General features: G+C 66.6%; 50 protein-coding genes (2 of these 50 running past the window's edge). 19 read left to right on the plus strand and 31 right to left on the minus strand.

The window, feature by feature from the left end; all coding sequences use genetic code 11:
* The 3 genes in view from EV191_RS01880 to EV191_RS01890 are tightly spaced (at most 41 nt apart) and all read left to right on the plus strand, a layout consistent with a single transcriptional unit that may run on beyond the window.
* Positions 1-491 carry the 3' portion of an alpha/beta fold hydrolase gene (locus EV191_RS01880; RefSeq protein WP_132875036.1) on the plus strand. It extends 400 nt beyond the left edge of the window, so the window shows 491 of its 891 coding nt (coding positions 401-891); its start codon lies off the left edge, out of view; it ends in the stop codon at positions 489-491.
* A gap of 41 nt (positions 492-532) precedes the next feature.
* Positions 533-3,238, plus strand: a complete 2,706-nt coding sequence (locus tag EV191_RS01885; protein ID WP_132875037.1) for a P-loop NTPase fold protein — start codon at positions 533-535, stop codon at positions 3,236-3,238.
* Positions 3,235-3,567, plus strand: a complete 333-nt coding sequence (locus EV191_RS01890; protein ID WP_132875038.1) for a GNAT family N-acetyltransferase — start codon at positions 3,235-3,237, stop codon at positions 3,565-3,567. Before EV191_RS01885 ends, EV191_RS01890 begins: the two co-directional genes overlap by 4 nt.
* On the opposite strand, the gene EV191_RS01895 is transcribed toward EV191_RS01890, so the two are convergent.
* The 4 genes from EV191_RS01895 to EV191_RS01910 all read right to left on the minus strand — a co-directional run bounded on the left by EV191_RS01895 (position 3,546) and on the right by EV191_RS01910 (position 6,793).
* Positions 3,546-4,184, minus strand: coding sequence for a vitamin K epoxide reductase family protein (locus EV191_RS01895; protein WP_132875039.1), 639 nt, complete (start codon positions 4,182-4,184; stop codon positions 3,546-3,548). The two genes, EV191_RS01890 and EV191_RS01895, sit on opposite strands and share 22 nt — an antisense overlap.
* A complete protein-coding gene (locus tag EV191_RS01900; RefSeq protein WP_243658699.1) occupies positions 4,181-4,912 on the minus strand; it encodes a DsbA family protein in 732 nt (243 codons plus the stop codon). Before EV191_RS01900 ends, EV191_RS01895 begins: the two co-directional genes overlap by 4 nt.
* Positions 4,913-5,006: 94 nt before the next feature.
* Positions 5,007-5,897 carry an NAD(P)-dependent oxidoreductase gene (locus tag EV191_RS01905; RefSeq protein ID WP_243658700.1) on the minus strand — a complete coding sequence of 297 codons (891 nt, stop codon included), beginning with the start codon at positions 5,895-5,897 and terminating at the stop codon, positions 5,007-5,009.
* On the minus strand, positions 5,897-6,793 hold the full coding sequence (locus EV191_RS01910; RefSeq protein WP_132875041.1) for an NAD(P)-dependent oxidoreductase: 897 nt from the start codon (positions 6,791-6,793) through the stop codon (positions 5,897-5,899). Before EV191_RS01910 ends, EV191_RS01905 begins: the two co-directional genes overlap by 1 nt.
* A gap of 119 nt (positions 6,794-6,912) precedes the next feature.
* Between EV191_RS01910 and EV191_RS01915 the strand changes: the two genes are divergently transcribed.
* The 3 genes from EV191_RS01915 to EV191_RS01925 all read left to right on the plus strand — a co-directional run bounded on the left by EV191_RS01915 (position 6,913) and on the right by EV191_RS01925 (position 11,330).
* Positions 6,913-10,119 (plus strand): AfsR/SARP family transcriptional regulator, encoded by a 3,207-nt coding sequence (locus tag EV191_RS01915; RefSeq protein WP_207894368.1) that lies wholly within the window; start codon positions 6,913-6,915, stop codon positions 10,117-10,119.
* A 98-nt stretch (positions 10,120-10,217) separates the two neighbouring features.
* Positions 10,218-10,916, plus strand: coding sequence for a TetR/AcrR family transcriptional regulator (locus tag EV191_RS01920; RefSeq protein ID WP_243658701.1), 699 nt, complete (start codon positions 10,218-10,220; stop codon positions 10,914-10,916).
* Between the two features lie 180 nt (positions 10,917-11,096).
* Complete coding sequence (locus tag EV191_RS01925) at positions 11,097-11,330, plus strand: hypothetical protein (protein ID WP_132875042.1); 234 nt, start codon at positions 11,097-11,099, stop codon at positions 11,328-11,330.
* On the opposite strand, the gene pip is transcribed toward EV191_RS01925, so the two are convergent.
* Together pip and EV191_RS01935 are read right to left on the minus strand one after the other, a co-directional pair.
* On the minus strand, positions 11,327-12,277 hold the full coding sequence (pip, locus tag EV191_RS01930) for a prolyl aminopeptidase (protein WP_132875043.1): 951 nt from the start codon (positions 12,275-12,277) through the stop codon (positions 11,327-11,329). The genes EV191_RS01925 and pip overlap by 4 nt on opposite strands.
* 50 nt (positions 12,278-12,327) lie before the next feature.
* A complete protein-coding gene (locus EV191_RS01935) occupies positions 12,328-13,092 on the minus strand; it encodes an NAD(P)H-dependent oxidoreductase (RefSeq protein ID WP_132875044.1) in 765 nt (254 codons plus the stop codon).
* Between the two features lie 70 nt (positions 13,093-13,162).
* On the opposite strand from EV191_RS01935, the gene EV191_RS01940 reads away from it, so the two are divergent.
* Positions 13,163-14,170 carry a GlxA family transcriptional regulator gene (locus EV191_RS01940; protein WP_132875045.1) on the plus strand — a complete coding sequence of 336 codons (1,008 nt, stop codon included), beginning with the start codon at positions 13,163-13,165 and terminating at the stop codon, positions 14,168-14,170.
* Here EV191_RS01940 and EV191_RS01945 read toward each other — a convergent pair.
* Genes EV191_RS01945 through EV191_RS01955 form a run of 3 tightly spaced genes read right to left on the minus strand, consistent with a single transcriptional unit; the run spans position 14,159 to position 17,833 of the window.
* Positions 14,159-15,157, minus strand: coding sequence for a pirin family protein (locus EV191_RS01945; RefSeq protein ID WP_207894369.1), 999 nt, complete (start codon positions 15,155-15,157; stop codon positions 14,159-14,161). The genes EV191_RS01940 and EV191_RS01945 overlap by 12 nt on opposite strands.
* Entirely contained in the window at positions 15,154-16,734 is a 1,581-nt protein-coding gene (locus EV191_RS01950) for an MFS transporter (protein WP_132875046.1), read from the minus strand. Before EV191_RS01950 ends, EV191_RS01945 begins: the two co-directional genes overlap by 4 nt.
* Before the next feature lie 58 nt (positions 16,735-16,792).
* On the minus strand, positions 16,793-17,833 hold the full coding sequence (locus tag EV191_RS01955) for an NAD(P)-dependent oxidoreductase (protein WP_341539595.1): 1,041 nt from the start codon (positions 17,831-17,833) through the stop codon (positions 16,793-16,795).
* Here EV191_RS01955 and EV191_RS01960 point away from each other — a divergent pair.
* Positions 17,780-21,043, plus strand: coding sequence for an ATP-binding protein (locus EV191_RS01960; protein WP_132875048.1), 3,264 nt, complete (start codon positions 17,780-17,782; stop codon positions 21,041-21,043). The two genes, EV191_RS01955 and EV191_RS01960, sit on opposite strands and share 54 nt — an antisense overlap.
* An 80-nt stretch (positions 21,044-21,123) precedes the next feature.
* Here EV191_RS01960 and EV191_RS01965 read toward each other — a convergent pair whose 3' ends face one another.
* Positions 21,124-21,864, minus strand: coding sequence for a dihydrofolate reductase family protein (locus EV191_RS01965; protein WP_132875049.1), 741 nt, complete (start codon positions 21,862-21,864; stop codon positions 21,124-21,126).
* On the minus strand, positions 21,864-22,730 hold the full coding sequence (folP, locus tag EV191_RS01970) for a dihydropteroate synthase (RefSeq protein WP_132875050.1): 867 nt from the start codon (positions 22,728-22,730) through the stop codon (positions 21,864-21,866). The genes EV191_RS01965 and folP overlap by 1 nt, the downstream gene beginning before the upstream one ends.
* Before the next feature lie 168 nt (positions 22,731-22,898).
* On the opposite strand from folP, the gene EV191_RS01975 reads away from it, so the two are divergent.
* Complete coding sequence (locus EV191_RS01975) at positions 22,899-23,924, plus strand: class I SAM-dependent methyltransferase (protein ID WP_165912782.1); 1,026 nt, start codon at positions 22,899-22,901, stop codon at positions 23,922-23,924.
* A 441-nt stretch (positions 23,925-24,365) separates the two neighbouring features.
* Here the strand turns inward: EV191_RS01975 and EV191_RS01980 are convergent, their stop codons facing one another.
* From EV191_RS01980 to EV191_RS02000, 5 genes are all read right to left on the minus strand, one after another.
* The gene (locus EV191_RS01980; RefSeq protein ID WP_132875052.1) at positions 24,366-26,000 is read right to left on the minus strand and encodes a BCCT family transporter; all 1,635 of its coding nucleotides are present in this window, start codon (positions 25,998-26,000) and stop codon (positions 24,366-24,368) included.
* 398 nt (positions 26,001-26,398) lie between these two features.
* Positions 26,399-27,253, minus strand: coding sequence for a sugar phosphate isomerase/epimerase family protein (locus EV191_RS01985; protein ID WP_132875053.1), 855 nt, complete (start codon positions 27,251-27,253; stop codon positions 26,399-26,401).
* Positions 27,254-27,299: 46 nt separating this feature from the next.
* Positions 27,300-28,070: an ATP-binding cassette domain-containing protein gene (locus EV191_RS01990; RefSeq protein WP_132875054.1), complete on the minus strand. Its 771-nt coding sequence runs from the start codon at positions 28,068-28,070 to the stop codon at positions 27,300-27,302.
* Positions 28,067-29,059, minus strand: coding sequence for an ABC transporter permease (locus EV191_RS01995; protein ID WP_132875055.1), 993 nt, complete (start codon positions 29,057-29,059; stop codon positions 28,067-28,069). The genes EV191_RS01990 and EV191_RS01995 overlap by 4 nt, the downstream gene beginning before the upstream one ends.
* Before the next feature lie 12 nt (positions 29,060-29,071).
* Positions 29,072-30,073, minus strand: a complete 1,002-nt coding sequence (locus EV191_RS02000) for a substrate-binding domain-containing protein (protein WP_132875056.1) — start codon at positions 30,071-30,073, stop codon at positions 29,072-29,074.
* 123 nt (positions 30,074-30,196) lie between these two features.
* Here EV191_RS02000 and EV191_RS02005 point away from each other — a divergent pair, with 123 nt between their 5' ends.
* Complete coding sequence (locus EV191_RS02005) at positions 30,197-31,366, plus strand: ROK family protein (RefSeq protein WP_132875057.1); 1,170 nt, start codon at positions 30,197-30,199, stop codon at positions 31,364-31,366.
* Here the strand turns inward: EV191_RS02005 and EV191_RS02010 are convergent, their stop codons facing one another.
* From EV191_RS02010 to EV191_RS02025, 4 genes are all read right to left on the minus strand, one after another.
* Positions 31,367-32,149 carry an enoyl-CoA hydratase-related protein gene (locus EV191_RS02010; RefSeq protein ID WP_132875058.1) on the minus strand — a complete coding sequence of 261 codons (783 nt, stop codon included), beginning with the start codon at positions 32,147-32,149 and terminating at the stop codon, positions 31,367-31,369.
* Positions 32,150-32,168: 19 nt separating this feature from the next.
* Positions 32,169-34,271, minus strand: a complete 2,103-nt coding sequence (locus tag EV191_RS02015) for an acetate--CoA ligase family protein (protein WP_243658702.1) — start codon at positions 34,269-34,271, stop codon at positions 32,169-32,171.
* A gap of 81 nt (positions 34,272-34,352) precedes the next feature.
* The gene (locus tag EV191_RS02020; protein WP_132875060.1) at positions 34,353-35,513 is read right to left on the minus strand and encodes an acyl-CoA dehydrogenase family protein; all 1,161 of its coding nucleotides are present in this window, start codon (positions 35,511-35,513) and stop codon (positions 34,353-34,355) included.
* Between the two features lie 2 nt (positions 35,514-35,515).
* A complete protein-coding gene (locus tag EV191_RS02025; RefSeq protein WP_132875061.1) occupies positions 35,516-36,109 on the minus strand; it encodes a thioesterase family protein in 594 nt (197 codons plus the stop codon).
* Between the two features lie 131 nt (positions 36,110-36,240).
* Here EV191_RS02025 and EV191_RS02030 point away from each other — a divergent pair, with 131 nt between their 5' ends.
* Both EV191_RS02030 and EV191_RS02035 read left to right on the plus strand, forming a co-directional pair.
* Complete coding sequence (locus EV191_RS02030) at positions 36,241-37,044, plus strand: IclR family transcriptional regulator (RefSeq protein WP_132875062.1); 804 nt, start codon at positions 36,241-36,243, stop codon at positions 37,042-37,044.
* A gap of 277 nt (positions 37,045-37,321) precedes the next feature.
* Positions 37,322-38,857: a BCCT family transporter gene (locus EV191_RS02035; protein ID WP_207894371.1), complete on the plus strand. Its 1,536-nt coding sequence runs from the start codon at positions 37,322-37,324 to the stop codon at positions 38,855-38,857.
* Here EV191_RS02035 and EV191_RS02040 read toward each other — a convergent pair.
* Positions 38,844-39,833 (minus strand): bile acid:sodium symporter family protein, encoded by a 990-nt coding sequence (locus tag EV191_RS02040; protein WP_132875064.1) that lies wholly within the window; start codon positions 39,831-39,833, stop codon positions 38,844-38,846. The genes EV191_RS02035 and EV191_RS02040 overlap by 14 nt on opposite strands.
* Before the next feature lie 121 nt (positions 39,834-39,954).
* On the opposite strand from EV191_RS02040, the gene EV191_RS02045 reads away from it, so the two are divergent.
* The 3 genes from EV191_RS02045 to EV191_RS02055 are packed head-to-tail and all read left to right on the plus strand — an operon-like array spanning position 39,955 to position 41,659.
* Positions 39,955-40,152 carry a hypothetical protein gene (locus tag EV191_RS02045; RefSeq protein WP_132875065.1) on the plus strand — a complete coding sequence of 66 codons (198 nt, stop codon included), beginning with the start codon at positions 39,955-39,957 and terminating at the stop codon, positions 40,150-40,152.
* An 18-nt stretch (positions 40,153-40,170) separates the two neighbouring features.
* Positions 40,171-40,785: a TetR/AcrR family transcriptional regulator gene (locus EV191_RS02050; protein ID WP_132875066.1), complete on the plus strand. Its 615-nt coding sequence runs from the start codon at positions 40,171-40,173 to the stop codon at positions 40,783-40,785.
* A 13-nt stretch (positions 40,786-40,798) separates the two neighbouring features.
* Complete coding sequence (locus EV191_RS02055) at positions 40,799-41,659, plus strand: PaaX family transcriptional regulator (protein ID WP_132875067.1); 861 nt, start codon at positions 40,799-40,801, stop codon at positions 41,657-41,659.
* 14 nt (positions 41,660-41,673) lie between these two features.
* Here the strand turns inward: EV191_RS02055 and EV191_RS02060 are convergent, their stop codons facing one another.
* From EV191_RS02060 to EV191_RS02080, 5 genes are all read right to left on the minus strand, one after another.
* Positions 41,674-42,531: an amidohydrolase family protein gene (locus EV191_RS02060; RefSeq protein ID WP_132875068.1), complete on the minus strand. Its 858-nt coding sequence runs from the start codon at positions 42,529-42,531 to the stop codon at positions 41,674-41,676.
* Positions 42,528-44,138, minus strand: a complete 1,611-nt coding sequence (locus EV191_RS02065) for a benzoate-CoA ligase family protein (protein ID WP_132875069.1) — start codon at positions 44,136-44,138, stop codon at positions 42,528-42,530. Before EV191_RS02065 ends, EV191_RS02060 begins: the two co-directional genes overlap by 4 nt.
* A gap of 35 nt (positions 44,139-44,173) precedes the next feature.
* A complete protein-coding gene (gene boxB / locus EV191_RS02070) occupies positions 44,174-45,595 on the minus strand; it encodes a benzoyl-CoA 2,3-epoxidase subunit BoxB (RefSeq protein ID WP_132875070.1) in 1,422 nt (473 codons plus the stop codon).
* Positions 45,596-45,599: 4 nt separating this feature from the next.
* The gene (boxC, locus tag EV191_RS02075; protein ID WP_132875071.1) at positions 45,600-47,336 is read right to left on the minus strand and encodes a 2,3-epoxybenzoyl-CoA dihydrolase; all 1,737 of its coding nucleotides are present in this window, start codon (positions 47,334-47,336) and stop codon (positions 45,600-45,602) included.
* A 112-nt stretch (positions 47,337-47,448) separates the two neighbouring features.
* Positions 47,449-47,874, minus strand: coding sequence for a PPOX class F420-dependent oxidoreductase (locus EV191_RS02080; RefSeq protein ID WP_132875072.1), 426 nt, complete (start codon positions 47,872-47,874; stop codon positions 47,449-47,451).
* A 186-nt stretch (positions 47,875-48,060) separates the two neighbouring features.
* On the opposite strand from EV191_RS02080, the gene EV191_RS02085 reads away from it, so the two are divergent.
* Positions 48,061-48,321: a hypothetical protein gene (locus EV191_RS02085; RefSeq protein WP_132875073.1), complete on the plus strand. Its 261-nt coding sequence runs from the start codon at positions 48,061-48,063 to the stop codon at positions 48,319-48,321.
* Between the two features lie 171 nt (positions 48,322-48,492).
* Here the strand turns inward: EV191_RS02085 and EV191_RS02090 are convergent, their stop codons facing one another.
* From EV191_RS02090 to iolC, 5 genes are read right to left on the minus strand one after another with little or no spacing between them, the layout of a single operon-like run.
* Complete coding sequence (locus EV191_RS02090; RefSeq protein ID WP_132875074.1) at positions 48,493-49,986, minus strand: CoA-acylating methylmalonate-semialdehyde dehydrogenase; 1,494 nt, start codon at positions 49,984-49,986, stop codon at positions 48,493-48,495.
* A gap of 29 nt (positions 49,987-50,015) precedes the next feature.
* Positions 50,016-51,875 (minus strand): 3D-(3,5/4)-trihydroxycyclohexane-1,2-dione acylhydrolase (decyclizing), encoded by a 1,860-nt coding sequence (gene iolD / locus EV191_RS02095; RefSeq protein WP_132875075.1) that lies wholly within the window; start codon positions 51,873-51,875, stop codon positions 50,016-50,018.
* A complete protein-coding gene (iolB, locus tag EV191_RS02100) occupies positions 51,875-52,765 on the minus strand; it encodes a 5-deoxy-glucuronate isomerase (protein WP_132875076.1) in 891 nt (296 codons plus the stop codon). Before iolB ends, iolD begins: the two co-directional genes overlap by 1 nt.
* Positions 52,766-52,781: 16 nt before the next feature.
* Positions 52,782-53,678: a Cgl0159 family (beta/alpha)8-fold protein gene (locus EV191_RS02105; RefSeq protein ID WP_132875077.1), complete on the minus strand. Its 897-nt coding sequence runs from the start codon at positions 53,676-53,678 to the stop codon at positions 52,782-52,784.
* 17 nt (positions 53,679-53,695) lie between these two features.
* Positions 53,696-54,652, minus strand: a complete 957-nt coding sequence (iolC, locus tag EV191_RS02110; RefSeq protein WP_132875078.1) for a 5-dehydro-2-deoxygluconokinase — start codon at positions 54,650-54,652, stop codon at positions 53,696-53,698.
* A 202-nt stretch (positions 54,653-54,854) separates the two neighbouring features.
* Here iolC and EV191_RS02115 point away from each other — a divergent pair, with 202 nt between their 5' ends.
* The 3 genes from EV191_RS02115 to EV191_RS02125 form a co-directional block, all read left to right on the plus strand.
* Entirely contained in the window at positions 54,855-55,550 is a 696-nt protein-coding gene (locus tag EV191_RS02115; RefSeq protein WP_132875079.1) for a haloacid dehalogenase type II, read from the plus strand.
* Between the two features lie 14 nt (positions 55,551-55,564).
* Positions 55,565-56,236 (plus strand): GntR family transcriptional regulator, encoded by a 672-nt coding sequence (locus EV191_RS02120; RefSeq protein ID WP_132875080.1) that lies wholly within the window; start codon positions 55,565-55,567, stop codon positions 56,234-56,236.
* A 64-nt stretch (positions 56,237-56,300) separates the two neighbouring features.
* Positions 56,301-57,283 carry the 5' portion of a malate dehydrogenase gene (locus tag EV191_RS02125; protein WP_132875081.1) on the plus strand. 7 nt of this gene lie beyond the right edge of the window, so 983 of the gene's 990 nt are visible here — the first part of the coding sequence; its start codon is at positions 56,301-56,303; the stop codon falls past the right edge of the window.

Consider the following 57,283-nt stretch of genomic DNA (forward strand, 5'->3'; position numbering starts at 1 on the left):
TGCTCCCCGACCGCGCGCGACTCGAGGCCGCCTGCGCCGATATCCACGAGACCTACCAACGTGCCGGCTTGGGCGCGGGGATGGCCAAGTTCCTCGAACTGACCAGCCATTCCGGCGAGCTGCCCGCTGACTGGCCGGATAGGCCGGCTGCCGATCCAGCACGGTTCGGCCTGCCCACCGAGGACGACGGCAGCAGGGACGACCCGATGCTCGGTTCCCTGCTGACCGTGCCGTGCTACGAGCTCGACTTCCCCGCCCTCGCCGCCGCGCGCACCACCATTTACCTGGCTTCGGGTACGGAGTCCGCCGGCCAGCTCACCGAGCGCGCGTCCCGTGCGATCGCCAGCCGGCTCAACGTCACGCACGTAGTCTTCCCGAGCCACCACGGCGGATTCCTCGGCGACGAGTACGGCATGCCCGGCGAACCCGCCGCGTTCGCCAGCAAGCTCCGCGAACTACTCGACCACGGCGAACGGCGCCGAACGGCGTAACTGGGGGCGGCACGCGGCGCACGGAGCTGATCATCCGCCCCGTGACGTTGCCCGCGCTGGGTAGGGTCACCGGGGTGCAAGCACCGCAGGACGGCCTCGAGTCCTATCCCCATCCGCTGGTCCGCGAGTTGGAGCCAAACACCATCCTGCGGATGCCGTCGCTTTCGAACACCCTGCAGCCGTACCTGCCCCGCGAGGTGGACGCCGAGCTGGACCTCGCGCTCGGCCAACCGGGTGCGGTGTTGATCGGCACGCAGGACTTCTCCGGAGCACGCCGAACGGCTTACGAGGCCCTGCTGCGCAATCTGGCGAACACCACGTTCACCACGAATATCGACGAATCGATCAGCGGTGTCGCTGGAGTCGTGCTGTGGATGGACTATCACGGTCGCAGCCGGGGCGCGCTGGAAACCGATATCCCGCTGCTGCATTCCTGGCTGCGCGGCCCTGGCATGCGGTGGATCATCGCGATCACCGACTACCTGGATCTACGCTGGATCGACGATGCGGCCCTTGCCCCGCTGAATCCCACAAAAATCGCCATACGGCAGCGGTTGACCGCGAACGAGCGGTCCGCACTCGCGGATCGCGACCTCGACGACGTAGAAACCGTCGCGGATCTGTATGCGGCTGAACAGAGCCAGGCGGGCATGCTCGACGACACGAACCCGTCGGGCGTCGATGACTCACAGCCGAGCAGGCACAGCCCCGGATACCGCGCGGACACCGATGCCGGCCCCGATCACCTCGGGATCAGCACTGACGTGCGGATGCTCGCCGATCTCGTAGCCTCCAGGCAGATCGTCCCGCCACTGTCGATCGGCCTGTTCGGCAGCTGGGGATCCGGCAAGAGTTTCTTCATGCGCCAGATGCGCGAACGGGTTGATCAGCTCGCCACCGCCTCGAACTTGGCGGAACGGCAGGCTGGCCGGCGTGGCCCCGCGGTTTCCGCGTACTGCTCGGCAGTACGGCAGATCACGTTCAACGCTTGGCATTACGCCGAGACAGACCTGTGGGCCAGCCTTGCCACCCACCTTTTCGACCAGCTCGCTGCCGTTGACTCCACCGCCGAGTTGCGCCGGTACGCCCATGAGCTGGCCCAGCAACGCCAGGCGGAAACCTCCCTGCTCGAGCAGCTGAGCTCAGTGCGGGTGGAACGGATGTTGCTCACCGCGCAGCTGGAACGCGGTCAGCCAGCCGCCGGTGACGCGAGCGCGGGCGACCCAGCTATGGCAACGGCCGAGTTCACCGCCGCGCTGCGTGCGGAGCACTGGTCAACCGGCCGTGGCATCCCGCAACCGGGCTCCCTCGACGAGATGCGCGAGTTCATCGCCAGTAGCACCGGGCCACGCGCCAGACTGCGCAACTTCGGCTACCGGTTGCTGCGCAGCCGGGTCACCATCAGTATTGCGCTGCTCGGCGCGATAACCACCGTGCTGTTCGTACTACTGTCCCAGTCGGCGGTGTGGCCAGCGGTCAGCGCGGGAATCACGCTGCTCGGCTCGACGGCTCCGGCGATACACGCGGTAGGCGATGCGGTACGTCGCATCCGCAGTACGGCCGAGCGGATCACCGAAAGGGCCGAGCACCCGGCGCGTACCAGGTTGGCCGAGCTGGAAGCCGAGCAAGACCGTCTCGAGCAGGCGATCACCGAGCTGAGCCGTACCGAGAACCTGGTCGACTATGCCCGATCGAGGGGCCGCACCGGGGATTACCAGCGACAGTTGAGCACGATTTCGCTGCTGCGGCGAGATCTTGAGGTGTTCGCCGGCCTACTTGCCGCCGAACGAGACGACCCGGCACGGACCGCGGGCCTGGAACGGATCGTGCTCTACGTTGACGATCTGGACCGATGCGCGCCTTCGGTCGTGGTGAAAACGCTCGAGGCGATCCACCTGCTGCTCGCGCTGCCGGTCTTCACGATCGTAGTCGGAGTAGACGCGGCCTGGCTGCGCAACGCACTGCACCGCCACTACGAGTCCATGTTGGACAGACGGCGAGGCGCGGCTGACTCCGACGGCGCCGTGCACTACCTGGAGAAGATCTTCCAGATACCTTTCGTGCTCGCCCCGATGGGCGAGTCCGGATTCGTCCGGCTGATAACCGAGCTCGGCGCGGAACCCACTGACGAGCCGGCACCGGACCGCCCACCGTTGGAACAGCGCGAACCGCTATCGAATGAATACCATCCGGCGCCCCACTATGCGGCCGTTCCGGAACAGCTCGCACCATTGCCGGAGTACCCGCAGGATATCGGCGACACCGTCCGCGCGGCTGAGATCCAGCTACGGCCGCCTCGGTTGTCAATATCCACAACGGAACTGAGCTTCATTGGCACCCTCGCACCGCTGATCCGTACGCCACGATCGACCAAGCGGCTGATCAACCTATACCGGCTACTTCGCTCCCGATTGGACAGTGCTGAGCTGGCGGATTTCCTCGATGGCACCAAACCGCCATACCGCGCCGCACTGACCCTGCTCGCGATCCTCGTCGGCCCAGCGGCCGCGGCACCCACACTGTTCCGCGCGATCGAGTCCGCACCGCAGGGCCAGACCTGGCCCGAACTACTCGACGAGTTAGCGAACGAACCGGGAGTCGCGCTCGCCCCGGTAGTCCAGCTGCTGCGCGGCGAAGCTCATGTGAATGTACTACCGTCCGAACTTGACAGCTATCAGCAATGGTTGCCGCTGGTGCGCAGGTTCGCCTTCGACGGCCAGCCGGAACAGTTCGAGGAGGGCGCATGAACAGCCAGCCCGAGGTGCGGGTGGTGGACAACCCCGAGCAGTCCAGGTTCGAGATTCACCTGGCGGAGGAACTGGCCGGCCGCGCGGAGTACCGGTTGCGGGACAACCGCGTGGTGTTCACGCATACCGAAGTGGACCAAGCCTTCGCGGGCAAGGGACTTGCCGGCAAACTGGCCAGGCAGGCACTGGACATGGTGCGCGCGGCTGGCCGGCAAGCGACTCCACTGTGCCCGTTCATCGCGGACTACATCCGCAAGCATCCGGAATACCTTGACCTGGTGGATGAGCAGCACCGGGCGGAGCTGGATCAGAACAAGCCGGACCAGTAAGTCCAGAACCGCTGCAGGATCAGCACCACGATCACCAGGAACCAGACGACGAGAGCCACGGAATGGAAGCGCACCAGCGCGCTGCCCACCGTGCCCGCACCGCCGGAGCTGAAGTGTCCGCGCTCCAGGTTGTGCAGCGTGGTGTACCAGAAGATCGGGATCGTCACGGCCCACACCACCATGCAGTACGGGCACAGCGCGCCGATCTCGTACAGGCTCTGGTAGATCAGCCAGTGGATGAAGACCACGCCGAACGTCGTGCCTAGCTGGAGCCCAAGCCAGAACCAGCGCGGCGGGCGGAACCCGGTGAGTAGCACCATGCCCACGGTCACCAGGACCGCGAACCCGGCGACGCCGATGATCGGGTTCGGAAAGCCGAAGGCCTCGGCCTGCGGCGTCACCATCACCGAACCGCAGGACAGGATCGGGCTGATGTCGCAACTCGGCACGTAGCCGGTGTCTTCCAAGCTGGTGATCTTTTCCAGCAGCAGGGCCGCCGCGGCGGCGAGCCCAATGCCGCCGCCGATCACATACAACCAGCCGATGATCCGGCCAAGCGGGCCGCGATCGGTTTCCGATCCGGCCCGCTGGCTCACCTCCGGCTCGACCCCGGTCATTCGTTCAACGCCTCATCGATCTTGCCGCGCAGTTGCTGGGCCACATCGCCGCCCTGCCCGGGTTCGAACTGCTCGCCGTTGATGAAGATCGTCGGCGTGCCTTCGACACCGGCTTCCTGGGCATCCTCCTGGTCCTTCTCGATCTGTTCCGTTACCTGGTCGCTCTCCAGATCCTTGCGGTACTTCGCCATATCCAGGCCGATTTCCTTGGCGAAGCCTTCGAAGGCCTGCTCGCCCTGTTCGACATTGGAATTGACGTTCTGCCCGTCCTCGGCAACGGCCCAGGACTGGTAGTTGTCCATGATCTGGTGATACATCTCGGTGTACTTGCCCTGGATACCGGCGGCCTCGGCGGCGCGCGCGGCTGGCATCGCGAGCGGATGGATGTTTTCCACCGGGAAGTTTCGCGGTACCAGGTTGATCTTGCCCTGGTAGTCCTCCTCGATCCCCTTCATGGCCTGCTGGTAGTACTGCGCGCAGGCAGGACACTGGAAGTCCAGGAACTCGACGACGGTCACCTTGTCGTCTTCCGCTTCGGACAGCGTGTGACTCTTCTCGTTGCGCAGCACTTCGGCGGGCACCGCCGAGCCACTGGTGCTGTTGCCGTTCCCACCGAACAGCAGCACACCGCCGATCACCCCGACCGCCACCAGCACCACGACGATGGTGATGGTGATGTTGGTCATCGGCATCCGCCGCTTGTTCATCACGTTAGATGTCTTAGCCATCACTACCCAATACTTCCACCGAACCGGAGCGCATGCTGTCGGAGCCTATGCGCGTTAGTACCGGCACCGTATAGCTGGGTAAGTAAATCCCGTGCTATGTCCGGGCGGCCATGTGCCGGATCACCTCATAGAGGCTAGCCCAGCCGTCCTGTCCATGACCTGCGGAGATGGCTCGCTGGTAGTGCGATTGCACGGCACGGGGCAATGCGGTGTCGATACCGGCCTCGGTGCTCGCCGCCACGATGTGATCCGCGGTGGCCCCCATCATGGTGACCGTGCTCAGCTCCCCTGGGTACTGCCGCTGGGAAAGCGCCGCGCGCAGGTCATCGTGGCTGCCCAGCATCGCGCTGGTGTCGTCCAGCGTGGTGATCGCCTCGGGCACGAAATCCTCCGCCGGTACTCCGGCCGAGGCCACCAGCGCGGTGGCCTGCAACACGGCGGAGATCCCGCCAAGGAACACGGTCAGCTGCGCCTGGTAGTACAACTGCGCCAGCCCGGGGTCGGTACCGACGAATCGCGGCGCACCAATCAGCCGCAGGGTCGACTCGTGCGCCTCGAACTCGGCGCGAGGACCGCTGTAGTAGACGTAAGCGGCCTCGGTGCCGACCATCGGCGCGGGGCACATGATGCCGCCGACCAGCAGGTTCGCCCCGCGGGCGGCGACCCACTCGGCTGCCTGCCTGCTCGTTTGTGGCGTGTCCGAGCTGAGGTTGACCACGGTCTTACCGGCAAGCGCACCGGCGGCCGGCTCGAGAATGTCGTACATCGCCGCGAAGTCGGTGAGGCTGAGCACCACCAGCTCACTCGCGGCAAGCGCCTCGGCCGGGCTCGCGGCCCTGCGCGCCCCTTCGGCAACGACTCCGTCCGCCCTGCTGGCGGTGCGATTCCATACGGTCACCGGGTGGCCGCCGGCGAGCAGGGTGCGCACCGTCGCCTGGCCCATCGGGCCGAGTCCGATTACGGTCACGGCAGCTTTGCTGGTCATCAGCGATTTCCTTCCTTCCGGGTATTCAGCAGCTCGACAACGGCGGCCATATCCGCATGGCCTTGCCCGGCCGCGACGAGTCGTTTCATCAGTGGGTCCAGCGGGGCGAGCAGTTCGGCGCTGATGCCCTGTTCCTCGGCGGCGACGAAGTGGTTCACGTAGCCGGCGGACTGCATGGCCAGGCTGGCCACCACGTCCGTGGTGTAGTCCTGCCGGTCGATCCGGTCTGCGGTGCCGACGACCATCGCGTCCGTGCCGACGAGCCAGCGCGCCAGGAACGGCGCGAGTGAACCAGCCGATTCGCCCGCCGCACCGACCAGCGCATAGGCATGCGCGATGCCCATGAACATCCCGTACATACCGCCGAGCAGCGCGAGGTCGTACAGTGCGGCGAGGCCGACCTCCTCGCCCAGGTAGTGGCTCTCACCGAGTACATCGAGCGCATCCCGGTGCGCGTCGAACACCGCCTGCGCGCCGCTGTAGAAGAAAAAGGCCTCGGCGGTGGCGATCATCGGTGGGATGGCCATGATCCCGCCATCGAGATAGGTCGCGCCGCGTTCGCTCGCCCAGGCGGCGAGTTCCCTGGCCTGTCCCGGCGTGCCATTGGTTACGTTCACCACGGCCCTGCCGGCGAGCTCGGGTTGCGCGTCGCAGAGCACATCGTGCACGGACTGGTAGTCCAGCAGGCACACCAGCACCAGCTCGCTTGCCGCGACCGCCGCGCCGGCCGAGTCGGCTTGGCTGGCCCCTTTGGCCACCAGTGACGCCGCCTTGCCCGGTGTGCGATTCCACACGGTGACCCCGTACCCCTTGGCTAGCAGGGCTTCGGCTAAAGCCGTGCCCATGGCACCGAGCCCGAGCAGTGTCACCCGCTTCGCGCCCGTCGAATCAGACATGTCCCGCTCCCTTCGTGGTGGCTTTCCGGGTTCGTTGTCCACGGTGTGCGTGGCCACGCACGAATGGCTGCGGGTGTACGCACGGCGCCGTTGTCGGGGTGCCGGGATACCGTGCGTAGGTGCGTTTCGGAGTGCTTGGCCCGCTGCTCGTGCAGGCAGCTGACGGGACGGAAATCCGGGTGCCCGAGGCGAAGGTGCGGCTGCTGTTGGCGAATCTCCTCGCGCACGCGGGTCAGCCGATCTCGAGCGAACGCTTGGTGGAAAGCCTCTGGGGCGCGCATCCGCCTGGCAACCCGGCGAACACCCTGCAGACCAAGATCTCGCAGCTACGCAGGGCGCTGCGCGCGGCGGATCCTGATGGCGGCGAACTCCTGACCTACCAGGCGTCCGGATACCTGCTCCGGGTATCCGACGGCGCGTTGGACAGCAGACACTTTCGCATGCTGGTCCAGCGGGCGAACACGCTCGAAGATCCGGCGGACCGGGCGGCACGGCTTGCCGAGGCGCTCGCATTGTGGCGCGGTCCTGCCTTTGCCGAGTTCGCCGAGGAACCGTTCGCGATCACCGCGGTTCGCGCGCTTACCGAGGAACGGCTGGCCGCGATCGAGGCGCACGCCGAGGCACGGTTGGCACTCGGCGAACCCGAGGCGGTGCTCGCCGAACTCGCCGAGCTGGTCAGCCAGCACCCCGAGCGAGAGCGAGCGCGCGCGCTGCAGCTACGCGCGCTATACCGGGCGGGCAGGCAACGCGAAGCCTTGGATGGCTACACCGCCATCCGGGAGCACCTTGCCGAGCGGTTCGGTCTCGAACCGGGACCGGAGCTGGCCGAACTGCACCAGGCGATGTTGCGTCAGGATCCCGCGCTGACACCAGTACGCCGCCGCACCGAGCTGCCCGCGCCGCTGACCGAGCTGATCGGTAGGGAATCGGCCGTCGAACGGGTGGCCACCGAGTTTGCCGGCTCCCGGCTGGTCACCCTCACCGGCCCCGGCGGGGTCGGCAAGACCCGGTTGGCGATCGCCGTTGCCGAACGGCTCGCGGATCGCATGCGCGACGGCGTTCGGTTGGTCGAACTGGCCGGACTCGACCGGCAGGCGCGCCAGGTGACGCCCCGCCATGGGACAGTGGAGTCCACTGCGGACGATTGGCTCGCCGATGTGCTCGCCACCGCGCTCGGCATCCGCCAGGACGGCCATTCCGGTTCGCCACTCGACCTGGTCGCCAACACCCTGCGGGATCAGCAGCTGTTGCTCGTACTGGACAACTGCGAGCAGCTGGTGTCCTCGGTGGCAACCGTCACCCAGCGACTCCTTGCCGCCGCGCCCGGGCTACGCATTCTGGCCACCAGCAGGGAAACCCTGCAGATCACCGGAGAGGTCCGCTGGCCGGTGCCGCCGCTCGAGCTACCCGCTCGGGACGGCGCCGAACCGGCGGTGATTCGGGAATCCTCGGCGGTACGCCTGTTCACCGCACGGGCGACGGCCGCGGTGCCCGGCTTCGCGCTGGACGCGGGAAATGCGGCCACGGTCGCCGCGATCTGCCGGAAGCTGGACGGTCTGCCGCTCGCGCTGGAACTGGCCGCAAGCAAGGTTCGAGTACTCACGGTGGACGAACTGCTCGACCGGTTGCAGGACCGGTTCGCGGTACTGGCCTCCGGGCCACGCGGCGCCCCATCCCGGCAGCGCACGCTGCGCGCGATGATCGACTGGAGCTGGGAACTACTCACCGAAGCCGAACGGGCGGTACTGCGCCGGCTGGCCATCCACACCGAGGGCAGTGATCTTGCCGCGGCCGAAACGTTGTGCGCGGACGAGGACCTGCGACCGGGCGAAGTCCTTGGTCAGCTCGACCGACTGGTGGACCGATCGCTGGTGATCGCCGAAGCGAAGCGGGGCGGCACCCGTTACCGGCTGCTCGAATCGGTCGCCGCCTACGCGTTGGACCGGCTACGCGAGGCCGATGAGTTCGACACATCGCTGCGCCGGCACCGGGAGTACTACCTTGCCGTTGCCGAGCGTGCGGCTCCCCTGCTGACCGGTCCCGAACAGCGTGACTGGCTACGGGTGCTGGACGCGGAGTCCGGCAATCTCGGCGCGGCGCTGGAATCCGCCAGCCACGCCGGTGCGCACGCGGTCACCGCTCGCCTGGTGCGCGCCCTGACCTGGTACTGGTTCCTCCGTGGCCGGCACGGCGAGGCCCGCAGGTGGCTCGCCGAAGTGGTGGCGCGCGCCGCGGAGCCCAGCGCGCTGGCCGATGCCACCGTCTGGCTGGCTGGCTTTGATCTGCTGCACAGCCAGCGGGTGGACGAGGGTGCCTTCACGGCGGTCGAAAGGATCGCTGATCCGGTGCTGCGGATGCACGCGGACTGGTTCGCCGGCTATGCCTTCAGCACGATCGGCGAGCTACGCGGGGCTGCCCGGCACACCGAACGTGCCCTGGACCTCGCGCGGAGGTTGAACGACAAGTGGACACTCGCCGCCGCGTGCAGCGACAAGGCGAATCAGGAGTTGGGGCAGGGTCGGCTGGCCGAGGCCGAGGCTAGCGCGACAACGAGCGAACGGCTTTTCGCCGAACTGGCCGATGGTTGGGGGCAGCTGCAAGCCTCGTTCATCCTCGGCGCGCTTGCCGAGATCGCTGGGGACTACCCGCGCGCGGCGCGGCTGCACGACGCTGGTCTACGCCTTGCCGAACGGCTCCGGCTCTGGCCAGAAGTCTCGTACCAGCTGTGCTGGCTGGGCAGGGTTGCCTTGCTACGCGGTGAGTACGCGGCTGCCCGCGACTACCACGAGCGCGCGGTGCGGGTCGGCACCGAATGCGGGTTCCAACCCGGGGTGTACTTCGCCAGGACCGGCTTGGCCCTTGGCGCGCGCAGGGAAGGTGACCTCGATACGGCCGAGCGGCACCTGCGCGCGCTGGTCGACTGGCATCGACGCGACGAGCTACCCGGCACCAGCGCGCTTGCCTTCGTGGAACTCGGCTTCGTCGCTGAACAGCGGGGTGATCCCGAGCAGGCCGCGCAATGGCAGTTGGCCGCATACGAGCTCGCCAGCGAATCGCCTGATCCGCGGGCACTGGCGCTCACCCTGGAAGGGCTGGCGGGAGCGCGGGCGCTGGCTGGCGCGGCAGCCGAAGCCGCGCGGCTACTGGGTGCGGCGGCATCGCTGCGCTCGGCGGCAGGGGCGCCGCTACCGGCCGCCGAGCGGATGGATGTCGATCGGATCAGCGCGGCGGCCGCCGGCGTGCTCGGCGCGGCCACCTTCGACGCCGAGTTCGCGGCCGGCGCGGGCCAGCCACCCGCCGAGCTCGTACGACCGCACGATTCCTAAAGATCGCGGTCACGGAGCGTGCTGCCGCCGGGTCGGTGGTATCTCTCCGCGAAGTTGCGGTTACGCCAGGATCAACTCAGCGCACTAGGCTGTTCGTTGTGCCCAACCGCGACGATCCAGTCAGGTCAGCCGATGGCCGCACGACGCGCTGGTCGGGACAACGCGCCAAGCGCAGGGCACAGTTCATCGACGCGGCCATGGACGCCATCACGCAGCACGGCCCCGGTGTGTCCACTGAGCAGATCGCCGCGCACGCCGGGCTGGCCAGGTCCAGGGTGTACCGGCACTTCGCCGATGCCGCGGATCTGCGTGCGGCGATCGGGCAGCGCGCGGGCGAGCTGATCATCGCCGAACTCGATCCGCTACTACGGCTGCCGGCCGAGTCGCCGGCGAACACGATTCACCGCGCGGTGCGCACGCTGGTGGACTGGATCGCCAAGCACATCCATATCTACCGCTACGTCACCCAGCATGCGGTGCCAAGTGGAGAAACCGACCGACCAGTCGTCGCGGATATTCGCGCCAGCATCGCGGTCCGGGTACGCAACCTGATCGACGGCTACCTGCGCGAGTTGCAGCTGGATGTCCCGGTTTCCGACCTCGCCGCCTTCAGCGTGGTCGGCCTTGTCGAATCGGCGACCGAGCGCTGGCTGTGCGAACCGGGCAAGTTGAGCCAGGCGGAACTGGCCGCACTGCTTTCCGATTGGATCTGGACCATGGTGGACCACGTGCTGCGCGGTTACGGCGTAGTGCTGGACCCACGGCGGCCACTGCCGGTACAGCCAAGCTCGGATTAGCGTGGTTATTGTGTTCTAGAACACAATAGGCTAGCTTATCTGGTACACTGACGTCACCGCTAGTTGAGCGGCATCCAGAACATTGCATACGGGGAGGCGGCGGGCCGCCGGACAGCGTGGAGTCCGACGGCCCGCATACACGCGTACAACCCCGCCATGGGGTCGCGAAAGGCGGGCGATATGACCGATTCGACGTCAACCGAAGAACCGGAGAACACCGCGAACACGGAGTCGCGGGAACATGCCGACTGGCTGGACCAGGTCGAGCAGGAGGCGCACGAACTCATCGATCAGCGCTTCACCGAGGGCCAGGAGGCGCTTGCCAAACACCCGCGAAGCGTGCGGGTCGCGATGGATTCCGACCCGGCGAGCACGGACTCGGCGAGTTGGCCCGGCGAAACCGAGGCCCGTTAGGCACCGCGAAACCGGTCGGTAGCCTCGATAAGCGCGGTCTCCATCGCCGGATGCGAGCTGGTGTGCCCCGCGTCATCGATCAGCCGCAGCTCGCTGCCCGGCCATGCCGAAGCGAGCAACCACGGCGTGCCAACCAGATTGGCCAGGTCGACCGAACCCTGCACCAGTACGCCGGGGATCCCGGCCAGTTTGCCCGCATCGCGCAGTACCGCCCCTTCGGCCAACCAGGAGCCATGCCGCCAGTAATGCGTGACGAGCCTGGCGAATGCCATCCGGAAGACGGGATCGGCGAAGGCGGGGTTCGGGCCGAGCGAGGCAGGGCTGATCGCGTCCTCCCACAGGCACCAGTCCACTGCCGCGCGTTCCTGGACAGCAGGGTCCGGATCGGCGAGCAGCCGGGCGTAGGCATCAGCGAGATCGCCTTCGCGGTCGGCCTCCGGGACGCCGGCCGCGAACCGTGCCCAGGCTTCCGGGAACAGCTCGCGCGCGCCCCTGGTGAGCACGTCGGTCTCCACCCGCCGCCCGGTTGCCAGCCCCATCAGCACAATCTCGGTAACTCGCTCCGGGTGCCGCTCGGCGTAGACCAGGGACAGCACCGAACCCCAGGAGCCACCGAAAAGCATCCAGCGCGTAATACCGAGTAGTTCCCTGAGCCGTTCCATATCCCCGACTAGCGCCTCGGTGTTGTTGTTCGTCAGGTCCACCGCTGGATCGCTGGCATGCGGTGTACTGCGCCCGCAGCCACGCTGATCGAAAAGCACGATCCGGTAGGCGCTCGGGTCGAAGAACCGCCGCTGGCCGGCCGAGCAGCCAGAACCCGGTCCGCCGTGCACCACGAGCACCGGCTTGCCATCCGGGTTCCCGCAGGTTTCCCAGTACACCTGAGTGCCAGCACCGACGTCGAGCAAGCCCGATTCGTACGGCTCGATTTCCGGGTAACGTCCCACCGTGCTCCAATCCCATTCACCGCGTTCGTCAAGGTTAGCGGCTGAAAGGGTTATGAACGGTGCAGGACCAGGCCGCGTTCGCCGGCCGCGATACCGGGCCGGAGCACCAGGTTCTCGTCGTAATCACCGCCAGCCGCGCTGCGGTAGCCGATCGGCTCGTCCAGCGCAGCGGTGCGCAACCGCTCCCGCAACGTCTTCGCGTGTATCGCGAAGTCCGATTCGGACACTCGGTTCGCGTTCGGGACAACCATCGGGCACAGCGGCGTCATCCCGGTGTACCAGAACGTACCGTGCAGCAACGGGAACAGCACCTCCTCGGGTTCGCCGTGAATTCCCCTCGGACCAAGCGCTTCCGCTGGCGCACCGATCGTTACCACGGCCAGCGCACGCTTACCCGCGAGCCCGCCCGTGCCATAGCGCAACACCGCGCCGGTCTCCGGATCCCGTACCCCGTAGGCATATCCCTTGACGAACACCCGGTCGAACCATCCTTTGAGGATCGCCGGCATGCCGTACCACCACAGCGGGAACTGCACCACCACCAGCTCGGCCCAGTCGAGTTTCGCTTGTTCGGCGCGAATATCCGCATGCAGGGTATCCGCGAGGTAGGCCCGTTTGGACGCGTTCGATACGTCCAGGCGTGATCCCTCCGCCCCGTAGTCCGTCGCGCGAACCGTTGGGTCCCAACCCATCGCGTACAGATCGGACTGCTGGTACGGGTAGCCGAGTTCGTCGAGTGCCCGGATTCCCGCCGTGCGCAGTGATCCGTTCAACGATCGGGGTTCTGGATGGGCGCTGATCCATAGTGTCTGCATACCTTCATCGTGCCGAGCACCGACCAGCGACAACAGTGGCTGGATAGACATCATATGAAAGAATCAGGCCATGACCATCTGGCGGCACCCCGGGCGGCACCGGGTGGCGGTGTACCTGCGGCACGGCGTGGTCCCACTGGAACTGGGCATCGCGCACCAGCTCTTCGGCGGGGCACGGGACGACTCAGGAGCCCTGCTGTACGAGGTGGTGACCTGCGCGCACCAGGCCGGCCAGCAGGTTCGCACCGACGCGGACTTCCCGGTCACCGTGGCGCACGGCAGGCAGGCATTCGACGAGGCGGACACCGTGCTGATCCCGGCGACCCATGAGGAAGGGCCACCCGAGCTCGGCGGCACGCTGGACCGGGAGCTACGCATGGCGTTCGACCGGATCCGGCCGGGCACCAGGATCGCGTCGATCTGTACCGGGGCTTTCGTACTTGCCGCCGCTGGCCTGCTCGACGGGCACACCGCGACCACCCACTGGCTGTCCGCCGAACAGTTCCGGCGGCTGTACCCGAACGTCCGGCTCGATCCCGATGTGCTCTACACCGACGGCGGGAACGTACTCACCTCAGCGGGGGAAGCGGCCGGTATCGACCTGTGCCTGCACATGATCCGCCGGGATTTCGGCGCGACTGTGGCCAATGAGCTGGCTAAGCGCGTCGTGGTACCGGCGCATCGGGCCGGCGGGCAGGCCCAGTACATCGCGCATCCGGTGCGCGGCATCAGGGAATCGTCGACCGGCAGGGCCAGGGAATGGGCGCTCACGCAGCTGGGACGCACGCTCAGCCTGACCGAACTCGCCGCGCGCGAGTCGATGAGCGTGCGCACCTTCACCCGGCGGTTCCGCGATGAGGTCGGCATCTCGCCGATCCAGTGGCTGACCCAGCAACGGATCGAACGAGCCCGGCAACTGCTCGAACAAACCGATCTGCCCATCGACCGGATCGCCGAAGATGTCGGCTTCGGTACGGCGGTATCGCTACGCCAACATCTGCGCGCGACACTGGGCGTTTCGCCAAGCGCCTACCGCAGCACGTTCCGCAGTACGACAAGCTCCGGCTCAGTGCGTTGACCGGCCGCGCGGGCGCAGCGTCACCTGAGGCAGTTCGGGCGCCGGCAGTGCCGCGCCGGCATAGCCGTGCACCACGCCGAACCTGCTGTCGGTCGCACCGGCGCGCTCGTGTTCCCAATCCACCCGCGCCTGCACGATCTCCTCGTGGCTACGGCCCACGAAGTTCCACCACATCACCAGTTTCTCGGTGAACGGGCGCCCGCCAAGCAGCAAGGCCCGCCCAGGGCCATTCGAATCGATCCGCACCTCGGTACGGCCAGGCGCCAGATAGAGCATCGAACCATCGGCAAGCTTGTTCCCGTCAACCCGTAGCCTGCCGGAAAGCTTGAGCACGGCATGTTCGAACTCGGCGTCAACCGGTTGGCGCAGCTCGCCACCGTCCGGTAGTGCGACCTCAGCGGCAACCAGCGGGGAGTACGCGGTGGCCGGCGAAGCCAGGCCAGCGAGTTCGCCCATGATCACCGTGACGTTCGCGTCCGCAGTAGACAGTGTGGGCAGCTCGGCGTGATGTTCGAAGCCGGCCGCACCGTGCCGATCCGCGGCCGGCAGCGCCACCCAGAGCTGAATGCCATGCAACACGGACCGATGTCGCCGCGCCGGTGCGGGCGACTCCTCGGAATGCGCGATGCCGTTGCCCGCGGTCATCAGGTTCAGCTCGCCTGGCCGGATCAACTGATCGCTGCCGAGGCTGTCGCGATGCAGTACCTCGCCGTCCAGCAGCCAGCTCACCGTCTGCAACCCGGTATGCGGATGCGGTGGCACCTGCATACCGGGCGCGTCGGCGATATCGGCCGGCCCGTAGGAATCCACGAAGCACCACGGCCCGACCATCCGGCGGTAGCGGTTCGGCAGTACGCGGCGGACCAGCATGCCGCGGGGACCGCCGAGTGGCACCTGCCTCGGCCAGAGCAGTTCGTCCTCGGCGGGCGATACCAGGGGGCCATAGCATACGGTCCGCTCACCCGGGGCATCTTCGGTATTGCTCACTGATCAAGCGTAACCTCGTCTTCGGCCCGCGCGCCTTCCTCGGCGGCGGCCCTGGACGGACGCACGTGCCGCAACGTCACCAGCACCAGTACGACTACCCCGACCAACAACCCGGCGCCGAGGAGACCCACGAGGTTCAACCCATCGGTGAACGCGTCATGCGCCCTGCCAAGCAGCACACCACCCAGCTCGTCCGGCAACTCACCGGCCACGGCCGAGGCGCCGTACAGGGTGTCGACGCTCTGTTCGGCTTCGGCCGTGGGCACCCCTTCCGGGATCGAATCGCTCATCGTGCCCCGGTACATCGCGGTGACCACGCTGCCCATGGTGGCGATACCCAGTGCCACGCCGAGTTCCCCGCTGGTCTCCACCAGCGCGCCCGCCGAGCCGGCCTTCTCCCTCGGCGCGGAGCCAACCACCAGGTCGGTTGTCAGCACCGTCAGTGGGCTGAGCCCGAACACCGCGATGGACACGCCAAGCACCAGTACCGGCGCCCCCGAATCGCTGGCCAACCGCACGACGATGAGGAACCCGCCGATCGCGATCACCGCCCCGGTCGCGATCACCACGGCCGGGCGCACCCGGCGCGCGACCCAGGGGGCGAGCAGCGAGCTGAGCACGCTGGACAGCGCGATCGGGATCGTCCACAGACCGGCCTGTAGCGGGCTGAGCTGTTCCACCAGCTGGAGGAACTGCGGCGCGAGGTACTCGATCCCGTTGATCGCCAGAATCCCGATCAGCAGCAACCCAAGCCCCGCGCTGAACGCCACACTGCGGAACAGCCGCAGGTCAAGCAGCGGGTTGGGCAACCGGCGCTGCCGGCGAACGAACAGGAAACCGATCAGCAGGCCAAGCAGCACCGCGAGCACCGCGCCGAAGGTCACCCCTGCCTTCGCGATCTCCTTGGCTCCGTAGACCACCGGCAGGATCGTGCCCAACGACAACGCCACGCTGAACACGTCCAGCCGGCCGGCGTCCGGGTCCCGGTACTCCGGCAGGAACACCGGCCCGAGGACCAGCAGCAGGAGCATCACCGGCACCGCGAGCAGGAACACCGATCCCCACCAGAAGTGCTCGAGCAGCAACCCACCGATCATCGGTCCGATCGCGATACCCGCGGACATCGTGGTCATCCAGATCGCGATGGCGAAGGAACGCTGTGCGGGGTCACGGAAGATATTGCTGATCAACGCCAGAGTGGACGGCATCAGGGTGGCGCCGGCAACGCCGAGCAGTGCCCGCGCCGCGATCAGCAGTCCCGCTGTCGGCGCGAACGCGGCAAGGACCGAGGCAACCGCGAAAGCCGCACCGCCGATCAGCAACAGCTTGCGCCGTCCGATTCGGTCACCGAGTGTCCCCATGGTGATGAGGAAGCCCGCGATCAGGAATCCGTAGGAATTCATGATCCAGAGCGATTCGGTGCTGCTCGGTTGCAGGTCCGCGCCGAGGTGTGGCGCGGCAAGGAACAGCACGCTCACATCGAGCGAGAGCACGAACAGCGGCAGCGCCAGGATCGCCAGTCCGATCCATTCACGTGGGCCCGCGCGCTCCGGTGCCTCGGTATCCGCGGTCGTCATTGCCTCTCCCCTTAACTCGTGATCTTCGTATGTCCAAACAGGAGTTGTTCTCCGCCGGTCAGCGCCGGATCGCGGCGATGACGCTGGTCAGGTCCTGCCGATCGGCACCGGAATCGAGCCGCTGCCGAACGAGGCCCGCGAGATGCGCGACCGGTGCCACGGCAACCCCGCTCTTCTCGCGCATTTCCACCAGGTCGCCGAGCACCCGAGCGTGTTCGGCGAGACCGCCCACTTCCACCGGGTAGCTGGACTCGGCGACCTGCGTCGCGGTATCCGCGAACCCGGCTCTGGTCGCCTCCAGAATCCACTCCGCGTAGGGCACGAAAGCCTTAACCGGCTCGCCCTCGTCCTGGAAGGTGGCAAGCATGTGCAGGAAGGCCGACTGCGACTCGTACCAGAGGTTGAGGATGGCCAGGTCGTAGAGATTGGCCGTGCCAACCGATTCGCCGAGGAATGTGCTCGATGTGGACAGTGTGTGCAAGGTAGCCGCGTGTGCCTCGTAGGCGGCAAGGCTGCCGCTGTAGAGCAGCGTGGCCTCGGCGGTACCCACCTGGTCGGCACCGCCCTGCACGCAGCCATCGAGATAGTCGGCGCCGCGCTCCCGCGCCATCCGCTGAATCCGGCGCGCACCTTCGGGAGTGCCGGTCGTCAGGTTCACCAGAACCTTGCCGGTCAGCGCGGCACCCACCTGCTCGAGCACCGCGCGCGCCGCGGCATAGTCGGTCACCGCGAGGATTACCAGCTCGCTTGTCGCCACCGCGTCCGCCGCGCTCGCCGCCGGCCGCGCGCCGTGTTCGACCAGCGCCGTGGCCTTGTCCGCCGAGCGGTTCCACACCGCCGTGCGGTACCCGTTGGCCAGCAGCACCCTGCTGACGGCCGCACCGATAGCACCGAGGCCAAGTACGGTGACCTGGCTAGCTTGTCCTGTCGACATCTCGATCCGCCTCTCGTTGTCGGCGCCGCCCAGATGCGGCCGCCGTAACTGGAACCATGCGGGACCGGGTTTACGGATCGATTCGGATGCGTTTACGGCTACCGTGACGGCATGCGCTTCGAGGTACTCGGCCCGCTGCGGGTGTGCGGCACGACAGGCAAGCAGGTTCGGGTGCCCGAGGCGAAGGTGCGCGCGCTGCTGGCCGCGCTGCTGGTGGCCGAGGGCGAACCGGTGTCCACCGACCGGCTGATCGACGACCTCTGGGGAACCCGCCCGCCCGGCAAACCGGTCGGTGCGCTGCGAGCCAAGGTGTCCCAGCTACGCGGGGCGTTGGACACCGCCCAGCCAGGAGCGAGGGAGCTGGTCGAGTACCACGCGCCCGGTTACCTGCTGCGGATCGACCGGACCACGGTGGACGCGATCGAGTTCCGGGAACTGGCCGGGCGGGCACGAGAGTCAGCCGAGGTGGCCGAGCGGGTACGGCTGTTGGACGAAGCGCTCGGGCTATGGCGCGGCCCGGCCTTCGCCGAGTTCGCCGATGCGGAGTTCACCCGAGCCACCATCACCAAACTCACCGAGCAGCGGCTGGCCGCCGTCGAGGACCGCGCGTTCGCCCTGCTCGCCATGGACGTCTCCGCGGCGGGTGAGCTCAGTGGCGAGCTGACCGAGCTGGTGACCGCGCACCCGTTACGGGAACGGCTGCGCGCGGCGCAACTACGCGCCCTCTACCAGGCGGGCCGGCAAAGCGAAGCGCTGGCCAGCTACGCGCGGCTGCGCACCCAGCTGCGCGAGGAGCTCGGTCTTGACCCCGGCCCGGAGATCACCGAGCTGCACGGCGCGATCCTGCGCCAGGACCCGAACCTGGGCGCTGCCGACCGGCAGGCACCCAGCTCCCGGCCATCGCGCAGGGAACAGCGGGACAACCTGCCGATCCCCGCTGGGGAACTGATCGGCCGGGCGCAAGCGCTTGCCGACCTTGGCGCGCTGCTCGGCAAGGAGCGTCTGGTGACGCTTACCGGGCCGGGCGGAGTCGGCAAGACTCGTCTGGCCATCGAGGCGGCCCGACAACCGGACGCACCGGACTGGGAAGGCCCGGATTGGGAAGGAGTCGTGTTCGTCGAGCTCGGCGCGCTCGACCGGACCGCAGGCGAATCGGCGAAGGCAGCGGCGGCACTGGTGGACCACCTCGCAGGGGTGCTGGGGATCCGCGAAGGCCAGACCGGGGTGACGCTGCGCGAACGGCTGATCGACGGGTTGAGCTCGCGGCGGCTGCTCGTGCTGCTGGACAACTGCGAGCATCTGGTCGAGCAGGTCGCTGAGCTGGTCACCGAGCTGCTGCGCGCCGGCCCCGAGCTGCGGGTACTCGCGACCAGCCAGCAAGCCCTCGCGGTGCGCGGCGAGCACCTGTTTCCGGTTCCCCCGCTCGACCTTCCGGACAGCGCGACGCCAGCCACCGGCCCGGCCGCGTTCGGTGAATCCAGCGCGGTTCAGCTGTTCCGCGCGCTCGCCGAAGCCAGCACGCCCGGTTGGCAGCTCACCGCGGCCAACGCGGCCGACGTCGCGGCGATCTGCCGGCAGCTGGACGGTATCCCGCTCGCGCTGGAACTCGCCGCCACCCGGTTGCGCGTGCTGAGCGTGCAAGACCTGGCTACCCGGCTGCGGGACCGGTTCCGGTTGCTCACCGCGGGCCATCGGGACGCGCCGGCCAGGCAGCAGACGCTGCGCGCGATGCTCGACTGGAGTTGGGAACTGCTGAGCCAGCCGGAGCAAACCGTGCTGCGCCGGCTGGCCGCGCATACCGATGGCTGCACCCTTGCCGCTGCCGAGGCGGTCTGCGCGGACGAGCAGCTGCCAGCAGGGGATGTGCTCGAACTACTCGGTCGGCTGGTGGATCGCTCGCTGGTGACGGCGCAGCAGGCGGCGGACGGCGTCCGGTACCGGTTGCTCGAATCCGTCGCGGTCTATGGCGCGGAGCAGTTGCGCGGCGCCGCTGAAGCCGATGTGGTGCTAGACCGGCACGACCAGTACTACCTGGCGCTCGCCGAGTACGCGGACTGCCGGCTACGCGGTGCGGCGCAGCACACCTGGCTACGCCGGCTGGATGCGGACACCGGCAACCTGCGCGGCGCGCTTTCCGGAGCGCTACACCGGGGCGCCGCCGATCTGGCATTGCGGCTGGCCTGTGCGTTGTGCTGGTACTGGTACCTGCGCGGACGGTTCGGCGAGGCGTATCGCGCGCTCGGCGAGGCGCTCGGGCTCTCCGGTGAGGCCGATCCGCAGGTGCGCAGGTGGGCGCGGGTATGGCGGGCGAACTTCGCACTGCTGCTCGGCGAGCATCCGCTCGAGCTGCCCACCGATTACCGCGAGCTGGCCGATCCGGCGCGGCGCGCGCTTGCCCAGTGGTTCCTCGGTTCGGTGGGGTTCACCGATCCGGCCGAAACCGACGAGCTCGCCGCCGAAAGCCTTGCCGCCTTCCGCGAGCTGGACGACGACTGGGGTATCGCGCTCGGACTGGCCACCATGGCGTGGAACGCGCTGAACCGGGGTGATCTGGTCGCCGCGAAGCGCGATGCGGAGCACAGTATGGCTCTGCTGCGGGAAATCGGGGATCGCTGGGCACAGCTGCAGGCGATCCCGGTGCTGAGCTCACTTGCCGAGATCGCCGGGGACTACGCGGAATCCGCGCGGCTGCACGAGCACGCCAGGCGGATCGCCGAGGAGTTCGAGCTGTGGCCCGAGGTCTCCTACCAGATTTCCGGCCTCGGTCGGCTCGCGCTGCTGCGCGGTGATCTTGCCAGTGCCGATGAGCTGCACGGTCGTGCCTGGCAGCTGGCCACCGAGCAGTCCGACAAGCTCGGCCAACAGCTCGCCCAGCTCGGTCTCGGACTCGGCGCGCGCAGGGCGGGCCGGCTGGACGAGGCCGAGCAGCATTTCCGGCCGTGGCTTGGCTGGAACACCGATCGCCGGGTCGCCGCGGGCGTCGCGCTGATCCTCGCCGAGCTCGGCTTCATCGCGGAGCAGCGCGGCGAAGCCGAGCAGGCGCTCCGCACACATCTGGATGGCCTGACGGCGGCGCGGGAAACAGGCGATCCACGGGCGATCGCGCTCGCCTGGGAGGGTATTGCCGGCGCGCGGGCGCTCGCCGGCGCGCGGGCGGAATCCGCGATGCTGCTCGGGGTGGCCGACGGGCTGCGCCAATCGGTGAACGCGCCGCTGCCACCGGCCGAACGCGGGGATGTGCGGCGGATCGAGCAGGCCGCGAGCGCCGCACTCGGTCCGCCGGCGTTCGCCGCGGAGTTCGCGCGCGGCAAGGAGTCCACGCCCGGCGCTGAACTCGCCGCCCTCGAACAGCGCCTCCGCGCCGAGCCCCAATAACCCCGATAACCCAAAGGAACGCGGTTACGCACCATCACCGCAAGATCCCTAAAGATTGCGGTCACGCAGCGCGCTCGACGTCAGTCGAGCAGGTAGCGCAGCAGCAGCGTGTCGTCCTCGGTAAGCGCGGAAGCAAGCCGCAGCCGGCGCGGGTCGAGGTCATAACCGGCGGCGATCCGCCCAGCCGCGCCCGCGAGCAACAGCGGCGCGATCGTCAGCCGCAGCTCGTCCACCACGCCCGCCGCGAGCGCGGCACCGAACAACCGGGGACCACCATCACAGTGGATCCGCCGCAACCCAAGCTCGGCCAGCTCGTTCAGCGCACTGGGCAGATCGACGCTCGTTGTGCCATGCACCAACACCCGCGCCCCCGTCGCCTGCCAAGCCGCACGGCGTTCGGCGGAAGCGGCCGCGCAGGTGAGCACGATCGTCGGGGTCGACACCTTAGTCAGTACCGGCGCGTCGGGCGGCAGCGAGGCGCCGGTCGTCACCACCGCGATCGGGGCCACCTCGGCCAACCCCTGCGCGCGCCGCACCGCCAACTGCCAGTCCGCGTGCGCCGCCTCGCCAAACCGCTCCGCGACCGCGGTTGCCGCACCCACCAACAGCACGTCGGCAAGCGCGGCACCGAGCGGATACACCTTCCGATCCGCACTGTTGGTCAGTGCCCGGGACCGGCCAGCCACCTCGACCGCGCCATCGGCACTGCTCACGAAGTTCACCGCGAGCCAGCGGTGGGCATCGGCTGGAAAGCCGTAGAGCCGCAGCAAATCGGACTCGGAGACGTCCCCAGCCCGCTCGGCCGGCCAGATCTGCCGCATCAGTCGGTGTACCTGACAACCTTGGCCGGCGGCCGATCCCCACGGATACTGGCCACCATCTCCACGGTTTCCCTGCTCTCCCGTACCTGGTGCACCCGGAACCCGGCGGCACCGGCCTGCGCGGCCAGCGCGGTCGCCGCGAGCGTGCCAATCAGCCGCTCCTCGAGCGGTACATCGAGCGTCTCGCCAACCACGTTCTTGTTGCTCAGCGCCATCAACACCGGCCACCCGGTGTCCACCAGCGCCCGCACCTCACGCAGCAGCGCGAGCGAGTGCCAAGTGTTCTTGCCGAAGTCCAACGCGGGGTCGATCATGATCCCGGCGCGCGGCACCCCGATCGCCACGGCGCGTTCGGCAAGCGTGCTGATCTCCTCGATCACCTCGGCAACCACGTCGTCGTAGCGCGGCCGCACCGGATCGGTCCGCGGCGCCAGCCCGTTGGCGTGCGAACACACGTAGCCGGTACCGAACTCGGCGGCCACCTCAAGCATGCCCTGGTCGTAGGTTTGCCAGCTGTCATTGAGCAGGTCCGCGCCGGCCACGCACACCGCTTCGGCCACCTCGCGCCGGTAGGTGTCCACGCTGATCACCAGGTCCGGGTAGCATGCCCGCGCCCATTCCACGGTGGGCACCACGCGATCGATCTCTTCGGCCACGGTGACCTCGGGCCCCGGGCTTGCCGGCACCCCACCGATATCGATGATGTCCGCCCCGTCCGCGATGGCCTTGTCGATCGCGGTCCGCGCGGCGTTTTCCTGAAAGGTCACGCCGTGGTCGTAGAACGAATCGGGCGTCCGGTTGATGATGGCCATGATCAACGCGCGATCACGAACGACTTTGCGACCTCGGAAGGTCAAGTCCGGCATCGGGTCCCCTCACTTGTGTCAGTACTGCCCGAGGTCATCATCTGTTTACCCGTTCACCGGCGAACGAGTCCACCGCTTGGCAACAGGAACGCCGGGTCCATGACCAGGATTACACACCGACAGCCGCCGTTCGCGGCGTTTCCGACCCGCACGAGGAGAACGCGAACCATGTCCACCTACGGTGCCGCCTCGGCACACTACCTGTCCCCACGCCGCCGCGATCCGGTCAAGGTCGGCATGGAGGAGCTCGTCTCGCACGAGATCTTCGCGGGGGCGGTGGCCGCGCTCAACCTGCCGACCGGCGCCGACTTGCGGGTACTCGATCTGGGCAGCGGCACCGGCGACGGCTTCGCCCTACTCACCAAGCCGCACGGCGACCTTGCTCCGGTCACCGCGAACTACCGGCTCAGCTACCTCGGACTCGACGCCAACCCGGCGATGGTGGCAACCGCCCGCGAGGTGTACGGCGCGGCCGGCGCCGAGTTCACCCTCGGCGACATCCGCGGCCCACTGCCCGAGGTGCCAGTCGATCTGTACCTGTCCTGCGGGGTGCCCTATTCGCACCTCACCGAAGATGAGGTGGCCGCCGCACTGCGCGAGCTCTTTGACCGGACCGCTGCCAGCGGCCGGACCGCGGCCGTGGTGCTGGACGTACTCGGCCGCTACTCGGTGGAGTGGACGCCGAACTGGGCGCAGGCCAGGTGGCGCTATGCCATGACGTTCTTCGAAGACACCGCCGAACAGCTGACGGAACAGATGACCTTCTTCGATCGGCCGAAACTCACCGAACTCATCACCACGGCCGCCGCGGAAACTGGCGTACGGCTCAGCGAACTCGAGTTCACCGATCGCTCGGTACTACTCGGCAGGCATACCGCCACCCGCGCGTTCAACCCGGCTATCCCCGCCTTCCGTAGCCTGGTCAACAAGCTAGCGGATGGCGAAACTCCCGTCCGCCCCAACGAACTCGCCTTCGCCGCCCCCACGTCGGGCGCACCCGACGAGATCCTGGCCTTCTTCCGTGAATGGGCCACCGGCTGGCAGGAGCTGCTCGACGGTGCCGGAGACCCGCACACGCCGCTGGCCGGCCAGCCAGCCCGCGCGCTGGCCGCGGAACTGCTCCGCTATGAGCGGGAGAACCAGCGCGGACTCGGCGCCGCGCATTCGCTGACCGCGACCATGCTGGTGACCTGACGTGGGGTACCCCGCCTCCCGTAGTTGGACCGTAGTCGCACCCGCGAAACGACCCGCTCATATGAGCTGAGCTGCGGGTTCCTGCCCACCGCGAAATCGATTCAGTGACACTGTACTGCCGAGAATCGCGTGCACAATTATCAATCAGCACGACAAAGGCTACGGAGTAAGCGGTTCTCAGTTCCGGTTCGCTTCGGTGAGTGGCGAACCGAACGAGGCGCGAAGCCGTGACACTCCGTACCGGGTGATCCTGTACCAGACCACAGGATCACCCGGTATGGCGGCGAGCAGGGTGACCCCTCGATCCTGCTCGCCGCTTTTTTATGCCATCTTTTATGCGCCCTCGCCAAATCGCATTTACCCTACATGCAACTGGGCGGGCCACCTTGGATATCCACAGTGGATTCCAGTGGGTGACCCGCCCAGTTGGACGTTGGTTACTCAATCAACGGCGGCGGTTTCACCTTTCGCGCCGCGTTCCGCGGCCACCGCATCGCCGTCCGCACTGTCCGACTTGCCCTTACCGTTAGTTTTGGTGTTGGGCAAGAACTCGGCCGTATCCTCCCGCAGCGCCCGAATCAGGTTGAACATCATCAGGAAGGCGATCACGAAGAACGGCAAGCCGATAACGGTGATGACTTGTTGTAGTGCTTCTAGCCCGCCTTGTCCGGTAGCAGCGAGCAAAGTACCGGCGACAATGCCGATCGCGATCGCCCAGAACACCCGCTGCCTCGTCGGCCCTGGCTCGCTTTCGCCAGTGCACAGCATGTCCACGACAAGCGCGGCCGAATCCATTGAGGTGGTGAAGAAGATGACCACCAGGATCACCGCCAGAGTGGACATCACCATCGCCCACGGGAAGTTCTCCAGGAACGCGAACAGAGCCCCTGGTATATCCCCGTTGTTGACAACCTCGTCGACCAGTCCACCAGATCCGTTGCGCTCGATGTCGAACGCCGAGTAGCCGAAGATCGCGTACCAGATGATGCTAAACGCCGTAGGCAGGAACAGCACGCCGCGGATGAAGTCTCGAATCGTGCGGCCACGGGAAATCCGCGCGATGAAAATGCCGACGAACGGCGACCAGGTGATCGTCCATGCCCAGTAGAACACCGTCCAGCCGCCCTGCCAGCCGGTGTTGCCGAAGGTGTCGTTCCAGAACGAAAGCGGCACGATCGAGCTGAGGTAGTTACCGGTCGTTTCGATGATGCCCCGCGTCAGGTACAGCGTCGAACCGGTAACCAGCACGAAGACCATCAGTCCGATAGCCATCACGATGTTGGCATTGGACAGGCGCTTGATGCCCTTACTCAGCCCGAGCGCCACCGAAATCAGCGCGATCACCGAAACAACAGCGATGATCAAGATCTGCATCACAGCGCCTTCGGAAACCCCGAACAGCCTGGCCAAACCGCTGTTAATCTGTAGTGTGCCAAGGCCGATAGACACCGCGACACCAAAGATGGTGCCGATTACCGCGGTGATGTCGATGATCCGGCCGATCGGACCGTAGATCTTGTCCCCAAGCAGCGGTTGAAAGATCGAGCTGACCCTGGCCGGCAATCCTCGCTTGTAGATGAAGTAAGCGAAGGCCAGCGCGGGCAAGCAGAAAATGGTCCAGGTATGCAGACCGAAGTGGTAGAGCGTGAAGCTCATCGCCTGGTTCGCCGCCGGCACTGATTCCGGTGGAACATCCTGCATGGGCGGGTTCGCGAAGTGGCTAACCGGCTCGGCCACACCCCAGAACATCAGGATGGTACCGATTCCTGCCGCGAACAACATCGCGAACCACACCGGCGTGCTGAACTCCGGGCGCTCGTTCTCCCCACCCAGTCGAACATTGCCGTACCTACTCACCGCGATCCAGATCAGGAAGATCAGGAACGTGGTGACGCCAAGTATGTAAAACCAACCAAGTTTGTCCAGGATCCAGTCCGACATAGAGCCAAACAGGCTGTCCATCGGTCCGGTAAAAGCAATTGTTACGGTGACAAATAGTGCGGTCAGTCCCGCAGAAACAAAGAAGATTACTGGGTTAGTTCGGAGACCAAGCTTATCGTGTAGCTTCTCCAGCACCTCGGTTCTCCCTATTCTGATGGCGGTCGTATCCCATAGGCCTCGCCACTCCAGGGCAACTGGTACTCGACGGCGGGGACCATGCAGAATTTTCGGTTATGGCTGGGATTTCTCCAGCGAAGCTGGAGCGCCGGTCATCCCCACGAACCGCGGAGCCACCGGCATCGGACACTGGCGGGCAGCCGAGCCGCGCACAAGCATTCGCACCTCGGTAAGCCCGGAACCGTAGCCGCCGAGAATAGGATTGTCAACAATCCGATTCTCGGCGCTGCCCGAACACGCCAGCGTCACACACCTAGCACGAGTAACCGTCCGCCGGGCCTTCCCGACTTTCCCGGTTCGCCCGGCTTGGTGCTTCGCTCAGCAAAGCACCGGCAAGCAAGCCGAGCGCGGCAACCTCACCCGGCGGCGAGCTGCCGATCAAGGAAAGCCTTGGCATGCGCCGCAAGATCCGCGCTGTCCTCCCACAAGTTCCGCCATACCGCAAGGTTGTTGGACAGCTCCGGATGCACGACAGCCGAGGAGAAGCTTTCGAAGGTGATCGGGCCGCCGTAACCCTGCGCCGCGAGCGCGCCGAACAACTGTCCGAAATCGATGGTCCCGGTGCCGAGATAGCCACGGTGACTTTCCCCGATATGCACGTAGCCAAGCCGATCACCGCAGCTCGCGACGGGGGTCGCGAAGTCAGCTTCCTCGATATTCATGTGGTAGCTGTCCAGGTGGACCACCACATTGTCCGCTCCGATGTCCGCGATCAGCTCGAGTGCCTGCTCCGCGGTGTTCAACACGTTGCTCTCGTACCTGTTGACAACTTCCAATCCGATGGTGACGCCGGCATCGGCGGCATCGCCGGCAAGTCCGGCGAGCTCACGGACCACGTTTGCCCTGCCAAGCTCGGTCAGCGGCGCGGGGTACTTGCCGAGCGTGGAGAACAGCACGCCGCCAAGGTAGTCACCACCCAGTCGCACCGTGGTGTCCAGCGCGGATGCCAGCAGTTGCCGGCCGCCACGCACGATGTCCGGATCGGTGCTGGAGATATCCGCGTCCCAGCGCAGGCCGAGCGAGCAGCCTGCCGCCAGGCCGTTGTCCGCGAGCAGACGCGCGGTCCGCGCGGTATCGATGGCGGCCGGATCGGGTATTGGAATCTCGATCAAATCGTAACCGGCTCGTGCGGTTGACTCGATCGCCTTACGCGCCGAGTCCGCCGACCAATCCCCTACCCACACCGCCGCGTGCAGCCCGAGCTGGTTCACTGAGCACATCCCCTTTCGGTAACAATAGATTCCGTGGCGACAACACTTAGCCAGCAATCGCCCCGGTAACCAGGCCGACCAGTTCTTCCCCGGTCGTCTCGGTGGTCAGCCGGCCACCAGCCAGGGCACCAGAGCGCAGTACCCACACCCGGTCGGCAAGCCGCAGCACCTGCTCGAAGTTGTGGCTGATCAGCAGAATCGTCATGCCTTCCGCGCGCAAACCAGCGATCAGCTCCTCCACTCGCGCGGTCTCCTGCACACCAAGTGCAGCGGTTGGCTCGTCCATAATCACCAACTTCGACCCCCATCCGGCGGCACGGGCGATCGCGACCGCCTGCCGCTGGCCACCGGACAGCCGCTGTACCTTGGCCCGCACCGGCGGAACGTTGACGGAAAGCCTGGCGAGCATTTCCCGAGCTTTCACTTGCATGGCCCCACGATCGAGCACCGCGAACGGGCCGAGCCGGCGAACCAGTTCCCGGTTGAGAAACAGGTTCTGCCATACGGTCAGTTCGTCCACCAGCGCGAGGTTCTGGTGCACCGTCTCGATTCCGGCCAACCTGGCCGCTTGCGGGTCAGCGAACCGAACCGGCTGGCCAGCGAAGGTAACCCGACCATGATCCGGCTGGTGCACCCCGGAAAGCACCCGCACCAATGTGGACTTTCCGGCACCATTGTCGCCAACCAGTGCGGTAATCTGCCCACGCGGTAGCCACAGCGAGATATCCCGCAACGCCCGCACGTTGCCGAACGATTTGCTCAGCTGCTCCACTCCGAGCAGCACATCCTGCGAGATGGGCGAAGTGGGTCCGGTCATCGCTGATACCTCATCAACAGTGCGGCCAGCACGACGACGATGCCGACGGCAAGCGGTTGGTAGAACTGGGAAATACCGAGCAGTGTCAATCCATTGGTCAGGGCGGTGAGCAACAGCGCGCCAAGTACTGGTCCGGCGATACTGCCTCGGCCACCGCGCAGACTCACCCCGCCGAGCACCACCGCGGCGATCGCGTTGAGTAGGTAGGTGGTGTTGATTGCCGGCTCGGCCGCGCCAAGCCTGGAGACAAGCAGGATCGCCGCGAGCCCGGCGAGCACACCGGAAATCAGGTACACGACGAGCCGTACCCTGCCGATGCGCACGCCCATCGCCCGCGCGCCCTCGGCATTGCCCCCGGTCGCCAGTACGTGCACGCCGAATCTGGTGCGGAACAACACGATATGCCCGAGCACCGCTACCACCGCGGCCACGATCACCGAGTAGCCAATCGGGCCAACCGAACCGCTCGCCAGCGTCAGCAGCGCGGGGTCGACCACATCAGTCGGTTGACCATCGGAGAGGATCAGCGCCGCGCCGGAGGCCGCGGAGAACATCCCAAGGGTGACCACGAAATCGGGCACCCTTCCCTTCGCCACGAGCAGACCGTTCACCGCACCAGCCGCGGCGGCGGCGAGCACCCCACCGGCACAGGCGAACAGGATCGGCCAGCCAGCGGCGTACAGCAGACCGAGCACCACCGCGCCGAAGGTCATCACTGAGGCGATCGAAAGGTCGATTCCCGAGGTGCTGATCACGAAGGCCTGCCCGACCGCGAGCACCACAAGGATCGCGGCGGAAACCAGCATCGCTTCAATGTTGCCGAGCGTCAGGAAGCTCGGGCTGGCGATCCCGAAGACCAGCACGATCGCCAGCAACCCGATCGCGGCGGCCCAATCCGCCCAGAAACCGATGTCCCGCACTCGTTCGCGTAGCGGTTCGCGCGGTTCGTCAACCGGAACCGAACCTGCTTCTGTTGCCAAGCCAGCCATCCCGCCACCTTCCTATCGCGCGAGCAGCCGCTGATACGGATCGTCGTATTCCTCGAAAGGTCGTGGGAAGGCGGCCAGCGCCTTGTCCACATTGGCCTTGTCAACCAGCGCGACAGGTGCTTCGACGGTGGCCGGTAGCCGGTGCCCAGCCACCGCGGCACGGCAGGCGCGCATACCCATCTCGCCAATCGTGTAGGGATACTGGGCAACCGTGGCGGCCAAGCCACCGGCAGCGACCGCGCGTAGCCCCTCCTCGGTCCCATCCACGCTGACCACCTGAACCTCGTCCGCACGGCCGGCGTTGGCCACCGCCCTGCTGACGCCGAGCCCCATGTCGTCATTGGCCACGAAGAACGCGGTCAGCTCCGGCTGGCCACGCAGGATCTCCTCCGCTCTGGTCAACGCCTGTGGACGGCTCCACTCGTCGACGGCCACCGTCTGCACCACACGTAGCCGGTCGCTCGCCGCCTGCCGGAATCCGGTGAGCCGGTCGGTACTGGTGACATCGCCACCGGTACCGCCGATCAGTGCCACGGCCGCGCCGGCGGGTAACCGCTCGACAAGGAACTCCCCAGCCAACCGGCCAGCATCCTGGTTGTCCGTACCCACGTAGCTGGTCAGCGGGTCGCCGGCGAGCCGCGCCGCGGCCGGATCGACCGGGCTATCGATATTGATCACCGGCTTGCCCTGCTCGGCGAGCCCACTCAGGGACTGCACCAGATTCGTTCCGCTGATCGGATTGATCATGTAACAGCCGAAACCCTGCACGGCCACCGCACTCAGCTTGTCGGCCTGGCCCGTGGTGTCCGCCGTGGACTGTGCGGCTTGTACCGTGACCTCGCCCCGCGCGGTGTCCTCGATACCGTCCGCCATCGCCTGGAAGAACGGGTTGTCCAGCCCTTTGATCACCGCGGCAACCTCGCTTGACCGATCCGGCGGCGCACAACCGGCCAGCACGCAGCTGACCGCAAGAAGAGCCAGCACGGCGGGCACCGGCCGGCGGGCGCTGGGCATCTCATCGCCTCCTCGCGAAGAGCTCGTACCGGCACGCTAGCCAATCTTCTGTTCAATGACAATCAAAAGATATCGATCTTCTGATCAAACCGTCTAAGATGTCGGCTAGGGGAGGATGACCGGATGACCGATCCAGCGCCGCAGGGGCTCGCCGAGGTGCTCGCGCTCTTTCGCCAGCACGCGAGCCTGACCAGGGCTGAAGTGATGGCCCTTACCGGGCTCGCCCGTGCCACGGTCAACCAGCGGTTGCACACGCTGCTCGAGCACGAGCTACTGGTGCCCGCTGGCTCGAGTGAATCCACCGGCGGGCGCAAGGCTGAGCGCTTCGCCTTCCACACCACCAGCGGCTGGCTACTCGTCTGCGATACCGGAGCATCCGGGCTACGCGCCGCGCTCTGTGATCTGGACAGCCGGATCGCGCTGGAACGTACCGCGACCGTCGATATCGCGGCCGGCCCGCGAACCGTGCTGGGCCAGGTCGCGGCGGAGTTCGACGAGCTGCTTGCCGCCGGCGGCACCCGGCCGGTCCGGGGCATCGCGATCAGCGTGCCCGGCCCCGTCGAGTTCGAGGCCGGCAGGGTGATCGCGCCGCCGATCATGACCGGCTGGGACGGTTTCGATATTCGCGGCGAGTTCGCCACCAGGTACGGCTGCCCGACCGTGGTGGACAACGACGTGAACGTGATGGCACTCGGCGAGCAGCGCAGTGCCTACCCGGACATTGGCCATCTGCTACTGGTGAAAGCCGGCACCGGCATCGGTTCCGGGATCGTCTCAGGTGGACGGATTCTGCGTGGCGCCTACGGCGCGGCCGGTGATATCGGCCATGTGCCCGCACTGCTCGCTGGGGACTCCAAGCCGCCAGCCTGCCGCTGCGGTAACACCGGTTGCGTCGAGGCCTACGCTGGCGGCTGGGCACTTGTCCGCGAGCTGCGCGCGCATGGCCACGAACTGTCCACCGTGGCCGAGGTAGCCGCGCTGCTGCGCGCCGGTGAGCCCCCCGCGGTTGGCCTCGCTCGCCGCGCTGGCCGACTGCTCGGCGAAGCGGTGGCGACCGCGGTCAGCATCCTCAACCCGGCGGCCGTAATAGTTGCCGGCCAGCTCGCGGATACCAACGAGCAGCTGCTGGCCGGGGTACGGGAACGCGTGTACCAGCGTTCACTTCCCCTTGCCACCAGGCGATTGACGATCGAGCGCAGCTCACTGGGGTCGCGTGCCGGGATGACCGGCCTTGCGCTACAACTCGCCGATACGGTCTTCGCTGCCCCGCATATCCAGACCTTGCTTCGCTAGCTAGCTTCCTGTCCACTTCGGAGTACGCCGTTCGGCGAAGGCACGTGGCCCTTCTTCCGCATCGGCCGAGGTGAGCATCCGCTGGTAGCTGGTGAGCGTGCCGTCCCGCATCCGCCGGTAACCGGCGGCCACGTCGAGCGCTTCGGTCTCGGCCAGTACTTCCTTCAGCGCCGCGATCGCGAGTGGGGCGCCAGCGCTGATCTGCCTGGCCAGCTCGAGCGCCACATTGGACAGCTCGCCGGCCGGCGCAAGTCGAGTCACCAATCCCCAGCGCGCGGCCTCCGTCGCGGGCAGCCGGCGACCGGTCATCATCAGTTCGGTGGCCAGTGCGCGAGGTACCCGTTTCGGCAGCCGCAGCACCCCACCGGAGTCCGGGATCATCCCGATACCCACCTCGGGCAGGGCGAACTCCGCATGTTCGGACGCCACGATCAGATCGGCGGCGAGGGCAAGCTCGAACCCGCCGCCGAAGGCAAGCCCGTTCACCGCCGCGATCACCGGCTTGCCCAACGTGAAGAGCTCAGTCAGTCCGGCGAATCCGCCTGGCCCGTGGTCCGCGTCGATCGCTTCGCCGTCGGCCGCGGCATGCAGATCCCAGCCAGCCGAGAAGAACCGCTCGCCGGCACCGGTGAGTACCGCTACCCGCAACGCGTCGTCATTGCGCAGCCGGTCAAACGCCGCGTAGAGCGCATTACTGGTGGCCACGTTGATCGCGTTCGCTTTTGGTCGATCCAGCGTGATGACGAGTACTTCGCCGTCCACATCGAGCCGTACCGGATCCATTCGTGTCCTTTCCATCCGATTAGGACGCCACCCGCGTCTCGTCCGGTGCCTTGTTGAGCAGTACGTCAACCGCGATCGCTCCACTGCCCTCCGGGCGCACCAGCAGTGGATTCACGTCGAGCTCGATAACGTCTGCGGTGCGCGCGTACTCCGCGATAGCCTCGATCGCATCCAGTACCGCGGCGACATCACCGGCCGGCCGACCCCGGTAACCGGCGAGCATCGGCCAGCACCGCAGCGAAGTCAGCGCGGCATGTAACTCGGCGCGAGTGGCCGGCAACAGCACGGTCGCGGTGTCCCGCAACAGTTCAACCAGCACACCACCCGAGCCAACGGTCAACGCGAGGCCAAACTGCGGATCCCGGTGCACGCCGACGATCAGCTCGGCAACCGCATCCGGCACCATCCGCTCAACCAGAAACCGTTGCCCCAGACCGCTCATCGAGGTCACCGCGGCACGTACCGCATCGGCGCTGGACAGTCCGATATGCACGCCGCCGGCCTCACTCTTGTGCGCAAGATCAGCGGACAACGCTTTCGCCACGACCGGATAACCCAGCTCCTCCGCCGCGTGCACCGCCTGCTCCCTGTCGCGGACGACGAGCCCAGCCGGTACCGGCACGCCATACTCGGCAAGGGCCACCTTCGCGGCCCGCTCGTCGAACGAGCAGCCTTCGGCAAGCTCTGGCCGCGGATCGGGCGCACGTAGCTCCGCCGCGCCGCGCTGTGCCTTGCCGATCAGCGCGGCCGAGGTGATCGCGCGGATGGCGTCGGCCATCCCCTGCATCGGCGCGATCCCCTCGGTGATCAGCCATTCGCGCACCTGGTCCGGGATCCCCTCCGGCAGCGAGCTCACCACACAGGCGGCCATACCGGCACCCTCGCGCGCCTGCTGGAAGGCCGTCAGTGTTTTCTCCCAGTTCGCCGGATCGCAGCGGGCCTGGTCCGGGAAGTCCAGAATCAGTAGCTGCGCATCCACCCCGGCATCGAAAAGCGCCGCGAAACATGCCCGCTGCGCGTCCAGATCACCCCAGATGAAGGTGTGGTAATCGAGCGGGTTCGCCACATGCACCCTCGGCCCGAGCACCTCAGTGAGTCGCTCGGTCACCGGTTCCGGTAGTTCGGGAAGCTCGGCGCCGTATCGCTCGGCGACGTCCGCGATCAGCGCGGCCTCGCCACCGGAGCAGCTGGCCGTGGTGATCCGGCTGCCGGTGAGACCGCCGTGTACGTGCAGGAACTTCAGCGTCTCGAGGAAGGTGCTGACCTCGTGCACCCTGGCGATACCCAGCCGGGCGAACAGCGCGTCCCACAGCACGTCCGACCCGGCGAGCGAGCTGGTGTGGCCAAGGCTCGTGCGGGCGCCGAGTTCGGAACTTCCCGTCTTCAGCGCGACGATCGGCACCCCTTGCCGGATCGCCGCGAGCGCCGCCGAAGCGAAGGCGCCAACATCTGCGATGCCCTCCAGGTGCAGGCCGATGGCGGTCACCCGAGGATCGGCGAGCAAGGCTTCGATCAACTCCGGAATGCCGGTCACCGCGGCGTTTCCCGCGGTGATCACGTGGGCGATCGGGAGCGACCTGCGCTGCATGGTGAGGTTCTGCGCGATGTTCCCGCTTTGCGTCAGGATCGCCACGCCCCGATCCACCCGGTTACCACCGTGTTGATCCGGCCACAGCGCCGCACCGTCCAGATAGTTCAGCACACCAATACAGTTCGGCCCGATTACCGGCATGTCCCCGGCGGCCGCGCGCAGTTCGCGCTGTAGCCGGGCGCCATCCTCGCCGTGTTCGGCGAATCCGGCCGTGTAGCACACCGCGCCACCCGCGCCCCGGGAGTTCAGCTCCGCGACAACTGGAACGACCGATTCCTTTGGCACCGCGATGAACGCCGCATCCGGCGCATCCGGCAGCTCGGCAACACTCGAGTAGCAGCCAAGGTCCTCGATCTGGTTCCGGCGTGGATGTACCGGCCAGATCTCGCCAAGATAGCCGATGTCGCGGGACTGCCGGATCACCTCGGCGGCAGCGGCTCCACCGAAAGTCGCGATCGTTCGGGGGGCAAGCAGCCGGCGCAACTTGGACGGGCTTTGCGTCGATTCCACATCCGCCTCGATTCTCGTCACTAACATGCGCTGTGGGCAGGAGATGCGATGAGTGCCGCTTCGCAACCGGATGCGGCTACGGACTTGTCGTGCTGGCTCGGTTCAGCAGCCCAATGGGCGGAGCATCGACCTGGAGATGATGTGTCGCTGGATCTCGCTGGTGCCATCCCAGATCCGCTCCACCCTGGCATCTCGCCAGTAGCGCTCGATGGGCAGTTCGGCCATCAACCCCATGCCGCCAAAGATCTGCACCGCCCGGTCGGTGATCCTGGCCAGTGCTTCGGATGCGTAGAGCTTGGCCATCGCCGCGTCCTGGTCGGTCATCGTGCCCGCGTCCAACCGCGCGGCCGCCCGCATGGTCAACAGTTCGGCGGCCTCCAGTTCGGTAGCCATATCCGCGAGCTGGAAGCTCACGCCCTGGAAACGGCCGATCTGCTGGCCAAACTGGGCTCGCTCGGCCGCCCATTCGGTGGTCAGGTCGAGCACCCTGCGGGCGCGGCCGACGCTGGTCGCGGCCACGGTCAGCCGGCTGGCACCCAGCCATTCGCTCATCAGCTCGAAGCCGCGGCCCTCCTCGCCCAGTCGCTGCTCTGCCGGGATCCGGCAATCCACAAACGACAGTTCACACTGGTGGTAACCGCGGTGTGACACGCACGCCGAACCCGTCCGCACCGTGAAACCAGGCGTACCCATGTCCACCAGGAACGCGGAGATCAGGTTCCGCTCGCCGCGCGCGGTCTGCTCGACACCGGTGACCGCGAACAGGATCACGAAGTCCGCCATATCCGCGTGGCTGATGAAGTGCTTGGTCCCGTTGAGCACATACTCGTCGCCATCGCGAACCGCCCGAGTCGTCATCCCGCGAATATCCGAACCGGCGCCAGGCTCGGTCATCGCGAGACAGTCATGCCGCTTACCCGCGATGGCCGGGTGCAGGTAGCGGTCCCGCTGTGCGCCGGTACAGGCCTGCAGGATATTGCTCGGCCTGGCCACCAGCGTCTGCAAGGCGAAACTCGCCTTGCCCAGCTCGCGCTCGACCAGTGTCATACTGACCGCGTCCAGCCCACCACCGCCGAGCTCGGCCGGCATGTTCGCCGCGTAGAGCCCCGACTCGATCGCCTTGCGCCTGATCCGTTCGGCCAGCTCCGGTGGCACCTGGTCGGACCGCTCCACCTCGTCGGCGTGCGGATCCAGTTCGGTGGTCACGAACTTGCGGACCGTTTCGACGATCATGTGCTGCTCGTCGGTGAGTTCGAAGTCCATCGCTACCTCCGCCCGGCTTCCTGCTGCTGGCCGTTCCGGCTACCTTCACGCTTCTTCGGGATGGCGATCGGTCGGCCGACCACCTCGGGGACGGGTAGCTCGGCGTGCGCGCGGTGTACCGCCGCGATCCGCTCGTGCAGGTAGTCCGGGATCGGGCAGGACCTACCAGCGTGGGCATCCACGTGCACAAGTAGCTGCTCGGCCGTGGCAAGCAGCGTCTGGGTGCCGCCGTGCCACATCTCGTGGAAAAGGTGGACCCGCTTGGCGTCGTGGTCAAGTAGTCGCAGGCTCAACCGCAGCGGTTCGCCCTCAGCGACCTCGCGCCGGTTATGCACATGCGATTCCACCGTATACAGCGACTTCCCGCTTGCCCGGTACTCCTCACCAATTCCCACGTACCGGAAGAACGCGTCCGAGTTGTCCCCGAAGACGAGCAGGTAGCAGGACTCGCTCATATGCCCGTTGTAGTCCACCCACTTTGGACTCACCGGGGCCTCGTGTAGCCACAGCGGCGCCGGCACCGGCGCCTCGCCGTGCCAGTCCCGATGCCCGGTGCCCTCATAGGGCGTGACTATCCGCTCCTCGCTATTGGCCATTCACCCACCCGATGTTCGTAATGTGCGATGAGCATTCGCAATATGCGACAGTACGGTTGGGTGGTCGTGGCGTCAAGACGTCGCACGGATTACCCCGATTAGGCTGATGCCGAATCGGCGGGAGGAAGAACATGGCAGCGGCGCATGCGCCGGATGAACAACACCAGGTGGGCACGAAGGATGCCGGCAACCGGGTGCAGTCGGTGGACCGAGCGGTCGCGCTGCTCGGCGCGGTGTCGGCGGCCGCCCCCGAAGGCAAACCGGCGGCCGAACTCGCCGCGGACTGCGGGCTCAACCGGGCGACCGCATGGCGGCTGCTCGCCACCCTGGAACATCACGGGCTAGTGGAACGCGATCCGCTCACCAACCGGTACGCGATCGGCTTCGAGGTCGCCAGGTTAGCGACTACGGCCAGTGTCGCCGGCCTGATCCGCCGCGCACACGACGTGCTTGAACAGTTGTGCGTGGAAACCGGCGAGACGGCGAATATCGCGGTGGCACAACGACTTGGACTGACCTATGTGGACGAAGTAGCACCACCGCTGGTGCTCAGCGCACGCTGGCTAGGCAGGCAAGTCCCGGTACACGCGACATCCGCCGGCAAGGCGCTGCTCGCCTGGCTACCGGAGACCGAGGTGGACGCGATGCTCACTGGCCCACTGGTGGAGTACACCGCAACAACCCGTACGAACACCGACACGCTGCGCACCGAGCTGGCTCAGATACGCGCGCAGGGGTACAGCGTGAGCGTCGGCGAGATGGAGAGCCAACTCAATGGCGTCGCCGCACCGGTACTGGACACCCGGCAGCGCCCCATCGCGGTACTCAGCGTTTGGGGCCCCCAGGACCGGGTATCGGAAGAACGCTTCCCCGAGCTCGCCGCACGCCTGGTGACGGCCGCGACCGAGATCAGCGAACGGCTGACCGAGGGTTAGCAACCGCAAGATCCCGCCAGAACGCTAGCCGATTGAATTGCGACAATCGCGGTTTCCACTACAGATCGTTCTTACTTATACGCATAGCGTGTATCTCAACGAGAACGCTTTTACCTGCTAATACTGCCTCGGGGCTTGACCCAAGGCAGTATTCACGCCAAAGTACTCACCCAACTGAATGACTGATTGGTCAATCAGTTCGCAACGCGATTGCGTGCGCTTGGCCTTGTCGTCGATGTGTGGAGGTGTTTCCCCCATCACTGCGAAAACCGCGAAAGTGCGGCTCGATAAACGCGTATTCGGTTTGTCCCTGCTTCTCGTCGCGATCATCGTGGTCCCGGTCGCGATCGACCCGGATCGCGGTAAGCAGGCACTCGACGCGGTGCTCGGTTTTCTGACCGGCAAATTCGGCTGGCTCTACCTGTGGTTCGCGGTGGCGGTGGCTGGGCTGCTAATCTGGCTGGCCTTCAGCAAGTACGGCAAGATCAAATTTGGCGGCGCGAAAGACAAGCCCGAGTTCAGCACGTTGAGCTGGATCTCGATGATCTTCACCGCCGGTATCGGCGGCGGCCTGATGTACTGGGGCGTCATCGAGTGGGCGTACTACTACGACGATCCGCCGATGGGCGCGGAGTCTCGCAGTGTGGCAGCCGCGGACTGGGCGACCGCATACCCGCTCTTCCACTGGGGCATCACCGCATGGGCACTGTTCTGCCTGCCCGCACTGGCGTTGAGCTACGTCTACCACGTGCGCAAGCAGCAGACACTGCGGCTCTCGGACGCCTGCCGTGGAGTGATCGGCGATCGGGCGGACGGCTGGCTCGGTCGGCTGATCGACGTGCTGTTCATCTTCGGCCTGATTGGCGCCGCGGGCACCTCACTCGGCCTCGAGGTGCCCGTGGTCTCCGCATCGATCAGTTCGGTCACCGGGGTGGAGCGCGGGGTCGCGCTGGATATCGCGGTGATCGTCGCGTGGACCGCACTGTTCGGCGCCAGCGTGTTCCTCGGCCTGCAGAAGGGTCTCAAGCGGCTGGCCAATCTGAATGTCTGGCTGGCCGGGGCGCTCGGGGTGTTCATCCTGATCGCCGGGCCGACCGTGTTCATCATCGACACGTTCACCAACAGCGTCGGGTTCATGCTGCAGAACATCGTGCACATGAGCTTCTACACGGACCCTGTCGCGGCATCCGGGTTCGAGGAAGACTGGACGATCTTCTACTGGGGCTGGTGGATCGCCTACGCGCCGTTCGTCGGGCTGTTCGTCGCGAAGATCTCCAAGGGGCGCACGATTCGCGGCATGATCGGCGCGATGTGTATCGGCGGCAGCCTCGGTTGCTGGGTCGCCTTCGCACTGCTCGGTAACACCGGGCTCTTCTACGAGATCAAGAACATGGTCTCGGTTGCCGATCTGGTCACCCAGGAGGGCGATACCGCGGGGATCATGGCGGTCATGTCCAATTTGCCCCTGGGCGGGGTCGCGCTACTCGCGTTCGTGGTACTGCTCGTGATCTTCCTTGCCACCACATTGGACACCGCGGCGTACACGATGGCCAGCGCGGCGTCCAAGGAGTTGCCGAGGGACGCCGATCCCGCCCGGTGGCACCGCGTGTTCTGGGCAGTCGTACTTGCCAGCGTTTCGGTAGTGCTGATGTACGCGGGCGGCTTGGACACGCTGCAAACACTGTCCATTGTGACCGCGTTCCCGCTGATCTTCGTGCTCACCCTGGTGCTGATCTCGTTCCGACGCTGGCTGGTCGCGGACGCCAAGAAGACCAGCGAGCAGGAAGAGCCGGAACGGGTTACGACCGAATGACCCTGTCCGGGTCGGTGCCGCCCGCGGGATCCGCCGGCTCGGCCGGCCGGCGAACCCAGAACGTCGCGAGTAGTGCACCAGATACGTTGTGCCACACGGAAAACAGCGCCGCGGGAAGGGCGGCAAGCGGCTCGAAGTGAGTGGTTGCCAGGCTTGCCGACAGGCCGGAGTTCTGCATGCCAACCTCGATACTGACCGCCCGGCTGGACGATTCGTTCAGCCGGGCCAGCTTCGCGGCAAAGTAGCCGAGCGCAAGCCCGAAGCAATTGTGCAGGATCACCGCGAGGATCAGCAGCAGCCCACTACCCAGCACCACTTCGGCGTTCGCCCCGACCACCGCGGCCACGACCACCACGATGCCGGTCACCGAAACGAGCGGCAGATACGGCAGCACCCGGTCCACCCGCCGGCCGGCAACCGCCCGCACCAGCACTCCCGCGATCACCGGGACCAGCACGACCTGCACGATCGAGACGAACAGCTCCCAGAAGCCGACGGGCAGGTTGGACCCGGCCAGCCACAGCACAAGCAACGGGGTGAGTAGCGGCGCGAGCATGGTCGCCACCGAGGTGAGCGTGACCGAAAGCGCCACATCGCCGCGCGCCAGGTAGACGATCACGTTGGACGCGGTGCCCCCTGGCGCCGAGCCGACCAGCACCATACCGATCAGCAACGCGCCGGAGAGCCCGAGCAGCCAGCTGACCCCGACCGCGATGAGCGGCATGATCAGGAACTGGGCGGCAAGGCCAAGTAGTACCGCGAGCGGCCTGCGCAGCACCAGCGCGAAGTCCGCCGGCCGCAGGGTCAGCCCCATGCCGAACATGATGACGCCGAGCAGCAGCGGCACATAGTCGGAGACCACGGCTGCCTGATCCGGGATCACCAGCCCGACCACCCCGCCGAGCACAACCAACACGGCGAACCAGCGCCCGACGAACTCGGCGAGCCTGCGCAACGCGCCACCCTGGACCGTCATCGACGCCTCCAACCTCGACTCGTACCCAACCGCACGGGGTAACCCTAATAGCCAGAGCCCCCGCTCAGACCGCAAGATCCCTAAAGATTGCGGTTGTGGGCGCGCGGTCAGCGCCGCGGGAGTGGCGATCCTCGCCGGCCGGCCGGCGGTACCTGGCGAGCGCGCCGCGGTCACCTGCGACGAGCTACAGCCCGGCGCATGGGAGGTAGCGAACGCCAGTATCGGCGTGGTGGCGCTGGCCGAACTGGACCGCGAGCACACCGCGGATGTGGCAGGCCGCGCCGCGGCACTTGTCGCCGGGCGCGTGCCCACCGCCTGATCCTGCGATACTCACCGTATGGCCGTACCGACAACCCGCACCGCCCGCAGGGGCCGGCCAGGTTATGACCTGGAATCGCTACTGCGGATCGCGGTGAAATTGTTCAACGAGCGCGGTTACGACGGTACGAGCATGGAGGATCTGTCCCGCAAGCTCGGCATCACGAAATCGGCGATCTACCACCATGTGTCCAGCAAGCAGGAGCTGCTCCGGTTGGCCGTTGGCAGGGCCCTTGATGGGCTATTCGCCGTAGTCGAGGAAGCCAGGACCGTGCCGGGTCGCGCGATCGACCAGCTGGAGTTCCTGGTGCGCGGCAGTGTGACGGTGCTTGCCGACCGCCTGCCGTTCGTCACGCTACTGTTGCGGGTGCGCGGCAACACCAAGGTCGAACGGGATGCGCTGGCCAAGCGCAGGGAATTCGACCATATCGTGAGCGCATTGGTGGAACAGGCCGCGATCGACGGGGATATCCGCGCGGATATCGACCCGGCGACCACCGCACGCCTACTGTTCGGCATGGTCAACTCGCTTGTCGAGTGGTACCGGCCACGCAGGGACGATGACCTGCACACCATCGCGGATACGATCGCCACGATCGCGTTCGAGGGCATCCGGTTGCCGGGTGGCGAATGAGGTGGCACACGGGATGAGCGAGGCGGCAATGGCCGAAGTAAGTGGCGGGCCGGCGCTGAGCAGGCGCCGCGAAGTCAGCCACACCAGCGCCCGATCCCTGTTGATGACCTTGCTCGGCGAGTTCGTGCTACCCCGGGAAAGTCCAGTGTGGACGGCGACACTGGTGGATACGCTCGCGATGTTCGAGGTCGAGGAGAAATCAGCCAGGCAGGCACTGGCACGAGCCGCGGCCGAGGGGTGGCTCGGTTCCGAGCGCGTTGGCCGCAGGGTCCGCTGGTCGCTCACCGAACCCGGGCGGAAGCTACTCAGCGAGGGAGCGAGGCGGATCTACGGCTTCGGTAGCGCCGAGCGGCAATGGCCAGGCGACTGGTTGGTGCTGCTGGTTTCCGTACCGGAGACGAAGCGGGAACTACGACACCGGTTACGCACCCAGTTGAGCTGGGCGGGTTTTGGCTCGCCCGAGGCCGGCGTGTGGGTCAGCCCGGACACCAGCCGTGCCGACGAGGCCGGCGATATCCTGCGCGAACTCGAACTGGCCGACGACGCGATGTCGTTCACCGCGAGCTACGGCCCGATCGGCAGCCAACACGCGATGGTCGCCAGGGCCTGGGATCTGTCCGATCTGGAAGCGCGGTACGAGCGGTTCATCGCGGAGTTCGACAATCGTGAACCGGCCGATGACGAGGATGCGCTGCGCGCGCAAACGAAGCTGGTGCACGAATGGCGCCGGTTCCCTTTCCTCGATCCACAGTTGCCGGCCGAACTGCTGCCGGCCAACTGGAGCGGCACCCAGGCAGCCGAGCTGTTTCACCGTAAGCATGTGGACTGGCGACCGGCCGCGCAACGCTGCTGGTCCGCCCGCACTTCCGACTAGGTTTGGCCGCGGGGTCAGAGGTCGAGCGCGGGGTAGAGCTTCGCGGCGTTGCCGGAAAGGATCGCGCGCAACAGACCCGCCGGCAGCCCGAGCGCGCGCAGCGCGGCCACATTCGCCGCCGCGCCAGGCACACCTGGCCAATCGGTGCCGAAGATCCACTTCGCCGCCAGTTTGGCCAGATCAAAGCGCGCGTAGTACTCGGGGAGCTTCGCCGGCGGCAGGCCGGCAAGATCCAGCCAGACGTTCTCCCTCGCCAACGCGAGGAAAGCCGCGACGTCATACCACCACCCACGACCGCCATGCGCGAACACGAACGACACCTCAGGGAAATCCTCGACCACATCGGAAAGCAGCTCGGGGTTCCCGTAACTCGCCCGTGCCCCGGGGAACGTCGAGGTACCGGAGTGCAGGATGACCGGCACGCCACGTTCGGCGCACAGCCCGTAAACCGGGTACAACTCCTTGTCCGCCGGCGAGAAGCCCGCGTGCACCGGATGTAGCTTCAACGCGACCGCACCGAGCGCAAGCTGACGCTCCACTTCAGACACCAAGGGATGGTGTAGATGCGGATTGACGCTTGCCACAAGGTGAAACCGATCGGGGTTGTACTCAACCAACGGCAGGTTGTCCTCGATCGGCTGGATCCCGGTGGCCCGTGGGCTGTACTCACAGAAGAGCAGCGCGCGATCCACGCCTTGTTCGGCAAGCAGCGCATCGAACCGCGCCGGAACCGGCACGCCCGCGTCATCGTAGGCGTCCCGCCATGGATGCGTTTTGGCGAACTGATCGGCCCAGCGCAGCCACGCCGGCTTCAGCGTGGCCAGTTTCGGCACATGCACATGCGCGTCAACAACCAGCTCACCATCGATCATGACCGCACCGTAGTCACCGCTGCCGGCTCGGTCGAATCCACGGTGACCGCAAGCATCTCACGCAGCACATTGCGCCGGATCTTGCCGGTGGCGGTTTTCGGTAGTTCGGCGAGCTGCACAACTGCTCGCGGCCGTTTGAACGCGGCAAGGGTCTCCCGGCACCAGCTGATCAGCTCGTCCTCGGCCACCCCGTGCCCCTGCTTCGGCACCACGCAGGCGGTCACCCTGTCCAGACCATCCTCGTCCGCGACACCAACCACCGCGACCTCGGCAACCGAGGGATGCTCCAGCAGCCGGTCCTCGACCTCGGCCGGCGCGACCCAGATACCACCAGCTTTGAGCATATCGTTGAACCTGCCAAGGCAGCTGAACGTGCCGTCCGAATTGCGCAGGTAGGTGTCCCCGGTCCGCATCCAGTCGCCGAGGAAGACCTCCCTGGACACGCCCGCCCGACACCAGTAGCCAATCGCGGCCGAGTCCCCGCGAACGTAGAGCTCACCCGGAACGCCCTGCTCGTCGATCGGCACGCCGGAAGAATCCCTGATCTCCACTTCATAGCCGGGAACCGGAACGCCCGATGAGGACGGTCGAACCTCACCCGGCCGATTAGAAATGAAGATATGCAGCATTTCCGTTGAACCGATCCCGTCAAGCACCTCGACACCGAACCGGTCCCGCATCCCGTGAAACATCCGGGCCGGCAGCGCCTCACCGGCCGAAACTCCTTGACGTACGGTAGAAAACGCGCCGTCGGCCACCCCGCTGGCCAGCAACGGCCCCCAGAAGCTGGGTGTCCCGAACAGCAGCGTCGCCGAGTCGGCGGTTGCCCGATCGGCGATCAGTTGTGGGTTCGGACGCGCCGGTTCGAGTAGCGCGGTCCCGCCGACCGAGAGCGGGAAGAACATCGAGTTTCCGATGCCATAGGCGAAGAACAGTTTGGCCACCGAGAGGAATCGATCCCGCGGGCCGACGCCCAGCACCCGCTGCGCGTAGTTTTCCGCGACGAACCGGATATCGGTATGCCGGTGCATCGCCGCTTTCGGGGTACCGGTAGTTCCCGAGGTGTACAGCCAGAGCGCCGGCGAATCGGGCCAACTGGGAAAGGCCGCGGTGACCTCGGCCGGGTCGGCGGAGGCGACTGCTTCCCAACTATGGCAGTCCAACCCGGCCACCGGGTCACGCACGCCGCCTTGCCACACCAGATGCCGGACATCCGGTGCATCTCGCACCGCCGCGCGCACGTTCGCCTCGTATTCGGCCGCGCCGAGCACCACCGTCGCGCGCGAGTCGGTAACCAGCTTGCCGAGCTCCTGGCCGGTCAGCATGGTGGAAACCGGAACCGCGATGGCACCGAGGTACATACTGGCGAGGATCGCGGTGAACAGCTCGACATCGTCCGGCAGGCACAGCAGCACCCGTTCCTCGGGGCGCACGCCGAGCTGGCGCAATCCGGCCGCGGCCCGCCGCACCTCGGTGGACAACTCGGCGTAGCTCAGGGTTCGGGCGGGAGTGCGTACCGCGACCCGCTCCCCCGCGCCCGCAACGAGATTGCGATCCACGAGATAGCTAGCCGCGTTGAACTCTCCCTGGAATGTGGTGGGAGCCATGATGTCCGCCCTTCGCAGAGGAAGTGGCTCGGGAGTCAGGGGAGGTGGACATAGTCGTAGTCGAAGGGTTTGCCGTTGATTCCGTTGGTCGGTGGCGCGACCCAGCTGGCGATCTTGCCGCGCTCGTAAACCGGCTGCATCAGCGAGCGCACGAAGGTCAGGTCTTCCGTGGTGGGCAGCCAGTTGTGCTTACCCTGCTGCCAGGTCGCCTCGTCAACTATGGTGCCTTCGGGAGTGATGTGTTGGCTAGCGTTGATCCCGACATCCCGGTTGAAGCCAGGGTGCGGGAGTTTGAACTGGAAGTCGATCTCGTGCTTCTCCAGGATACGGTTCCACCGCTTGATACCTGTCTGACAGTCAGCCATGTACTCGGCCCGCAGGTCCAGGTTCAGCAGCAGGATGGCCTGCATCTCCTCGGTTTCCCAGGTGCCGTCCGCGCGGGGGCGCTCAAGTATTCCGACATCGTTGGTCAGCTGGTGATCGTCCTTGCGGCGCGTCTCCTGCCAGCGGCCCTTCAGCCCCGCGGTGTAGTAGTTCGCCCCGTTCGTCGAGGTCTCGCTGCCGAACAGGTCGAGCGAGACGGTGTAGTGGAAGTTGATGTACTTCTGGATGATCTGCAGTGGGATGCCACCGCGCGGGCCGATGTCCAAGGTGTCGAACTCCCTGATCAGCTCCGCGCTGCGCTGCACAACCCGGTCCACTCCGGTGGTGCCCACGAACATGTGGTGCGCTTCTTCCTTGAGCATGAACTCGCAGGTGCGGGAAAGCGGATCGAATCCGGACTCCTTCAGCGTGCCCAGCTGGTACTTGCCGTCCCTGTCGGTGAAGTAGGTGAACATGTAGAACGCCAGCCAGTCGGCTGTCTCCTCGTTGAACGCGCCGAGGATGCGCGGCGCGTCCGGGCTGCCCGAGTTGCGGTACAGCAGCGCCTCGGCTTCGGTGCGTCCTTCCTTGCCGAAGTAGGCGTGCAGTAGATACACCATCGCCCAGAGATGCCGTCCCTCCTCCACATTGACCTGGAACAGGTTGCGCAGATCGTAGAGGCTCGGCGCGGTCAGCCCGAGTAGCTTCTGCTGTTCGACGGATGCTGGTTCGGTATCGCCCTGGATCACGATCAGTCGCTGCAGATCGGCGCGATACTCGGCGGGCACCTGCTGCCAGGCGGGCTCACCCTGGTGTTCGCCGAAGGCGATCCGCCGGTCCGGATCACGTTCGGCGAGGAAAACTCCCCACCGATACTGATCGGGAACCACGTGATCGAAATGCGCCCAACCCTCTCGCCCAACGGAGACCGCGGTGCGCAGGTAGACGCCGTGGGTTTCCAGTGTTGGCCCCATCTCGCCCCACCAGTGCATGAACTTCGGCTGCCAGCCCTCGAGTGCCCGCTGCAGCCGGCGGTCGCTGGAGAGATCGACGTTGTTCGGGATCTTCGCGTCGTAGTCAATCTTGTCCGGCATAACGTCATACCCGCTTCCTGTCGAAGACGGCTTTCTGCCCGGTGCCGTACCTGCGTAGTGCCCCGTCCCCGCCGGCCGCGTTCGGCCTGGTGAAGATCCAGTTCTGCCATGCGGAGAGGCGGCCAAAGATCTTCGTTTCCATCGTTTCCGGTCCGACGAACCGATGGTTTGCTTCCATCCCGGTCAGCGCATCCGGGCTCAGTGCCGCGCGTCCCTCGATGACCAGCCGAACCTCGTCCTCCCAGTCGATATCGTCCGGCGCGTCGGTGACCAGACCCAACTCGGCTACCTCGGCGGGTTCCAGCTCCCTGCCGAGCTCTCCGCGCAGCCAGTCGAGATGTTCGGTAGATCCGTAGAACCGGGACTCCAACCGGGAGATTCCGCTTCCCATGGGGAAAACGCCGAAGTTCGCTTCGGACAACGCGACCGATGCGCGCAGCTCGCTTTCCTCGTCGTCAATCGGCGGACCGTCTAAGATGTACTGACGATCGCTGGCGAGAGCGAGCTCGAAAAGAAGCCCGGCGAAACAGCTCCCCGGTTCGAGCAGCGCGACCAGGCTCCTGCTTGTCACATCGAGCCGTTTCAGTGTGCGCTTGTAATAGTGCACGATCTCGTTGCAGAGCCAGTCGTTCGCCGCCGCGCCGAGCACCACCCGCTCGTAGTCGAGTACCGCGGCGATATCGCCCTCGGTGCGCAGTACCCAGGTCCCCAGGCTGGCCTCGTTGGTACGCAGCCGCAGGATCAGATCGTCGAGTTCCCTTGTCATCGCGAGCAGCCAGCCCCGCGGGCCGGCTTCGTGAATCTCGGCCAGGCTTGGCGCTCCGGGAGCTGGGCCACGTACGGTGATCTCGACCGTGCCAGTCTGCCGGTCATACCGAGCCGATACGTGCTCGTACTCGGTTCCCTGCGCGGTGACCTCGCGGTGCAGCGGGGTGAGCTCGATACCGCGCACCGCGGTGGACCGCTCGCCGCGCGCGGCAAGCTCGTTGGCCCTGCGCGCCACCGCCTCGGTGAATCCCCTGCGCGGCACCAGGCCATCCACCAGGTTCCAGTCCACGGCGGTTTTGCCCTTGACCCCGTCCGGTCGGGTGGCGAAGACGTCGGCGCGGTCCTTACGCACCCGGCGCTTGTCCACCACCCTGGTCAGCCCGCCGGTGCCGGGCAATACGCCGAGCAACGGCACTTCGGGCAGGCCGACGGTGGACGAGTTGTCGTCGATCAGCAGGATTTCTTCGCAGGCGAGCGCGATCTCGTAGCCGCCACCCGCACAGGTGCCGTTGACCGCCGCGAGGTAGGTCTGTCCGGAATGCGCGGTGGCATCCTCGAATCCGTTTCGGGTTTCGTTGGTGAACTTGCAGAAGTTCACCTTCCACTCGTGTGCGGCCGCGGCCAGCATTCGGATGTTCGCGCCGGCGCAGAACACACCGTCCTTGGCGCTGGTGACGACAACCGCGCGCACTTCGGGATGCTCGAAACGCAACCGCTGGGTCGCGTCGTAGAGTTCGATGTCCACGCCGAGGTCGTAGGAGTTGAGCTTGAGTTCGTAGCCGGGCCGCAGGCCGCCCTGCTCGTCGACGTCCATCGCCAACCAGGCGACCGGACCATCCACCCGCAGCCGCCAGTGCCGGTAGCTGTCCGGATGGCGATCAAAGGAAACCTCGATCGGCACTTCCGCCTGCTGACCGTCCGCGCTTCCTGCTTCGGCCGCGTCATCAGATTCCCGCTGGACGGCGATAGCCATAGCAAGCGCCTCCTCCACGTGGTGGGCGTTCGGCGCTTACTAGTTTCTACACAAGACAACCAATACGTCAATCTTGTGTAGCACATTTGCGGCGGACGGGCCGGCCGCCGGCTCAGTCGGCTACGTTCAGCCCAACGATGATCTTGGTCGGTCGCACCCGGACGACCAGCTCACCGGGTACACCGTTGCGTTTGCCGAACTCCTCGGCACGATCGAGGCCCATGTACCGACCGCCGATCGCGGTGGCCACCCGCAGCAGTTCCGCGGGATCCTCCGATGTGCTGGCCACGCCCTGCACCTGCACGAAGTCGTAGGGCGGGTGCTCAACGTCCACACTCAGCGCGATCCGCGGATCGCGGGCGATCGCACGGCCCTTCGCGGTGTCCTTGCCGGTGTTGAACAGCAGTTCCTCGCCCTCGACGACGAACCAGATCGGCGCCACGAGTGGGCGGCCGTCACGGGCCACAAAGGCGACCTTGCCGGTGCGAGTGCCAGTTTCCAGAAAAGTGCGGACCGCGGGGTCGGCGAGCGAATCCATCCGGCCATCGTAAGGACAGGGCCGACGGTTTGCCGGCTGAACGCTACCCGCCGCCTCGCGGGCATCGCTAAAAAACGGGTAAACCGCGCAAGAACCAGCCGCGCCGGGGAACCGGCGAGTTGCCAGCCGAGTCTTAACTGAGTACAGCGTTACACCGGAAAGATCCGCGAAGCAAAGGAGCTTCTCGTGACTACCACCGAGCCCGCGCTCACCGGCAGGGAAATCGCGTTGCTCCGGGCCGTTGCCGCCGGCCGGGGTGAAATCGTCTGCGGCTGCGTACCGGACCTGCTCATCGACGGTTGCTGGTGCGGCGACCAGCACACCGCGCACCGACTCGCCGCGCGCGGCCTGATCCGGCCCGATATGCCCGCAAGTGCCCACACTCGGGTACCCGCGATCCTCACCGAATCCGGCCGCGCCTGCATCGCGACACCACTGGCCGCCTGATCTGGACCCCGCTAACCTTAAAGAACGCGATTACGCGAGGTCACCGAACCCGCAGCGGCGGTTGACCGTAAGTACCTTAAAGAACGCGGTGCGGCGGAGGCTGGCCCGCCGCACACCTACTCCCGATCGCCCTCGGCGAGTATGCGAAGTTGCGCGTCAGGACAACACAACTTAGGTGTGCTGCGGGAAGCCGAGGTTCACGCCGCCGTCGGCCGGGTCCGGCCAACGAGTCGTGATGACCTTGCCCTTGGTGTAGAAGTGCACGCTGTCGTTGCCGTACACGTGGTGCTCGCCGAACAGCGAGGCTTTCCAGCCACCGAACGAGTGATACCCGACCGGAACCGGAATCGGCACGTTCACCCCGACCATGCCGGCCTCGACCTCCAACTGGAACCGGCGAGCCGCCCCACCATCCCTGGTGAAAATCGCCGTGCCGTTGCCCCACGGGGATGAGTTGATCAGCTCGATCGCTTCCTGATAACTGCCCGCCCGCACCACGGACAGCACCGGCCCGAAGATCTCATCGCGGTAGGCGGCCATGTCCGGTGTCACTCTGTCTAACAGGCTGACACCGGTGAAGAACCCGTCCTCGTGGCCAGCCACCGTGTAGTCGGTACCGTCCACGACCACATCGGCACCCTGCTCGCGTGCCTGTGGCACATAGCCGGCCACCCGATCCCGGTGCTCCTTGGTGATCAGTGGCCCCATCTCGGACGCCGGATCGGCGCCCGGGCCAATCCGCAGCCGACGGGCGCGCTCAGCGATCTTGCCAACCAGCTCATCCGCGATGGGCTCCACGGCTACCACGGCGGATACCGCCATGCACCGCTCGCCGGCCGATCCGTAGGCTGCGCTCACCGCAGCGTCCGCGGCCAGGTCCAGGTTCGCATCCGGCAGCACGAGCATATGGTTCTTCGCGCCGCCAAGTGCCTGTACGCGTTTGCCCTGCGCGCTCGCCGTCTCGTGCACATAACGCGCGATCGGCGTGGAACCGACAAAGCTGACCGCGGCCACGTCTGGATGGGTGAGCAACCTGTCCACCGCGGGTTTGTCCCCACCAAGCACGTTCAACACGCCGTCCGGCAGGCCGGCTTCGGCTGCCAACTCGGCCAGCCGGAACGCCGCGGACGGATCCTTCTCGCTTGGCTTGAGCACAAACGTGTTGCCGCAGGCGATCGCCACCGGGAACATCCACAATGGAACCATCGCGGGGAAGTTGAACGGGGTGATCCCGGCGACCACGCCGAGCGGCTGGCGGATGCTCGACACATCCACCCCGCCCGATACCTGAGTGGACAGTTCACCCTTGAGTAGCTGGGTAATGCCACAGGCGAGCTCGACGATCTCCAGGCCACGCGCGACCTCGCCGAGCGCGTCCGAATGCACCTTCCCGTGCTCGGCGGTGATCAGTGAAGCCAGTTCATCGGCATGCCGGTCCACCAGCTCCCGGTAGGCGAACAGGATCCTGGTGCGCGCGGCAAGCGAGCTAGCCGACCAGCTCTCGAATGCCTTGGCCGCGGCCGCGACGGCGGTATCCACCTCATCGGTATCCGCGAGATCGAGCCGCGCGGTAACCTTTCCGGCCGCCGGATCGGTCACCTCGTGGAACCGGCCGCTGGCACCAGCCGCGCGCTGCCCATTGATCCAATGTGGAATTCTTTGCATCGCTCAAGGTCCTTTCCGGCGAGCTCATTTCACAGCTGGTGTCGTTGTTCCGCGCGATACTTCGTGTACTCGTCGCGCGCCAGGTTGGCCGCCTCCCTCGTCGCGGTCTGCGCCACCGGCACATCCCACCAGGCGCTGGCCGCCGGGCTGGCAACCGTCACATCGGTCTCCAGGTACACCGCCGTAGGTCCATCCGCCGTGCGAGCCGCATGTAGCGCGGCACGCAGATCCCGCACCGTGCTCGCCCGGTGCACCGGAAGGCCGAGGCTGGCGGCGTTCGCCGCGAGGTCGACCGGCAGCGGTTCCCCGGTGAACTCACCAGCATCGTCCCGGTACCGGTAGGCGGTGCCGAAGCGCTCGGCACCGACGGTCTCGGAGAGCCCGCCGATCGAGGCATAGCCGTGGTTCTGCACCAACACCACAATGACCTTAATGTTCTCCTGGACCGCGGTCACTAGTTCAGTCGGCATCATCAGGTAGGTGCCGTCGCCGACCAGCGCGAACACCTCGCGGCTCGGATCGGCCAGTCGTACGCCGAGCGCGGCGGGTATCTCGTAGCCCATGCACGAGTAGCCGTACTCCACGTGGTACTGCTTGCGATCCTTGGCTCGCCACAGTTTGTGCAGCTCGCCAGGCAGCGAGCCAGCCGCATTGACCAGCACGTCCCGCTCGGCCATGACCTCGTCGAGCACCCCGAGCAGCTGCGCTTGGCTCGGCCGCGCCGCGGGGTCGGGCGCGGCGAACGCACGCGCCACGGTATCCGCCCAGCGCGCCGCCCCCGCCTGGTAGGCCGTTCGATAGTCATCGTCCACAGTGAACTCGCCGAGCTCCTCGGTCAGCGCGCGCAATGCGGTGCGGGCATCGCCGGTCACCGGGGACGCCGACTGTTTGTGCGCGTCGAAACCGGTGATGTTCACACTGACGAAGCGCACATCCGGATTCGCGAACTGGGTGTTCGAGGCGGTGGTGAAATCGCTGTACCTGGTACCGACGCCGAGCACCAGATCGGCCTCGCGGGCAGCCTCGGTGGCGGCCGAGGTTCCAGTGTGCCCGATCGCGCCGAGCTGCTGCGGATGGTCAAAGCGCAGCGCGCCCTTACCCGCCTGGGTCTCGCTCACCGGTATTCCGGTGCGCTCGACGAACTCGCGCAACGCGTCCTCGGCCCCGCTGTGGTGTACTCCGCCGCCGGCGATGAGCAACGGCCGCCGGGCGGCCCGGATACGCTCGACGGCTTGGGTGATCGCGCCGCCGTCCGGAGCCGGGCGGGCGACCCGCCAGACCCGCTCGGCAAAGAACTCCACCGGCCAGTCGTACGCCTCGGCCTGCACATCCTGCGGCAGCGCGAGGGTTACCGCCCCGGTTTCGGCCGGATCGGTCAGCACCCGCATCGCCTGCAGCGCCGAGGGCAGCAGTGCTTCGGGGCGCCAGATGCGGTCGAAGTACCTGGAGACCGGGCGCAGGCAGTCGTTCACCGTAATGTCCGGCCCCTGCGGCGACTCGAGTTGCTGTAGCACCGGATCCGCGGGACGGGTAGCGAAAACGTCGCCGGGCAGCAGCAGTACCGGCAACCGGTTGATCGTGGCGAGCGCGGCACCGGTGGTCAGATTCGTCGCGCCAGGGCCGATCGAGGTGGTGACCGCATGCGTGGAGAGCCGGTCAGACTGTCTGGCAAAGCCAACCGCCGCATGCACCATGGCTTGCTCGTTGCGCCCCTGCAGATACGGCAGTTCCGGGGTTTCCAGTAGCGCCTGACCGACACCGGCCACATTGCCGTGCCCGAAGATCCCCCAGCAACCGGCGATCAATCGCTGCCGTTCGCCGTCCCGCTCGGTGTACTGGTTGGCGAGGAAGCGCAGCAGGGCTTGCGCGACAGTAAGCCGGATGGTCATCACTGCCGCCTTTCCGGTGCGGTGTAGAGCGGAAGCCGCGAGTCAACGGGCTGGTCCTGCCAGGTCTGCCGGATCCAGCCGTAGCACGGGTCGTCGGAGATCAACCACTCCCGCTGCGGGCTCGGACCCGCCATCACGTTGAGGTAGTACATATGGTGACCGGGCATCGCCATGGACGGCCCATGCCAGCCGTCCGGCACCAGCACCACATCCCGATCGCGCACTTCGGCAAGCACATCAGTGCTCCGCTCGGGGCCGGACGGATAGACCCGGTGGTAACCAACACCGGGCGCGGCCGCCGATGGCGCGATCTCGAAGTAATAGATCTCCTCGAGTACCGCCTCTCCAGGACAGTCGGTGTCATGCTTGTGCGGTGGGAAGGACGACCAGTTTCCCGCCGGAGTCAGTACCTCGACCGCGATCAGGTTGTCCGCTTCGAACACGCCCGCGGCGCCGAAGTTGTTGACTTGCCTGCTGCTCTGACCAGCGCCGCGCAACTCGACGGGGACATCGGCCGCGGGCCCGTACCGTGCGGGTAGCTGACGGGTACAGCGCGCACCGGTGAGCGCGAACCGGCCACCATCCTCCGACCGCACGATTGCTCGTGAATCTCTTGGCACGTAAGCGAAATCGCTGACCCCGGAGAACACGTCCACCCGGCCGGCCAGCTCGAAGCTCTCGGCGTCGCAACGTACCGTGGCCGAACCGGAAAGCGGCAGGACGATCCATTCGGATTCGCCGGTGTCGAACTCGTGCTCCTGACCTCCGGCGAGTTCGATGACCCGCAGCGAGCTATAGGTCCAGCCAGCTGTCTGTGGGTCCACATAGGTCGTGTACGGCGATACCGCCGAACTGCCCGCCGGCAGGTGCAGCGAGGATGGACTTGGCATGGCGATCTCCCCTCCGTTACAACAGGCCGACCGCGGTGTCCACCGCGGCGGCGACATCGTCATCAGCCGGATACAGCAGACTTCGTCCCACCACCAGACCGCGGACCGAAGGCAGCCGCAACGCCGCGCGCCAACGTTCGAAGGTGCCGTCCGGATCGGCGGATACCTCACCGCCGAGCAGCACGGTTGGCAGGGTGGTCGAGGCGACCACGGTGGCCAGCTCGGCCATATCCTCAGCGACCGGGATCTTCAGCCAGGTGTGCGCCGAGGTACCGGCGAGTCCGGAGGCGATCGCGATGGACTTGCTGATCGCGGCCGCGGACAGATCGTTGCGAACCTTGCCATCCACTCGCGCGGCCATGAACGGCTCGACCATCGCGAGCAGGCCCCGGCTGGCCAGTTCGGCCACCGCATGCGCGGCGGCTTCCATCGTGCGCAGCGAGCCGGGATCGGCAAGATCCAAGCGCAGCAATAGTTTGCCGCCATCGAACCGGGCGCGCTCGATATCCGCGGCCCGGTAGCCAGTGAACCGGTCGTCCAGTTCGAAGGAGGCGCCGGCCAGCCCTCCCCGGTTCATCGAGCCGAGTACCACCTTGCCGTCCAACGCGCCGAGTAGCGCGAGGTCCTCCAGGATGTCCGCGGTGCCAAGCACCCCGTCCACACCTGGCCTGGCAAGCGCGAGACATAGCCGCTCCAACAGGTCCAGCCGGTTCGCCATGGCCAGCTGACGCTCGCCGGCACCCAGCGCGCCACGTGCCGGATGATCGGCCGCGATGATCATGAGTCGCCCGTTGCCGCCGAGTAGCGGGCGGGACTGCCGGCGACGCAGCGCTTCAGCAATCGCCTGTGGGTGCTCGGCGCGAATCCTGGTGAGCTCGCCGAGGCCAACTCGGGTGCGGGAAACTGTTGACACGGCTACCTTTCGATGCCCTATCCGCCCAGCTCGACGGTACGGGCCAGTTCGTCGATCTCGGATTCGTAAGGCATCGCCGAAGAGCAGGCTAGCCTGCCGGCGACGAGCGCGCCGGCCACGTTCGCCGTGCCGATCACCCGGTCCAGCGGCCAGCCGGCGAGCAGGCCGTGGCACAGCGCGCCACCAAAGGCGTCACCCGCGCCAAGCCCGTTGACCACCTCGACCGGCACCGGTGGGGAAACCACCCGCTCATCCCTGGTGCGGGCCAGCACGCCCTTCGGCCCCTGTTTGATCACCGCGAGTTCGACGCCGGCGGCAAGTAGCGCGTCAGCCGCGCGATCCGGATCGCGCTCGCCGATCGCGGTTTCCACCTCGTCCAGATTGCCGACCGCCACGGTGCTGTGCCGCAAGGCCTCGGTGTACCAGGTTCGCGCGGCGCGCTGGTCTGCCCAGAACATCGGCCGCCAGTCCAGATCAAAAACGGTGATGCCCCGTTTGGCGCGATGTGCCAGCGCGGCAATGGTCGCCGAGCGGCTGGGCTCGGCGCATAGACCGGTGCCGGTCATCCAGAAGATGCGCGCGCTGGCGATCGCGGACAGGTCCAGCTCGGCGGTAGCGATCTCCAGATCAGGCGCCTTCGGCTGCCGGTAGAAGTAGAGCGGGAAGTTGTCCGGCGGGAAGATCTCACAGAACGTGACCGGTGTCGGGTACTCCGCGACCGGGGTGACCCAGCGATCGTCGACACCGAACTCCCGCAGCGCCTTGTGGATGAACGCGCCGAAGGGATCCGCGCCCGTCCTGCTGATCACCGCGCTCGACCTGCCGAGCCGAGCCGCGGCCACGGCGACATTGGTGGCCGAGCCACCCAGGTACTTGCCAAACGTTTCCACGTCGGCCAACGAGACACCAGACTGCAGCGGGTAGATATCCACCCCGATACGGCCCATCGTGACCAACTCGAACGGCTCGGCCATGAACTTCCTCCGCACACGGTCAGGTCGAAACGGGCCAGCTCAGATCCTCAGCCAGTGCAGACGGCCTCGTCAATACTTTGTCAGGACATATTGACGTTAGTCATTACTAGGCCAGGTTGACAACTCCGACTCCGCCAAGCAGTCTTACTGTCAGACAGCTAGACAGATAGACTGACTAGCAGAAAGAGTACGGAGGCAATCAATGGCACCCCCGTTCGAAGTGGCGACCTTCGACAACTACGGCACGCTCACCGATTGGGAGGGCGGCGCGGCGCAGTTCCTCTACGAGCTGGCGTTGCGCAACGGCGACCGGGAGCTCGTCCCTGGTATCGAGCTGCGCAACGAGTGGGAGGAGATCCAGTTCGACATCCTCGGCAGGGAGTACCGCAGTTACAAGGAGGTACTCGCGCAGAGCCTCGCCGAGGTCTGCCGGCGGCATGGTTGGCCGTACGACGAGCAACTGGCTGCCGACTTCGTCCGCTCGATGCGGTCCTGGCAGCCGTTCCCGGACACCTATCCCGCGCTACAGCGCGCGCACGCGGCCGGGATGAAACTGGTGATCTTCTCGAACACCGACCGGGACATCATCGAGCACAGCCTGCGGCATATGCGGGTACCCTTCCACGACGTGATCACCGCCGAGGACTGCCGGATCTACAAGCCGAGCAACGAGTTCTTCCGGCAGGCACTGGACAGGGTCGGCGTGGCGCCCGAGAAAATCATCCACGTCGCGTTCGGTTTCAAGTACGACAACGCCCCTGCCAAACACTTCGGCATGCGTACCGCCTGGGTGAACCGGCATATCGAACCGCAACCGGCCGGCGAACCAGCCGACTACGAATGGCGCGATCTGTGGGGTCTCGCCGAGCTCGCCGACGGCTGCCCCGTACCGCGATGAAAGGCGAGCAGGCAATGCCGGCAGGACGGGCGATTACCGACGGCGCCCCGCTACGGGTGACCAGCACAACGGACGCGCTGGTCGCCGAACTGCGCGGCCGGATCCTCGGCGGCACGCTCCGCCCTGGCGAGCCGCTGCCGGAAATCGCGCTGGCGAACAGCTTCGGCGTGGCTCGGCCCACGGTCCGTTCGGCACTACAGGAGCTGGTGAACCGCAACCTGCTGCACCGACCGGCCGGCAAGTCCGCCATGGTGCCGGTACTCACCGTCGACGATGTGCACGACCTCTACTTCGTCCGCGCCCCGCTGGAGTTCCAAGCGGTCACCGCGATCGCCAGTAACGGGTTGGACACCCCCGCCGCCCGACGTGCGCTCGCCGCGATGGAAGCGCTGCCGGCCGACGCCAGCTGGGCGGACCGGGTACAGGCACATACCGCCTTTCATATCGCGCTGGTCGACGCGGCGGAGAGCCCTCGACTCAGCCGGCTGTACCCGCCGCTACAGGAGGAGATGCAGCTCTGCCTCGCGCAGCTGCACTCCTCCTACCCCGAGCCGGGTGATCTGGCCAGGGAACATCGGATCCTGCTCGACGCGGTGACCTCGGGCGAGGTCGACACAGCGAAGAAAACCATGCACGAACACCTGACACATGCCGTGCGGCAATTCACCTCACAGTCACAGGACTGAACGCGGCGACTAGCATCGCCGACGAGGAGAACCCATCCGCCCACGCCAGGAGCAGGAGAACGTCATGACCAAGGCGCCCGTCAACGTCACGGTAACCGGCGCGGCCGGCCAGATCGGCTACGCGCTGTTGTTCCGGGTGGCCTCCGGCCAGCTACTCGGCCCGGACACCCCGGTGCGGTTGCGGCTGCTGGAGATCCCACAGGCGGTCAAGGCGGCCGAGGGCACCGCGATGGAGCTGGACGACTGCGCCTTCCCGCTGCTGGCCGGGATCGACATCACCGACGATGCGAACAAGGCCTTCGCGGGCACGAACATCGGGCTACTGGTCGGCGCCCGCCCGCGCGGGCCGGGGATGGAGCGCGGCGACCTGCTCGAGGCGAACGGCGGGATCTTCAAACCGCAGGGCGAGGCGATCAATGCTGGTGCCGCCGAGGACGTACGGGTGCTCGTGGTCGGTAACCCGGCGAACACCAACGCCCTGATCGCGCAGGCGCACGCGCCGGATGTGCCGGCTTCCCGGTTCACCGCGATGACCCGGCTGGACCACAACCGCGCGCAGACCCAGCTCGCGCAGAAGCTGGGCGTCGGCGTCTCGGACATCAAGAAGCTGACCATCTGGGGAAACCACTCGGCCACCCAGTACCCGGACATCTTCCACGCCGAGGTGAACGGCAAGAACGCCGCGGAATCGGTGAACGACCAGCAGTGGCTTGCCGACCAGTTCATCCCCACGGTGGCCAAGCGGGGCGCGGCCATCATCGAGGCACGTGGCGCTTCCTCTGCCGCCTCGGCCGCGAATGCCGCGATCGACCACGTCTACACCTGGGTGAACGGGACCGCGGATGGTGACTGGACCTCGATGGGCATCCCCTCGGACGGTTCTTACGGGGTCCCGGAGGGCATCATCTCCTCCTTCCCGGTGACCTGCTCGGGCGGCGAGTACCAGATCGTGCAGGGGCTGGAGATCAACGACTTCTCCCGGCAGCGGATCGATGCCTCGGTAGCGGAGCTGGTTGAGGAGCGCGACACCGTCCGCAAGCTCGATCT

The sequence above is a fragment of the Tamaricihabitans halophyticus genome, from assembly GCF_004340875.1.
Lineage (GTDB): Bacteria > Actinomycetota > Actinomycetes > Mycobacteriales > Pseudonocardiaceae > Tamaricihabitans > Tamaricihabitans halophyticus.

Excerpts from the sequence above, each read along its gene's own strand:
- EV191_RS01890 (WP_132875038.1), top strand. The coding sequence starts at position 3,235 with ATGAACAGCCAGCCCGAGGTGCGGGTGGTGGACAACCCCGAGCAGTCC.
- EV191_RS01895 (WP_132875039.1), bottom strand. The coding sequence starts at position 4,184 with ATGACCGGGGTCGAGCCGGAGGTGAGCCAGCGGGCCGGATCGGAAACC.
- EV191_RS01900 (WP_243658699.1), bottom strand. The coding sequence starts at position 4,912 with ATGGCTAAGACATCTAACGTGATGAACAAGCGGCGGATGCCGATGACC.
- EV191_RS01905 (WP_243658700.1), bottom strand. The coding sequence starts at position 5,897 with ATGACCAGCAAAGCTGCCGTGACCGTAATCGGACTCGGCCCGATGGGC.
- EV191_RS01910 (WP_132875041.1), bottom strand. The coding sequence starts at position 6,793 with ATGTCTGATTCGACGGGCGCGAAGCGGGTGACACTGCTCGGGCTCGGT.
- EV191_RS01925 (WP_132875042.1), top strand. The coding sequence starts at position 11,097 with ATGACCGATTCGACGTCAACCGAAGAACCGGAGAACACCGCGAACACG.
- EV191_RS01935 (WP_132875044.1), bottom strand. The coding sequence starts at position 13,092 with ATGCAGACACTATGGATCAGCGCCCATCCAGAACCCCGATCGTTGAAC.
- EV191_RS01940 (WP_132875045.1), top strand. The coding sequence starts at position 13,163 with ATGACCATCTGGCGGCACCCCGGGCGGCACCGGGTGGCGGTGTACCTG.
- EV191_RS01950 (WP_132875046.1), bottom strand. The coding sequence starts at position 16,734 with ATGACGACCGCGGATACCGAGGCACCGGAGCGCGCGGGCCCACGTGAA.
- EV191_RS01960 (WP_132875048.1), top strand. The coding sequence starts at position 17,780 with ATGCGCTTCGAGGTACTCGGCCCGCTGCGGGTGTGCGGCACGACAGGC.
- EV191_RS01965 (WP_132875049.1), bottom strand. The coding sequence starts at position 21,864 with ATGCGGCAGATCTGGCCGGCCGAGCGGGCTGGGGACGTCTCCGAGTCC.
- folP (WP_132875050.1), bottom strand. The coding sequence starts at position 22,730 with ATGCCGGACTTGACCTTCCGAGGTCGCAAAGTCGTTCGTGATCGCGCG.
- EV191_RS01975 (WP_165912782.1), top strand. The coding sequence starts at position 22,899 with ATGTCCACCTACGGTGCCGCCTCGGCACACTACCTGTCCCCACGCCGC.
- EV191_RS01990 (WP_132875054.1), bottom strand. The coding sequence starts at position 28,070 with ATGACCGGACCCACTTCGCCCATCTCGCAGGATGTGCTGCTCGGAGTG.
- EV191_RS01995 (WP_132875055.1), bottom strand. The coding sequence starts at position 29,059 with ATGGCTGGCTTGGCAACAGAAGCAGGTTCGGTTCCGGTTGACGAACCG.
- EV191_RS02000 (WP_132875056.1), bottom strand. The coding sequence starts at position 30,073 with ATGCCCAGCGCCCGCCGGCCGGTGCCCGCCGTGCTGGCTCTTCTTGCG.
- EV191_RS02005 (WP_132875057.1), top strand. The coding sequence starts at position 30,197 with ATGACCGATCCAGCGCCGCAGGGGCTCGCCGAGGTGCTCGCGCTCTTT.
- EV191_RS02010 (WP_132875058.1), bottom strand. The coding sequence starts at position 32,149 with ATGGATCCGGTACGGCTCGATGTGGACGGCGAAGTACTCGTCATCACG.
- EV191_RS02020 (WP_132875060.1), bottom strand. The coding sequence starts at position 35,513 with ATGGACTTCGAACTCACCGACGAGCAGCACATGATCGTCGAAACGGTC.
- EV191_RS02025 (WP_132875061.1), bottom strand. The coding sequence starts at position 36,109 with ATGGCCAATAGCGAGGAGCGGATAGTCACGCCCTATGAGGGCACCGGG.
- EV191_RS02030 (WP_132875062.1), top strand. The coding sequence starts at position 36,241 with ATGGCAGCGGCGCATGCGCCGGATGAACAACACCAGGTGGGCACGAAG.
- EV191_RS02040 (WP_132875064.1), bottom strand. The coding sequence starts at position 39,833 with ATGACGGTCCAGGGTGGCGCGTTGCGCAGGCTCGCCGAGTTCGTCGGG.
- EV191_RS02050 (WP_132875066.1), top strand. The coding sequence starts at position 40,171 with ATGGCCGTACCGACAACCCGCACCGCCCGCAGGGGCCGGCCAGGTTAT.
- EV191_RS02055 (WP_132875067.1), top strand. The coding sequence starts at position 40,799 with ATGAGCGAGGCGGCAATGGCCGAAGTAAGTGGCGGGCCGGCGCTGAGC.
- EV191_RS02060 (WP_132875068.1), bottom strand. The coding sequence starts at position 42,531 with ATGATCGATGGTGAGCTGGTTGTTGACGCGCATGTGCATGTGCCGAAA.
- EV191_RS02065 (WP_132875069.1), bottom strand. The coding sequence starts at position 44,138 with ATGGCTCCCACCACATTCCAGGGAGAGTTCAACGCGGCTAGCTATCTC.
- boxB (WP_132875070.1), bottom strand. The coding sequence starts at position 45,595 with ATGCCGGACAAGATTGACTACGACGCGAAGATCCCGAACAACGTCGAT.
- boxC (WP_132875071.1), bottom strand. The coding sequence starts at position 47,336 with ATGGCTATCGCCGTCCAGCGGGAATCTGATGACGCGGCCGAAGCAGGA.
- EV191_RS02080 (WP_132875072.1), bottom strand. The coding sequence starts at position 47,874 with ATGGATTCGCTCGCCGACCCCGCGGTCCGCACTTTTCTGGAAACTGGC.
- EV191_RS02090 (WP_132875074.1), bottom strand. The coding sequence starts at position 49,986 with ATGCAAAGAATTCCACATTGGATCAATGGGCAGCGCGCGGCTGGTGCC.
- iolD (WP_132875075.1), bottom strand. The coding sequence starts at position 51,875 with ATGACCATCCGGCTTACTGTCGCGCAAGCCCTGCTGCGCTTCCTCGCC.
- iolB (WP_132875076.1), bottom strand. The coding sequence starts at position 52,765 with ATGCCAAGTCCATCCTCGCTGCACCTGCCGGCGGGCAGTTCGGCGGTA.
- iolC (WP_132875078.1), bottom strand. The coding sequence starts at position 54,652 with ATGGCCGAGCCGTTCGAGTTGGTCACGATGGGCCGTATCGGGGTGGAT.
- EV191_RS02115 (WP_132875079.1), top strand. The coding sequence starts at position 54,855 with ATGGCACCCCCGTTCGAAGTGGCGACCTTCGACAACTACGGCACGCTC.
- EV191_RS02120 (WP_132875080.1), top strand. The coding sequence starts at position 55,565 with ATGCCGGCAGGACGGGCGATTACCGACGGCGCCCCGCTACGGGTGACC.